This window comes from Pseudomonas sp. MOIL14HWK12:I1 (assembly GCF_000510705.1).
GTDB classification, from domain to species: Bacteria; Pseudomonadota; Gammaproteobacteria; order Pseudomonadales; family Pseudomonadaceae; genus Chryseomonas; species Chryseomonas oryzihabitans.
In genome coordinates this window covers 444,577-496,844 of sequence record NZ_AZNY01000006.1, presented here as the reverse complement: position 1 = coordinate 496,844, position 52,268 = coordinate 444,577, and the positions used below count along the sequence as shown (strand labels likewise).

The following is a 52,268-nucleotide window of genomic DNA, read 5'->3' as shown; positions in this document are numbered from 1 at the left end:
CCAAGAAGCTGGTCGCCGTCGGCTGCTTCTGCATCGGCACCAACCAGGTCGACCTGCAGGCCGCCCGCGAGCGCGGCATCGCCGTGTTCAACGCCCCCTATTCCAACACCCGTTCGGTGGCCGAGCTGGTGCTGGCCGAGGCCATCCTGCTGCTGCGCGGCATCCCGGCCAAGAACGCCTCCTGCCACCGCGGCGGCTGGATCAAGAGCGCGGCCAACTCCTTCGAGATCCGCGGCAAGAAGCTGGGCATCATCGGCTACGGCTCCATCGGCACCCAGCTGTCGGTCCTGGCCGAGGGCCTGGGCATGCAGGTGTTCTTCTATGACGTCATCACCAAGCTGCCCCTGGGCAACGCCCAGCAGGTCGGCTCCCTGACCGAACTGCTCGGCATGAGCGACATCGTCACCCTGCACGTGCCGGAAACCCCCGCCACCCAGCTGATGATCGGCGAGCGCGAGATCCGCGCGATCAAGAAGGGCGGCATCCTGATCAACGCCGCCCGCGGCACCGTGGTCGACCTCGACGCCCTGGCCGCCGCCATCAAGGACGAGCACCTGATCGGCGCCGCCATCGACGTCTTCCCGGTGGAGCCGCGCTCCAACAACGACGAATTCGTCTCGCCGCTGCGTGGCCTGGACAACGTCATCCTGACCCCGCACATCGGTGGCTCCACCGCCGAGGCCCAGGCCAACATCGGCCTGGAAGTGGCCGAGAAGCTGGTCAAGTACAGCGACAACGGCACCTCGGTGTCCTCGGTCAACTTCCCCGAAGTGGCCCTGCCGTCGCACCCGGGCAAGCACCGCCTGCTGCACATCCACCAGAACGTGCCGGGCGTACTGTCGGAGATCAACCGCGTCTTCTCCGAGAGCGGCATCAACATCTCCGGTCAGTACCTGCAGACCGACGAGAAGGTCGGCTACGTGGTGATCGACGTCGACGCCGAGTATTCCGACCTGGCCCAGGAAAAGCTGCAGAACGTCAAGGGCACCATCCGCTGCCGCGTGCTGTTCTAAGCTGCCAGGTGGCATGAAAAAGCCCCGGTCGGGTTCACCTGACCGGGGCTTTTTTGCTTTCGTGCTGGAGGAGGTTTCATCGCGGCCATGGGCCGCTCCTACAGGGATGATACTTTTGTAGGAGCGGTCGCTACGGCGCACCGGCATGGCCGCGATAAACGCCGTAGCGTGGATAACGGCGCAGCCTTATCCACTGGCCGTGCATGAGCTCACCTGTGGAAAACGCTGGCGCGGTTTTCCACGCTACGGGTGGCTCAGCTGCGCTCCAGCCGCTCCACGCCCTGGGCGGTGCCCAAGAGCAGCACGTCCGCCGGGCGGGCGGCGAAGAGGCCGTTGGCGACTACGCCGACGATGTTGTTGATCCTGGCTTCCAGGCCCACCGGATCGACGATGTGCATATTGTGCACATCGAGGATGACGTTGCCGTTGTCGGTCACCACGCCGTCGCGGTACTCGGGATCACCGCCCAGCTTCACCAGCTCGCGGGCCACGTGGCTGCGGGCCATGGGGATGACTTCCACCGGCAGCGGGAATTCGCCGAGGACGTCGACGCGCTTGCTGGCGTCGGCGATGCAGATGAACTTGCGTGCTACGGCGGCGACGATCTTCTCGCGGGTCAGGGCCGCGCCGCCGCCCTTGATCAGATTGAGGTGGCCGTCGGCTTCGTCGGCGCCGTCCACGTAGAATTCCAGGTCGCTGACACCGTTGAGGTCATAGACGGTGATGCCATGGCTTTTCAACCGGTCGGCGGTGGCCTGGGAACTGGCCACGGCGCCATCGAACTCCAGCTTGTGCTTGGCCAGCAGGTCGATGAAGAAGTTGGCGGTCGAGCCGGTGCCCACGCCGACCACGCTGTCGCGGGAGAGCTGGGGGAGGATGAGGTCGACCGCGGCCTGGGCGACGGCCTGCTTGAGCTGGTCCTGATTCATGGGGTATCCGCGAAAACGGGTGAAGGGTCGCCGATTATAGCCGCTCGGACGGCCTGGCTAACCCACCCGGAGGTGCCCGTAGTAGACTTTTCGCCCCCGCCGCACCCACCGGATCGCCCCGCCGATGCTCGAACACTATGTGAAGAAGACCCTGCTCGCCCCCGTCTACGACGTGGCCATCGAGACGCCCCTGCAAACGGCGCGGGCGCTGTCCGAGCGGCTGGGNTGCCAGGTGCTGCTCAAGCGCGAAGACCTGCAGCCGGTGTTCTCCTTCAAGATCCGTGGTGCCTACACCAAGCTGGCCAGCCTTTCGGCCAGCGAAAAGGCCCGTGGCGTCATCACCGCCAGCGCCGGCAACCACGCCCAGGGCCTGTCCCTGGCGGCCCGCGAACTGGGGGTGCGGGCGATCATCGTGATGCCGCGCACCACGCCGGAGCTCAAGGTCATCGGCGTGCAATCGCGCGGTGGCGAGGTGGTGCTGCACGGCGACGCCTTCCCCGAGGCCCTGGCCGAGGCGCTGCGCCTGGTCGAGGAGCAGGGCTACACCTTCGTCCCGCCCTATGACGACCCGGACGTCATCGCCGGCCAGGGCACCGTGGCCATGGAGATCCTGCGCCAGCATCCGGGGCGGTTGGATGCCATCTTCGTCCCGGTCGGGGGCGGTGGTCTGATCGCCGGTGTCGCCGCCTATGTGAAGTACCTGCGGCCCGAGATCAGGATCATCGGCGTCGAACCGGACGATTCCAACTGCCTGCAGCAGGCCATGGTCGCCGGCGAGCGGGTGGTCTTACCGCGGGTGGGGCTGTTCGCCGACGGCGTGGCCGTGGCCCAGATCGGCCATCACACCTTCGAGATCTGCCGGCGCCATGTCGACGAGGTGATCACCGTCAGCTCGGATGAGATCTGCGCGGCGATCAAGGACATCTACGACGACACCCGCTCCATCACCGAGCCGTCCGGTGCCCTGGGCGTGGCAGGGATCAAGAAATACGCCGAACGCTCGGGTTCCGGCGGCCAGGTGCTGGTGGCCATCGACTCCGGCGCCAACATCAATTTCGACCGTCTGCGACACGTGGCCGAGCGCGCCGAGCTGGGCGAGCAGCGCGAAGCCATCATCGCCGTGACCATCCCCGAGCGGCCGGGCAGCTTCCGCGCCTTCTGCGAGGCCCTGGGCCGGCGGCAGATCACCGAATTCAATTACCGCTACCACACTGGCGAAGAGGCCCATATCTTCGTCGGCGTCCAGACCCATCCCCAGCGCGATCCGCGCGACGCCCTCATCCAGGGCCTGCGCGACCAGGGTTTCCCGGTGCTGGACCTGACCGACAACGAGCTGGCCAAGCTGCATATCCGCCACACCGTGGGCGGGCATGCCGCGCGGGTCGGCCAGGAGCAGGTGTTCCGCTTCGAATTCCCCGAGCGCCCCGGGGCGCTGTTCGACTTTCTCGAAAAGCTGGGCGGGCGCTGGAACATCAGCATGTTCCATTACCGCAACCACGGCGCGGCGGACGGGCGGGTGTTCGCGGGGCTGGAAGCCAGCCAGGCCGAACGGGAAGAGCTGCTGGCGACCCTGGATGCCATCGGCTATCGCTACTGGGACGAGACGGAGAATCCGGCGTACCGGTTGTTCCTGGGCTGAGGTCCGGTGGTGTTGGGCCTGGCTGCAGGTAGGGTGGACAACGGCACAGCCTTATCCACGCTACGGGGATGATCGCGGCCATGGGCCGCTCCTACAGGGAATGATGTTCTTGTAGGCGCGACCGCAGCGGCGGACCGCCATGGCCGCGATGCGCCCACAAGCCCACGCTGGACCAGACGGCCCCCTCTCCCTCGGGGAGAGGGCTGGGGTGAGGGTAGCCCCATACCGGAAGGTGCCACCTGCTGGACTTTGCGGCGCCCAGCGCCAAGCTACGGGTAGGGTGGATAACGGCGCAGCCTTATCCACCGTTGGCACCGCGGCTCGTCTGCGGAAAAGGCTGCGCCGTTTTCCACGCTACGGGTAAGCGCAATTGATCGCGGCCATGGCGGTCCGCCGATGCGGCCGCTCCTACGGTCAAGCCTGTAGGAGCGGCCCATGGCCGCGATTGGTATTTGGCGCAAAAAGTGGAAAACGCTGCGCGGTTTTCCGCGCTACGCGCTGCGGAGCCCAACCGCCCCTTCTCCCTGCAGAAGAGAGTTGGGGTGAGGATGACCACGCGCCAGACGCTCGACACCAACCTACGAGGCCAGCGGCTCCACCCGGATATCCGTCAATCCATGCACCTCCGCCTGGCGCAGGATGGCCGCGGCGGGGGCATCGGCGGGCGGCAGGGCCAGGCTGTTCTCGGCGTCGGCGCGCAGCTGTTCCAGCACGGCCAGGGCGGCTTCGTGCGGGGCGAGACTGGCCTGCGGATGTTCGAGGTCGAGCTGGCGGGACTCGCCGTCCTTGCGGTAGTGGACGCGAAACATGGGCATGGCGGCGGCCTCGGGGCGGGTTTCTACACAGACTTCCCCGAGCGCACCGCCGTTCCGATCTACTTGAGGATGACCAGTTTGCCCTTGAGGGCGACACCGGCCATGAGGGCACCGGCGTGGCACTCGTAGCGGGTGGGGTCGCTCCACTCGTTCTTCTTGTAGTAGCTGGTGATGTCGGTGACCGCATTGGCACCGGCGGCCTTGGCCGCTTCCTGCAGGCGGATCAGCGCCGATTGCAGCACCCAGCGGCAGGCGACCTCGTCGGTCTTGTTGAAGGCGTTGGTCTTCTGGTTGGTGGTGATGCTGGAGTTGACCACCGTGGCCTTGCCCGGCACCGGGTTGCCGGCCAGATAGAACTTCACGCTGCCATCCAGGCGCTTGGCGGCCAGGGCTTCCTGGACGACTTCGGCGAAGGGCAGTTGCAGGGTGGTGTCGCGGGCCTGGGCGGCGCCGGGCAGCAGCGCGGCCAGGCTCAGGGTGAGGGCGAGGGTGGAGGTGAGGATACGCATGGTGACTTCCTTGTGGTGGTGGGGATGACTGTTTAACCCAGAACGCCCGCTCCGTCAGCCGCGGGACCGGCGTTCTGTGCTATCGCGCAGACCGCGGATGGTCACTCCGCGGCGGCTGCGGGGGCCGGCAACTGCAGTTGCCGGCGGATGTCGGCGTCGAGCAGCTGGACCCATTTGTTGTAGTTGCGATGGATGCGCTCGCCGTCGTAGTCGAGGCCGGCGCTGTCGCGGTAGCGGATCTGGTAGCCCTTGGTGCTGTAGGGGATGTCGACCCAGGCCTGGTGGCGATCGCGCACCACGATGCTGGCGACCACCAGGCCGGGGCTCTCCTGGCCGACGCTCCAGCCACGACGTTCCAGGGTATCGACGATGGCGCGGCGGACATCGGCGGCGTTTTCCACACGGTCCGCCGGAAAGACCTCCTGGGGCGTCACCAGGGGCGCGCGGGTGCAGGCCGCCAGGAACAGCAGAGCGGAGACGAGCAGCAGGCGACGCAACATGGGCATACCTCGGGATAGGGTCATCAGGACCAGCGGCGGAAGATCAGCGAGGTGTTCACCCCGCCAAAGGCGAAATTGTTGTTCATCACATGGTCCGTGCGCAGCGCGCGTGGCCCGCCACGCAGATAGTCCAGCTCGCCGCACTGGGGATCCAGTTCGTCGAGGTTGAGGGTGGGCACGAACAGCTCCTCGTTCATCATGGCGATGCTGAACCAGGATTCCAGGGCGCCGCAGGCACCCAGGGTATGGCCCAGGTAGCTCTTCTGCGAGCTGATGGGCATGCGGGCGCCGAACAGCGCCTGGGTGGCGCGGGTCTCGGCGATGTCGCCCTGTTCGGTGGCGGTGCCGTGGCCGTTGACGTAGCCGATGGCGTCCGGGGTCAGGCCGGCGTCTTCCAGGGCCAGCTCCATGGCGCGCTGCATGGTGGCCTGCTCGGGGCGGGTGGAGTGCTGGCCGTCGGCGTTGCTGCCGAAGCCGACGATCTCGGCATGGATGTGCGCACCCCGCGCCCGGGCGTGTTCCAGTTCTTCCAGCACCAGGATGCCGGCGCCTTCGCCGATCACCAGGCCGTCGCGACTGCGGTCGTAGGGACGCGGCGAGGTCTGGGGGGCGTCGTTGCGCAGGCTGGTGGCATAGAGGGTGTCGAAGACCATGGCCTCGCTGGGACAGAGTTCTTCGGCGCCGCCGGCCAGCATCAGCGGCAGGCGCCCGAACTTGATGGCCTCGTAGGCGTAGCCGATGCCTTGGCTGCCGCTGGTGCAGGCGCTGGAGGTGGGGATCAAGCGGCCTTTGAGACCAAAGAACAGACTCAGGTTGGCGGCCGCCGTGTGCGGCATCATGCGCACATAGGTGTTGGCGTTGAGGCCCACCGCGGCGTCGCTGAGCAGCATGTTGGCCAGGGCCTTGATGTCGTCGGTGCTGCCGGTGGATGAGCCGCAGGCCACGCCCATGCGGCCGTCGGTGATGCGCGGGTCATCCAGCAGCCCGGCATCGGCCAGGGCGCGCTCGCCGGCGGCCACCGCCAGCTGGGACACCCGCCCCATGCTCCGCAACTGCTTGCGGGTCCAGTGGCCCGGCACCTGGAAGTCGACGATGGGGCCGCCCAGGCGGGTGTTCATCTCGGTGTAGCGGTCCCAGGCGTCCATGCGGCGGATGCCGCTGTGGCCGGCGAGGAAATGGTCGCGGATGGTCGGCCAGTCACTGCCCAGGGCGGTGACGCCGGCCATCCCGGTGATCACGACGCGGCGCGCGCTCATCAGCACAGTCCTCCGTTGACCGCCAGCACCTGGCGGGTGATGTAGCCGGACTCGGGGGCGAGCAGAAAGGCCACGGCGTGGGCCACCTCCTCGGGGGTGCCCATGCGCCCGGCCGGGATCATCTCGAGGATCTTCTCCACCGGCACGTGCTCGTCGAGGATCTCGGTGTCGATCAGCCCCGGGGCCACGCAATTGACGGTGATCTTGCGCTTGGCCAGCTCCACGGCCAGGGCCTTGGCGGCGCCGATCAGGCCGGCCTTGGAGGCGCTGTAGTTGACCTGGCCGCGATTGCCGATCAGCCCGGAGACCGAGGTGATGCAGACGATGCGCCCCGGCGCGCGGCGGCGGATCATCGGCATGACCACCGGGTGCAGCACGTTGTAGAAGCCGTCGAGGTTGGTGCGCAGGACCACATCCCAGTCCTCGCCGGTCAGCGCCGGAAAGGCGCCGTCGCGGGTCAGGCCGGCGTTGCAGACCACCCCGTAGTAGCCGCCGTAGGCCTCGGTGTCGGCCTCCAGGATGGCGGCGCAGGCGGCGCGGTCGCCGACGTCGAATTGCAGCACCCGGGCGCTGCGGCCCAGGGCCTCGACCTCGGCGCGCACGGCCTCGGCTTCCTCGCGGCGGCTGCGGCAGTGCAGCACCAGGTCATGGCCGGCGGCGGCCAGGCGCAGGGCGATGGCGCGGCCCAGGCCGCGGCTGGAACCGGTCACCAGGACCGGAGCGGGGGCGACGCTCATGGCGCGGGCTCCTCTAGATACAGATCCACCTGGGGTGGACGATAGACGTTCAGGCGGGCGCTGGCCTGGCAGCCAGGGCCCTGCAGGTGGCAGTCGAAGATGGCCATGCCATCGTCGTTTTCCAGCGCTGGCTGGGCGCGGATGCGCAATTCGCCACCGGCGGGAAAGGCCGGCACGTCGCAGGCGAACTGGCGGGTGCCGAGCAGAAAGCCCAAGGCCGGGGCCTCGCCGCGACGGCGCGCCTGGCAGCCGGCGAAGGCGGCCACGCTCTGGGCCATCAGCTCCACCCCGATCCAGGCCGGCAGGGCGCCCGCGGCATCGGTGAAGAGGCCGGGCCTGACCACCAGGCGGGTCTCGATGCCGCTCTCGTCGCACGCGAGGATCTCGTCGATCAGCAGCATGTCGCCGGCGTGGGGCACCAGCTCGGCGAGGGTCCAGGGGATCATGGCGTGGCTCCGAGGATGAGGCTGACGTTGCTGCCGCCAAAGGCAAAGCTGTTGCTCATGGCGTGGCGGCGACCGTCCAGCCGGCTGTCGGCATCCGTCAACGCCAGCCGTGGCAGGGCCGGATCGGCCTGGCCGTCCCAGCGCTGCGGCGGCAACTGGCCGGCGGGATTGAGCCGCGGGTCCAGGGTCAGCCAGGCGAAGGCGGCTTCCAGGGCGCCGGCGGCGCCAAGGGTATGGCCGGTCAGCGGCTTGGTGGAGGAGCAGGGCACCCCGGCCGGAAACACCTGGTGGGTGGCCTGGCTTTCCATGGCGTCGTTGTGCGGGGTAGCGGTGCCGTGCAGGTTGAGATAGCCGATGTCCCCCGGTTGCAGGCCGCTGGCGCGCAGGGCCGCCTGCATGGCCTGGACGGCGCCGCGCCCGCTGGGATCGGGGGCGGAGATATGGTGGGCGTCGGAACTGGCGCCGCCGCCGAGCAGGGCGATGGGGCCGGGTTCGCGGGTCAGCAGGAACAGCGCCGCCCCCTCGCCGATGTTGATGCCGCAGCGATTGACCGAGAAGGGATTGCACAGCGATTCGCTGACCGCTTCGAGGGCGGCGAAGCCGTTCAGGGTCAGGCCGCAGAGGCTGTCGACCCCGCCGCAGAGCACGGCGTCGCAATGGCCCTGGACCAGCAGCCGCCGGGCGCTGAGCAGGGCGCGGGCGCTGCTGGTGCAGGCGGTGGAAAGGCCGTAGCAGGGGCCGCTCAGGCCCAGGTAGCGGGCGAGGAAGTCCGCCGGCGCAACCAGTTCCTGCTGGGCGTATTCATAGCCCTCGGGCAACTGGCCGCTGCGCTGGTGCACGGCGATGCCCAGGCTGGCCTCGTGGATGCCCGAGGTGCTGGTGCCCAGCACCACGCCGATACGCGCCGGGCCGTGGCGCTCGATGGCTTGGCGCACCTGGGGTTCGATCTCGGTCAGGGCCGCCAGCAGCAGCTGGTTGTTGCGACTGAAATAGGGTGTCCAGGCCGCTGGCCAGGCCGGCAGCGCGGCGCTGACGGTACCCACCGGCGGCTGGCGCTCGGGAATCCAGCCCGGGGTGGGCTGCATGCCGGCCGTATCACCGGCGAACAGGCCACGGGCCACCTCGGCCTTGCCCTGGCCCAGGGCGCAGAGCAGGCCCAGGGCATTCAGGTAGGCGCTCAAGGCGCGGACTCCGGCAAGAGCGTCAGGCGATAGCTGGACCCATCCGGCGCCTGCAGCTCCAGGCGGTCGGCGGCGGGATAGCGCACCTGCCAGTCCTTGAGGCTGCGGCTGCCGTCGGCGGCCCTCTGCCAGTCGCCCGCGGCATAGGCGCTTGGCAACCGGTCGGTCGGGGTCAGGGCGAACAGCAGCACGCTGAAGAAGGTGCGCGCCCGGGGATTGGGCGGCAGGAGGCCGTCGGCGTGCCAGGCGCCGTCGATCAGTTGCTGGCGCGCCTGGGGCACGCCAAGGGGATCGAACAGCGAAAAGCGCAGGGCGGCGCCTTCCGGCTGGATCGCCAGCAGCAGGGCGTCGCTGCCCTCGGCGGTCTGGCGCTCCACCTGGTAGACCAGGGCACGCGCCAGCGGCGGCGGACTGCTGGGCAGCGGCGGCTGGCTGGCGCAGGCGGCGAGCAGCAGCAGGCAGGCCAGCGCGAAGACGAACGGACGGGGCAGGGTCATGCAGGATGGGCCGAATTCAGCTGACAGAGCTCGACGAGCAGGCGCAGGCGCCGCCGGGGCTCCTTGACGAAGGGGTTGCGAACGTCCCAGGCGTAGCCGGCGAGAATGGCGCAGATCATGCGCTTGATCTCGGGATCGGCGTGTTCGAAATAGATGACGTCCTGGAAGCTGCCATCGTACCAGCCCTCCACATAGGCACGGAACGTATCGACGCCCGCCTTGAGCGGCCGGGCGAATTCGGCCTCCCAGTCCACCGACTCGCCGCGCAGCTGGCGATCCATCAGCGGTGCGGCCAGGCTGGCCGAGCGCAGGGCGATGGTCACGCCCGAGGAAAACACCGGGTCGAGAAACTCGGCGGCGTTGCCCAGCAGGGCGAAGCCGGGGCCGTGCAGGCGCTTGACGTTGGCGGCGTAGCCACCCAGTTCGCGCACCGGCGTATCCCAGACCGCATTGTGCAGCACCCGGGCCAGGCTCGGGGTCTCGGCCACCCAGTCGCGCAGACAGGTGGCGAGATCGGCGGCGCGTCCGGCATAGCGCTCGGCGGCGGCGACCACCCCGATCGAGGTGCGGCCGTCGCTGAAGGGAATGGTCCAGAACCAGACGTCCCGCAGGGTCGGATGGGTGGTGATGAGGATGCGCTGGCGGTCGAAGCCGGGATCGTCGATGCGATCCTCGACATGGGTGAAAAGGGCGCGGCGCACGGGGAAGTCCGAAGGCGCCTCCAGATCCAGCAGGCGGGGCAGCACCCGGCCGTAGCCGCTGGCGTCGAGCAGGAAGTCGGTGGTCAGCGCATAGGCCTGGCCGTCGTCGCCCTGCACCTCGAGTTGGGTCCTTTCGCCATCTTCACCCAGGGTCACGGCGGTGACGCGCTGACCGTAGCGGATCGTAACCCCTTGGCGTGCGGCGTCGTCGGCCAGGATCTTGTCGAAGGGGCCGCGCTGGACCTGGAAGGTGCTGCGGCCGCCGCTATAGGTGTCGCGGAAGTCGAAATCGGTGTAGCGCTCGCCCCAGGCGAAGGCCGCGCCAATCTTGGTCTGGAAGCCGGCGGCCTCGACCGCGGGCAGCATCCCGGCTTCCTCGACGAAGTCCAGGCTGTGGGACAGCAGGCTCTCGCCGATGGAAAAGCGCGGAAAGTGCTGGGCTTCCAGCACCAGCACCGGATGGCCGCGGCGCTTGAGCAGGGCGGCGACCACGGCGCCCGCCGGGCCGGCACCGATGACGATCAGGGGATGATGTTCAACCATGACGAAGGTCCTTTTCGTGGGAGACGGGGGGCGAGGCCCAGGGCGCCAGCAGAAAGCTGAACACCAGGCCCAGGCTGATGGCCAGGCCGAAGTTGGCGATGGCCGGGGTGCTGCTGAGCATCAGCAGGCCAAAGGACAGCCAGCTGCCGACGCCGGACAGCAGGCCGCCGAGCAGACTGACCGCGGCGCCGCCGATGGCCTCGTGCATGAGGATGGCGTAGTCCACGCCGATGGCGGTGATGAGCAGCAGGGCGAAGAGGCTGAACAGGGTCAGCGGCTGACCCAGCCAGCCCAGGCAGGCCAGGGCCGCCAGGGCCGCCAGCAGCGGCAGGCAGACGATGCGCAGCGCCGCGCGGCGGCCGAAGGCCCAGAGCAGCAGGAGGAAGATGGCGCCCGAGGCCAGCAGCTTGAGTTCCACCGCCAGGCGCTGGGTGTGGACGAACAGTCCGCGCAATTCGCCCAGGCGATCCACCAGTTGCACGCCGGGCAGGCCTGCGGCCACTGTCTGCAACACCTGGGCATTGCCCAGGCCTTGCAGACTGACCAGGCCGGCCGCGCCGCCCTCGGTCGTGCGGCCCAGCCAGAGCGGTCGCCAGGGTTCGCCCAGGGGGCCGGCCAGGGCCTGGTCCAGGTTCAGGTCGGGCAGCTGCTGCAGTTGCTTGAGCTCGGCCTCCAGCGCCTCCGCCGGGATACCCACGGCCAGCAGCGGTTGCAGGCGTTCGCCCCAACCGGCCAGGGCCTGGCGCAATTCGGCCTGGGCCGCGGCGGGAGCGAGCAGACCGCTGAGGGCGCGATAGCCCTGCAGCTGGCCGGCGCTGACCAGGGCGTCGAGGCGCTGGCCCAGGGCGGTCTGGCGCTCCAGCACCTGGTCGGCATCGGCGCCACGCACCAGGAAGAACTGGCTGGTGGGTTGCAGGCCGGTGAGGCGGGCGATGGCCTGGGCTTCGCGGGTCAATGTCGGGTCCTGGCCGAGCCAGAGGCGCAGGTCGTTCTGCAGGTGCAGCTGCCAGACACCGGCGCCGCAAAAGGCCAGCAGGGCCAAGAGCAGCGGCAGGCTGCCGGTGCGCGCCAGCAGGCGCAGGCGCAGCTCGAGCAGGCGTTGCATGACGCGCAGGGGCGCGGCGGGCGGTGCCAGGTCCAGGCGCTGCCACCAGGCTGGCAGCAGGCAGACGGTGGTGAGGTAGGCGCCGATCAGGCCGGCGGCGGAAAACACCGCCACCTGGGTCAGCGCCGGAAAGGGCGTGCAGGCCAGCGCCAGATAACCGAGCAGGTTGGTGGCCAGGCTGAGGGACAGACCGGGCAGGGTCTCGCGCAGGATGGCCGTGGCGTCCCAGGGACCGCTCTTCCAGCTCTTGCTGAGATAGTGCAGCGGATAATCGGCGGCCACCCCGGTAAGGCTGGCGCCGAGGATCAGGGTGAGGGCGTTGATCTGGCCGAACAGCAGCACGCAGGCGGCGCTGCCGGCCAAGAGGGCCACGCCCACCGCCAAGAGGCTGAGCAGCACCCGCCAGCGCCGGAACAGCCCCAGCAGCAGGGCCAGGGTGCCGAAGGTGGCGAGGCCACCGATCAGTGACATCTCGCGACTGGCGGTGGCCTGGCCGGCGGCGGCGTATCTCAGGCCGCTGGCGGCCAGCAACTGACCGCCGTCGGCCACCACCTCGCGGCGCGCGGCCTCGATCAGGGCTTCCACCCGCAGCGGGGCATCGAAGTCGAAGGCATCGGCGCGGGTGCGGGCACGGATCAGCGCCCAGCTCAGGCCGTCGCCCTGGGTCAGCAGCAGGCCGCTGCCAGCATCGAATTGCACCTTGCTGGCCGGGGTGAGCTGGCGCTGCAGCAGCAGGCCGAGGCCGAGCCAGTCCTGCTCCAGTGGTAGGGCGCCGGCGCCAGCGAAGGGCTCGAAGAGGGCCGCGGCGCGTGCTTGCAGATAGGTGTCGGGCGTCTTGATCAGCTCGTCGCGCGCCTGCCCCGGTGCCAGCGCCAGGCGACTGGCCAGGAGTTGCTGGCGCAGGCCGGGCAGGTCAGGGGTGAGTTGCCACTGCACCCTTTCGAACAGTGGCTCCCGCGACCAGGCCTGGCCCAGGCGCTCGGCCAGGGCCGGCAGTCGCTCGCGCTGGGGATGGCCCACCAGCAGCAGCACCTCGCGATTGAGCGGCTCGGCCATGCGCGCCTCGGCTTGCAGGGTCAGGGCATCACCGGCGCCCTGGGGCAGCAGCGCCAGCAGATCGGCTGCCACCGGCGGACCGTGCCGCCACTGCCAGGCGCTGAGCGCCAGCAGGGCGAAGAGGAACAGCAGGAAGGGGCGCTGCAGGCGGATCACTGGAAGGCCGCGCGCTGGTCGGCGGAGAGGGCGTCGCGGGCCTGGCCGTCGAGCCTGAGCAGGCTGCGATCGCCCTGGGTCTCGCGGATCTCCACCTGCTCCACCAGCTCACCACCCTGGATGAGGATACCGTCGAACACCTGCTTGAGCAGGGCGCCGCGCGGGGTCAGGCGCAGTTGCCAGTGGCGGGCGTCACCGCTCAGGGCCAGTTCGAAGTCGCGCTCCAGGCCGCTGCGATCGCCGCCGAGCACTGCGAGGAACAGCGCACTCTGGCGCGCGGCCAGGTCGCTGCCGGGCAGCGGCGTCCAGCCGGCGGGGGTCTCTTTGGCGATGGCGCCAGGGGTGATGCGATAGGTCTGGGTCAGCGGCTTTTCCAGCCGCCAGAGCAGGCCCAGGCCGCGGGCCAGGGTGAAGTGGCCGCTGCTGGTGAGCGGCTGCGGCAGGGCGCGCAGATAGCGTTGCTGGACGAAGCTGCCCGCGACCGCGGCCGGCCGTGCCAGCTGGGTGGCCAGGTCGTCGAGATCGAAGGCCTGGGCCAGGGGGGCGGCGAGGATGAGCAGCAGAGCGATCAGCGTGCGCATGCCAGGGCCCTCTCCACGGCGTCGATGAAGACCCTGGGCGAAGCCAGCTGCATCTCGCGGCTGGCCATGTCCACGGCCACCTGCACGGTGCTGGCGCGGGTCAGGCGCTCGCCGGTGGCGGCATCGCTGATCAGGTAGTTGAGCTTGAGGCGGTTCTCCCACTCCACCAGATCGGCCTTGACCCGCACGCGCTGCTGGAACAGCAGGGGACGGATGTAGCGGATCTGCAGGTCGATCACCGGCCAGCCATAGCCGGATTCGCGCATCTGCAGGTAGTTGTGGCCCAGGCGGTCGAGCAGGGCGCAGCGCGCCACTTCCAGGTATTTGACGTAATGGCCGTGCCAGGCGATTTCCATCATGTCGACGTCGAAGAAGGGGATCTGCATCTCCACCTCGACCTGCAGGGCACCGGTCTTACGCATAGAGCCTCCAGTGGCGGGCGCGGATCAGGGTCAGGGTCTGGCGCAATTCGGCCTCCAGGGCGCGGTCTTCGATCAGCGGCGCAAAGGTCTCGCCCAGGTCGCGGTGCATGGCGGCCAGCGGTGCGGGCGGCTCCGTGCCCTGCTGGCGCCTGAGCCAGACGCCCTGCTGGGCAGCCAGCAGGGTGGCGGCGGCCACCTGCTCGGTGAGCTCCAGCACGCGCAGGGCGTCGCGGGCGGCGATGGTGCCCATGCTGACCTTGTCCTGGTTGTGGCATTCGGTGGAGCGGGAAAAGACGCTGGCCGGCAGGGTGCCCTTGAGCGCCTCGGCGGTCCAGGCGCTGGCGCCGATCTGCACCGCCTTGAAGCCGTGGTTGAGCATGGCGCGTTCGGCCGGTGCGCCGGAGAGATTGCCCGGCAGGCCGTGGTTGTAGCGCGCGTCCACCAGCAGGGCGAGCTGGCGGTCGAGCAGGTCGGCGACGTTGGCCACCAGGGTCTTGAGGCTGTCCATGGCGCAGGCGATGTGGCCGCCATAGAAGTGGCCGCCGTGCAGCACCCGCTCGTCCTCGGCGTCGATCAGCGGATTGTCGTTGGCGCTGTTGAGTTCGGTCTCGATGAACTGGCGCAGCCAGGGCAGGCTGTCGGCCAGCACCCCCAGCACATGGGGCGCGCAGCGCAGCGAATACCTGTCCTGCAGGCGGTGCAGCGGCGCGGCCGGGCCTTCGGCGGCCAGGTCCGCGCGCAGCCAGGCGGCGACCTGGCCCTGGCCCGGATGGGGCTTGGCGGCAAACAGGCGCTGGTCGAAGTGCTCGGGATTGCCGGCCAGGGCCACCACGTTGAGGGCAGTGATGCGGGTGGCCAGGCGCAGCAGGTACTCGGCGCGGGCGAAGGCCAGGCAGGCCAGGCCGGTCATCACCGCGGTACCGTTCATCAGTGCCAGGGCTTCCTTGGGCCGGAGCACCAGGGGCGTCCAGCCCAGTTCGGCGTGGACCTCGGCGGCGTCCCGTATTTCGTTGCGCCAGAGCACCTGACGCTCGCCGCAGAGAGCGGCGGCGACATAGGACAGCGGGGTTAGATCGCCACTGGCGCCCACCGAACCCTCTTCGGGGATCAGCGGCAGGATGTCTTCGCGCAAGAAGGCGGTGAGGCGTTCGAGCAATTCGACGCGCACCCCGGAGACGCCCTGGCACAGCGACTGCAGCCGCGCCGCCAGCACCGCGCGGGTCGCCGCCGGGTCCAGGTGACGACCCAGGCCGCAGCCGTGGAAGGTATAGAGCTGGCGTGGCAACGCCGCGACCTGGGCGAGGGGCACGGCGACCACGCAGGAATCCCCATAGCCGGTGGTGATGCCGTAGACCGAGCCCTCGCGGGCCAGCAGCGACTCGACGAAGCGCGCGCCGCGGGCGATGCCGTCGCGAAAGGCCGCATCGTCCTGCAGGTCGGCCCGGGCCCGGCCCTCGGCCAGGGCCACCAGCTCTTCGAGGGCGAGGGCCTGGCTACCAAAGCGAACACTAGCGTTCATCGCGACTCCAGAAGGGATAGAAGTTGAACCACTGCCGCGGCGCCTTGAGGCAATGGGCGGCGAGGCGCTCGGCATAGGCCTGGGCCAGGCCCTGGATGCCGGCGGCGCGCTCCTGGCGGCGCCAGCTTGGCGCCGGGGCGAAGTCTTCCAGGTAGAGGTGGTAGCCGTCGGCTTCGCGCAGGCAGAACAGCAGGTTGGTCGGGCAGCGCAGCAGGTGGGCCAGCAGCCAGGGTCCCTGGGGGAAGGGCGCCGGGGCGCCGAGAAAATCCACCGCCACGGTGCGCCCGCCGTGCAGTGGCACCCGGTCGCCGGCGATGGCCAGCCATTCGCCGCGCTCCAGGCGCTCGCTCAGCTGCAGCATCACCGCCGGGTCCAGTTCGCTGACTTGGATCAGCCGCAGGTCGCTGGCGCCGGCTTCTTCCAGCAGGCGATTGAAGGCTTCGGCATGGCGGGTGTGCACCAGCACGTTGAGGCGTACCCGCCGCCCCAGCTGGGCCAGGGCGCGACAGACTTCGAGGTTGCCCAAGTGGGCGGTGACCAGGATCTCGCCGCGCGGCCCGTGCATGCGGCTGTGCACCTGATCCGGGTCGTGCAACTGCACCTGATCCAGGCCGAGACGGCCGTTCCAGGCATCGAGCTTGTCCAGCAGGGCTTCGGCGAAGGCCATGAACTGGGCATAGCCGCTGCGCCAGCTGGGCTGCAGCTCGGGACGACCGCTCCAGTCGGCCAGGCGCTGCTGGTACTCGCGGATGCCACGGCGGGCGCGGGCGCCGAACAGAAAGAAGTACAGCACGATCAACCGCAGCAGCGGGGCGATGGCGCGGCGGCCCAGATGCCGCGCCAGCCAGGCGGTGAGGCGCATCAGCACGGGGCTGCCGCGCTCGCGCTGCTGCGCCCAGTGGCCGCTCATCCGCGCACCCGGCGCCAGAGCAGGCGCGGCGCGCGTAGCAGCATGCCGAAGAACAGCCGGGTGTGCATGCGCGAGATCAGTACGTTGTCCTGCCAGAGGCGAAAGTGCGAGCGGCCATCCAGCGGATAGTGCACCCGGGTCGGACGCCAGCGCATGGGCTGCTCGCGCCAGGCCAGACGCACCAGGATCTCCGGGTCGAAATCCATGCGCTTGCCCAGGCCGCCGGCGCGGATCACCGCCAGGGTCGGTGCCAGCGGATAGACGCGAAAGCCGCACATGCTGTCGCGGATCTCCAGCGACAGGCTGTTGATCCAGACCCAGACATGGGTGAGGTAGCGGGCATAGAGCCGGCCCTTGGGCACCGAGTCGTCGAATTGCGGATAGCCGCAGATCAGCGCGTCTGGATAAGCCTGGGCCTCGGCGAGAAAGGCGGCCACGTCGGCCAGGTCGTGCTGGCCGTCGGCGTCCACCTGCAGGGCATGGCTGAAGCCCAGGCGCTGCGCCTCGGCGAGGCCGGCCATCACCGCGCCGCCCTTGCCCTGGTTGACCGGCAGGCGCAGCAGGTGGATGTCGGGTTGCGTGGCCAGTTCGTCCATCACCTGTGCGCAGGCGGGGCTGGAGGCGTCGTCCACCAGCACGCAGGGCAGGGCGCGCTGGCGCAGCGCCTGGACCACCAGCGGCAGGGCGTGCTCGTGGTCGAACACCGGGATCACCGCGCAGGCACGAAAGCTCAAGACCGCGCCTCCTTGAGCAGGATGCGCCCGGACGAGCAGGCCGCCGTGCCCTGGCGAAAGGCGAAGTGCAACTTGTTGCGGCTGGCGTCGAAGTGGAAGGTCAGGGTCACCCGATCGCCGGGGCGCAGCAGCTGCTGGAATTTCAGCACCTCCATGCCGGCGAAGTCCGCCGGTAGATCCAGGTGCTGGCGCGCCAGGCGCTGGGCCCAGCCCACCTGGACCACCCCGGGTACCACCGGCGCCGTGGGGAAGTGGCCGGAAAAGAACGCCAGGTCCGGGGCGACTTCCAGCTCCAGCCGCCAGCCATCTGCGGTCTGCTCGACACTGAGGGGCTCGATCTCCACCGGCCGGGGCTGGGCCAGCAGCCGCTCCACCTCGGCCTGGGCCAGCTTGCCCTGGGCGCTGTAGGGCAGCGCCAGCAGCAGGCGCCAGCGGCGCGGCAGGGCGATGGCCTCGCAATGGCCGATCAGGTGTTCGCGCAGCTCGGCCACCAGGGCGCGGCGACCGCCGTTGCGCAGCTGGTGCAGGCCGCGCTCGCTCAGGGCCACCAGGGCGCCGAGCAGGGCGCGCCCCTGCTGCACCACGCCCAGGCGGACATCGGCGATGGCGGGATGGCCGAGCAGCCGTGCTTCTAGGGCTGGCAGGGCGATGCGTTTTTCTTCCAGCTTGACGATGCGATCCAGGCGGCCGAGCAACTCGAAGCGGCCGTCGCCCAGCAGGCGCACGTCGTCCATGGTCTGCTCGCGCATGCCCGGGGGCAGGTAGGGCGAGGTCAGCCAGAGGGCGCCCTCGGCATCCTGGCCCAGCTCGATGTCGGCAAAGGCCTGCCAGGGTTGCGGCCCTCTCCGCCAGGCGATGCCGCCGGTCTCGGAGCTGCCATAGACTTCTGTGGGATAACGACCGAAGCGTTGCTGACAGGCCTTGGCGGCCGCGCCTGGCAGCACGCCGCCAGAAGAGAATACCTGCACCACCTGGCCGAGGACGGCATCGTCGAGATTCTCGCCCAGACGCTTGAGCAATGCCGGGCTGCTGATCCACACCGCGCGCCGACCCTGGCGCGACAGGGCGGCGGTCTCGCGCTGCAATTCCTCGGTGAAGGGCAGCGCCTGGCGGGCGAAGGGCCGCCCGGCGCAGAGCGGCCAGAGCACGCGAAACAGCAGGCCATAGATGTGCTGGGTGGAGACGCTGCCAAGGACGGTCGTCGCGCCAAGGGACGCGCCCCAGAGGCGCTCCAGGGCGGCGACCTCGTTGGCCAGCTGGAACAGCTGCTTGGCGATGAGTTTGGGTTCACCGCTGGAGCCCGAGGTGCTCAGGGTCAGCAGCGGCGCCTGCAAATCGAGCCGGGCGGGCGTCAGGGGTTCGGCCGCGGTCCAGCCGTCGAGGTCGTCGAGCCAGGCATCGAGCGTCGGCGCCAGGCGCGCGCGGGTGGCGGGCTGGGCATCCGCCGGCAGGACGACCTCGACCCCGGCGCGCCAGGCGCCGAGCAGGGCGCAGGCCAGGTCTTCGGCATCGTCCAGGTGCAAGGCCAGGCGCCTGAGACCGGCGTTCTGGAAGGCGGCCGCCAGCCGCAGGGCGCGCTGCCTGAGCGTAAGGTCCAGAGGACTCGCGGGCGCGAGCAATTCGGCGAGGGGGGTAAAGGTCATGGCAGCCTCCGCACGCGCTGGCGGACCAGCCATTCGCCGGCGAACAGCAGGCCCATCAGGCCATAGGCGATGACGCCGGTATAGAGCGTCCACCAGGCCAGCGGCGCCCACAGCGCCAGGGCCGCAGCGGTCGCGGCATTGAACAGGAAGAACAGGCACCAGACCTGGGTCACCCGGCGGGTATAGCGCACCGCGCGCGGCGGCAACTCGGGTTCGCGCAGCCGCGCCAGGCGCTCGATCAGCGGCTGGCCGCGCAGCAGGCTCAGGCCGAACACCGCCAGCAGGAAGAGGCTGAGCAGCACCGGATACCAGCGCAGCAGGACGGCGGCGTCGCTCAGGGCCAGCAGCAGGCAGAAGCACAGGGCGACCAGGGCGGTGCCGCGCTGCAGGCCGTTGAGACCGGGTTGCAGCAGGCGCAGGCCCCAGAGGGCGCCGAGGCCGGCGGCGAAGAGGCGCGGCGAGAGGTGCTGCAGGCCGAAGTAGACGGCGAAGGGATAGGCCAGGCCGAGCAGGAGCAGCAGGGCACTGGCGACCAGGCCCAGGGGAGAGCGGGAAGGCAGGGCACTCATAAGCGGCGGATCAGGCGTCCGCCTGGCTGATGCGATGGACGGCCTCGACCACGTCGCCCACGGTGCGCACCTGGCGGAATTGCTCGGCGGCGATCTTGTGGCCGGTCTGGCGGCGCAGGTGGTCGATCAGGTCGACGGCGTCGATGCTGTCGATCTCCAGGTCCTCGTAGAGGTTGGCCTCCAGGGTCACCCGCTCGGGCTCCAGTTCGAAGAGTTCGACCAGGGCGCTGCGCAGGGTCTCGAAGATGGCTTCACGGCTTTGCATGGCGATCTCCTCAGGCGGCGCGCTGGGCGGCGACAAAGGCCGCAAGGGCGTTGACGCTGGCGAAATGGGTGCGGGTGTCCTTGGCTTCGGCGTCGATGCGGATGCCGTAGCGCTTCTGGATCGCCAGGCCCAGCTCCAGAGCGTCCACCGAATCCAGACCCAGGCCGTCGCCGAACAGGATCTGGTCGTCGCCGATGTCGTCGACGGTGACGTCCTCGAGGCCGAGTGCCTCGATGATCAGGCCTTTGAGCTCGAGATTGAGATCAGTCATGGTTGCCGGTTTCCTTCAGGTAGAGCTGGTGTAGCTGGTCGTTGAGTTCACGCGACGCCAGCGGCAATGGCCGCCCGGCGAAGGTGGAGGGATCGATGTCGGCGCCGACGTCCAGCTGGAAGTCGAAGCGCCGGGAGGGGATGCGATACCAGGGCGTGGCCTTGGTCAGGGTGCTGGGCACCACCCGGATGACTACCGGGGTGATGCAGCGGGCGCCGCGCAGGGCGATGGCCGCGGCGCCGCGATGGAAGCGCGGCGGCTCGCCGGGGGTGGTGCGAGTGCCTTCGGGAAAGATGATCAGCGTCTGGCCGTCGCGCAGGGCGTCGGCGGCTTCGTCGAGCATCTCGGCGCTGCCGTTGTTGCTGATGTAGCCGGCGGCCTGGATCTGCCGCTTGAGATAGGGGTTCTGCCAGAGGCCCTGCTTGACCACGCAATTGGCGTCGGGCACCAGGCCGATGAGCACCACCACGTCGATCAGCGAGGGGTGGTTGGCGATGATCAGCTGGCCCGGACGCCCCAGGCGCTCGCGGCCCTGGATGCGCAGATTCATCACCCGGGTCAGCACCATGAAGGCGACGAAGAAGCGGAACAGCCGGGCATTGGCCCGCCGCGCGCGCTGGCGGCGGCGCAGGGGATCGCCCGGCAGCGCCAGCAGGAGCGGCAGGATCAGCAGGCGAAAGACCAGGGCGCCGCAGCCGAACACCACGAAGTTGAGCCCCGTGGCCAGCAGGCGGTAGCCGTAGTCCAGGCGGCCGCTCATCCGCGGGCCTCCGCCTGCCAGTGCCAGGCGCGCCCGGCATAGGCGAGGTGCAGGGCGCCAGGCGCTTCCAGCAGGCGCAGCAACTCCAGGGCATGGGGCCAGGCGCTGGGCGCGGCCTCCGCCGGCGCCGGCGCGCCGCTCAGGCCATGGCTGCCGCCCGGGGTCAGCAGCAGGCCCACGGCATAGGGAAAGGGGACGTCGTCGATCTGGGGGGCATAGAGGGTCGGCGGGGCCTCCTCGGCGATCACCACCAGCACCCCGCTGGCACCCTCGGCGAGCAGGGTGCAGGCCTCCAGCACGGCGTGTTCGAGGCCGTCGCGACCGGTGGCCAGGGCGTTCATCTCGCTGTGGTCGCCGCGCAGGATCGACCACTGGCCGATGATGGCGTTGTGCACCGAGAGGCTGAACTGAGTCGGCGAGAGCGGCTCGCCGCGGGCCAGTTCCTGGAGGATGGCCAGGGTGCGCGGGGTCTCGCCATGGCGCGAGGCGAAGATCAGCGGCAGCGGCTCGCCATGGGCGTCGGCCAGCGGCCAGGCCACCTGGAAGGTCATGCGCGCCAGCCGGCTCAGGCGGCGCCGCTGCATGGCCGGCAGGAAGCTGGCATCGGGCTGGCTGCCGTCGTCCGCCGGACGCCAGGGCGCGGCGCACCACTGCCGCCAGGCGTCCTGGTCGCCAAGACCAGGTGCCCAGGCGCGCCAATCGCTAATCTGGAAGTGCATGTTCACAGCCGAATCTACCCCGGAGCCTTACGTGCTTGCCGTTTCATCTATCCCTGATGAGCAGGGTATTGCAGCGTTCGGCGCGCATTATCCAAGCGGCTCCCACCCTAGGCAAACATTTGTCTGAACTTTGCGAAGAGGTGACAGTCGCGCCGCCAAGCCAGAGACAGGCTAGCGTGGCGGGAGGTAGAGAGCCCCTTTTCAGGGAGTGAAACGCCGCTCCGTGCGACGAGCGGCAGCGCCAACCCCGATTTGCGGGACAGGAATGAAGGTAAAGGCGAAGCTGTCGCTGAAGGTTATCGCGATCATGGCCTTCCCGGCGGCTCCAGAGGAATTTCCTCCTGCCTGGAGCCGCCGCGGCCCGCGATCAGGCCGCCGGCAGCGGCTGCAATCGCGATAGCCGAATCGCCACGGCCAGGGCCGCCAGCAGCAGGGCGCCGATGAACAGGCCGACCCCGGTCCAGCCACCCAGGTGCCAGCAGAAGCCGCCCAGGGTCCCGGCCACGCTGGAACCGGCGTAGTAGCTGAACAGATAGAGCGACGACGCCTGGCCTCGCGCCTGGCGCGCCCGCCGACCCACCCAGCTGCTGGCCACCGAGTGGGCGCCGAAGAAGCCGAAGGTGAACAGCAGCATCCCCGGCAGCACCAGCCACAGCGGGGTGAACAGGGTCAGCAGCAGGCCGCAGAGCTTGAGCACGATGGCGGCGGCGAACACCTGTCGCCGACCGAAGCGATCGGCCAGGCTGCCGAACTTGGCCGAGCTGTAGATACCGGCGAGATAGACCAGCGAGAGGACGCCGATCCAGGCCTGGCTGAGATGATAGGGCTCGGCCAGCAGGCGATAGGCGATGTAGTTGAACAGGGTGACGAAGGCGCCCATCAGCAGGAAGGCCTCCAGGAACAGCCAGGGCAGGCCGGCGTCGCGAAAGTGCAGGGCATAGCCGGCGAGCAGGCTACGCGGTCGCAGCGGCCGTGGCTGGAAGCGTTTCGACGCCGGCAGGCTGCGCTTGAACAGCAGCGCCGCCACCAGGGCCAGCACCCCCAGGGCGCCGAGGGCGATGCGCCAGGAGACGAAGTCCACCATGACACCGCTGATCACCCGGCCGGACATCCCGCCCAGGGCATTGCCACTGATATAGAGGCCCATGGCATAGCCCAGGTGCTCGGGGTGCACCTCCTCGGCCAGGTAGGTCATGGCCACCGCCGCCACCCCGGCCAGCGACAGCCCGACCAGCGCACGGGTCACCAGGATGCCGTCCCAGGTGGGCATCAGGGCGCTGAGCAGGGTGAAGGCGCCCGCGGCGAACAGCGCATAGACCATCACCGACTTGCGCCCGATGGCATCGGAGATCGGCCCGGTCACCAGCAGGCCGCAGGCCATGAGGCCGGTGGCCAGGGACAGCGACAGACTGCTGGCCGCGGCGGTGAGGCCGAAGGCCTGGGAAAAGATCGGCATCAGCGGCTGCACGCAATAGAGCAGGGCGAAGGTGGCGAAGCCGCCGCAGAACAGCGCCAGGGCGGTGCGCAGGAACTGCGGCGTGCCCTTCTCGATGAAGACGTCCGGTTCGTGGTGGGCTTCGTTGGCGGCGGGCAGGGTGGCCAAGGTGGGGGTGGATGGCGTGGCGGACGACCGGGACGTGTTCACGGGTACCTCAGGACAGGTCTGATCTCACCACCCTAGGCTGGTGGCTGCCATATATCCAATATATTGTCCGTCTCGATTGATAGGTTCTACGACTCAATGGAAGACGTATGGAATTGCGCCACCTGAGGTACTTCGTGGCGGTGGCTGAAGAGCTGCACTTCGGCCGCGCCGCCGAGCGCCTGAACATCTCCCAGCCACCGCTCAGCCAGCAGATCCAGGCCCTGGAAAGCGAACTGGGCACCCGCCTGCTGGAACGCACCAACCGACGCGTCGCCCTGACCGAGGCCGGCCGGCTGTTTCTCGACGAGGCCCGGCAGATCCTCCTGGCCAGCGAGCGCGCCGCCGAACGGGTCCGTCGCGCCGGCCGCGGCGAGACGGGGCAATTGCAGGTGGGCTTCAGCGCCTCCTCGCCCTTCGTCGCCACCATTCCCAAGACGCTGTTCGCCTACCGCCGCGCCTATCCCGAGGTACGGCTGCAATTGCAGGAGATGAGCAGTCGCGAGCAGATCGACGCCATGCTCGCCGGCAACCTGCAGATCGGCCTGATCCGCCCCATCGAATTGCCCGACAGCCTGGTAGCGGTCGAACTCTTCCGCGAACCCCTGGTGGTCGCCCTGCGCCACGACCATCCCCTGGCGCAGCAGGGCAGCGGCCCGCTGCCCCTGGCCGCGCTCGCCGCCGAGCCCTTCGTCTACTTCCCGCGCAGCTTCGGCACCGGTCTCTACCAGCAGCTCCACAGCCTCGCCGCCCGCGCCGGCTTCACCCCGCGCATCGTCCAGGAGGCCAGCGAAGTCCTCATCATCCTCGGCCTGGTCGCCGCCGGCCTCGGCGTCACCGTGCTACCCGCCACCTATCAGCGCACCCAAATGGAAGGGCTGGTGTATCGCGAGCTGGACGATCCCGAGGCGACCTCGGCGGTGTGGTTGCTCAGGCGCCGGGACGAGGTGTCGCCGCAGGCGCAGGCGTTTGTGGGGTTGTTGATGAGCGCAGCCCAGTAGCGGCCTTGCCCGACCAGGCGCTTTGCTCGCCCTAGTCCGATGTCGAGTCGGCCGGCGTCTTGCGGCGCAGGCGATTGGCGGCACGGGCGTCTTCGCTCGAGGCGAAGAAGTCGAGTTTGACCAGCCGCGACACGATGGCGCCCTCGCTGCGCTGGACCTGTGCGGCGATACGGGCGACATCCAGTTGGGCCTCGTACCAGAGTTGCGCGAGTTGGGTGTCGTCTTCGGCTGTCCACCGGGCGCCCGCCTGGGCGGGTTTGTTGACCGTATCGGCGACCGCATCGGGAAAAGCAGCAGGGATCGGCGGCAGCGGTTGCCAGCCGTCGGCGGCCTGAGAAGCCCACAACCACAGCGAACCGTCGTCGCAAAGAGCGCAAAGCCGGTTGGACGCCGATTCCGCATCGGCAGGCAGTACCTGAATCTGGATGATCTTGCGCACGGCTTGGCCTCCGGTTGCTGGTCAGGAGGTGAGGATAGAGCAGGAAGATTGCAGCGGTTCCTGGTGCCTTGTCCAAATTCAGACGCTTGGGTTTGCCCTCACCCCGGCCCTCTCCCTGAGGGAGAGGGGGCGTTTGGGGCGGGTACGGTGCAGGTGGGGCGTAGGTTGAGCGCGGCGAAGCCCAACAGGGCCCAGCCCGGTCAGTAGTAGCTGCGCATCACCGCGATCCCGGCTTCCAGCACCTCCCGCCATTCCTGGCGCAGAGCTGGAGAGAAGTCGGCATCGTGCTCGGCCAGGGTGGCGAGCAGGCAGTCGACCCAGAGGTCGTAGAGTTCGGCGTCGATGTCCAGCCGTACGCGACAATGGCTTTCGCCGAGCTGGCGCAGCCGGGTGGCGGGCATGCCGCGGGCGACGAGGACCAGGTTCATGATGCCGTGGCGCAGCAGCAACTGCTGGGCAGCCATGTCGGTGTGGGCGAATTTCTCCCGCACCCGGGGCGAACTGGCCAGGAAGCGCTGGTAGAAGTCATCGAAGAAGGCGGGGCTGGCGCAGCAGCGTCCGTAGCTCAGCATCACGTTCTGGGCCGGCAGCATGCGGATTCCTGGGTCGGCAAGAAACGGCGCAGCCTGCCCGAGCGATGCCGAGGTCGTCTTGATTCCCATCAAGAGGAGGACGCTTCGCGACTCTCTGAAACATTTTGAACCATTTCACAAGGCGGCTTCTCTACCTTAAGCGCAGCGATCGCCGAGAAACCCCTACTCCAGAGGGCCTGGTCCGTCGCGGCGCGCCTATCGTCCCCCTGGAGAAACCCCATGAGTCCGACCCCTCTGCTAATCGGCTTCGTCATCATGTCGCTCGCCTCCCTGGCCATCTATGCCAAGGGCGCCCACCGCGGTCCGCTGCGTGGCCATACCCTGGTTCATGCCGCCGTGCCCTTCATCGCCGCCACGGCCTATCTGGCCATGTACCTGGGGGTCGGCAACCTGATCAAACCGGACGGCAGCATCACCTATGTCGCCCGCTACCTGGACTGGACCTTCACCACGCCGCTGCTGCTGGCCGGGGTGGTGAGCTCGGCCTACCTGGGTGCCCGCGAGCAGGAAGGCCAGGCCGGTTTCGTGGCCTCCATCGTGACTCTCGACGTGGTGATGATCGTGACCGGTCTGGTCGCCTCCCTGGCGCCCTACGGCACCATCAAGTGGGTGTTCTTCGCCTGGTCCTGCGCCGCCTTCGTCGGGGTCCTCTATCTGCTGTGGAAGCCGCTGGCGACCCTGGCCGGGCAGCATGCCGCCATTGGCGCGGCCTATCGCCAGAACGTCGGCTTTCTCAGTGTGCTCTGGCTGATCTATCCGGTGGTCTTCGCCGTGGGACCCGAGGGCGTCTGGGCGGTGAGTGATGCGGCCACGGTCTGGGTCTTCCTGATTCTCGATGTGCTGGCCAAGGTGGTCTACGCCTTCACCTCGGAGCGCAATCTCAAGACGGCCCTGGCGCGGTCTGGCGTCTGAGCATGACGGCCATCGGGCGCGGCGGATGGCTGTTGCTGCCGGCCGCCGGGCTCGCCAGCCTGGCGGGTGGGGCAGGGCAGCTGGCCTTCGCACTGCTGGTGGGCCTGGGGCTGGGGCTCCTGCATGGCGCAAGCGATCTACGCCTGGTCGCTCCCGCACGGCGCCTCGCCTTTCTTGGCAGCTACCTGGCGACGGCCCTGGCCTGCCTGCTCTGCTGGCAACTGGCGGGGACGCTGGCGCTGCCGCTGTTCCTGCTATTGTCGATCTGGCATTTCGCCCATGAAGACGAACTCCTCGCCGATCGGCTGAGTGCTCTGGCGCTGGGACTGTTCATCGTGGGTGGTCCGGCGGTGCTGCATGAGACGGCCGTGGCCCGGCTACTGGCGCTGGCCATGGGGCCGGATGCCGCTCCGGCGTTGGCCGAGTGGCTGGCCAGGCTGCTGGTGCTGGCTGGGACCCTGGCATTGCCGGGGCTGCTGCTGGCCGCCTGGCAGCGCCGCTGTCCCTGGCTGGCGGCCACGCTGCTGGCCGTGGTGCTGGCGCCGCCTCTGGTCGGTTTTGCCCTGGGCTTCTATCTGCTGCATGCCGCACCCCAGACCGGGGTACGCCAGCGGCTGCTGGGGGCGCCTACCTTTACGGCCTATCTGCGGCTGACCTGGCCGATCCTGCTGGGCGCGGCGGTCTTCACCCTGGCCGGTGGCCTGGTCTTCGTGCTGCAGGAGCGCACCGGCATCCGGGCGCTGTTCGCCGTGCTGGCGGCCTTCGCCGTACCCCACATGCTGGTGCTGCCGCGCTTTCTCGCCCCGGGTGCCGAGGCCGCGCCGCGCTCAGGGCCGCAGATGGTTGAGCGGTAGCTCGGTGCTGGCCAGGATCTGGTTGAGCACAAAACTCGAGCGCACGCTGGAGACCCCCTCGATGCGCGTCAGGGTGCCCAGCAGCAGCTGCTGATAGTGCTCCATGTCGGGCACCACCACCTTGAGCTGATAATCCGCATCCATGCCGGTGACCAGGCAGCACTCCAGCACCTCGGGGCACTGGGCGATGATCCCCTGGAAGTTTTCGAAGCGCTCGGGGGTGTGCCTGTCCATGCCGATCAGCACGAAGGCGGTCAGCGACAGCCCGAGTTTCTTGCGATCCAGCAGGGCGACCTGGCGGGTGATGTAGCCACTGTCTTCCAGTTGCTTGACCCGTCGCGAGCAGGGCGAGGGCGACAGGCCGATGCGTTCGGCCAGTTCCTGGTTGGAGAGGCGCGCGTCGCGCTGCAGTTCTGCCAAGATTTTCAGATCGAAGCGATCGAGTTTGTCCATTTTGCATGCCTTGCGCTAGCCGATTGCGCCTAATGCTAGGTTTATGGCCAGGGATTGCGCAAGAGGTGGGAAAGAAGCTGCACAACGCAACCCGCTGCTGGCAGCAGGGGCGTAAGCTGAACTCAACTTCGATAGCCCGGTAGAGCTGTCCAACGAAGGCGCCCCAGGAGGGCCTTTCGCATCGCCAACGACGGTATCCCGTCCGCCGCGCCCGGGCCCGCCCAGGTCACCATTCCTGGTCGATCGCAGCCACCGTCACGAGCGGTGCGAGAGGACAACGAATTCAAGGGGAGGCCGCAAGGTCTCCCCTTTTCTTTTGGGCGGAAGTTTTGGCGTTGGGCTCACCCTCNCCCCNNCCCTCTCCCAGAGGGAGAGGGGGCGTTTGGGGGCGTTTGGGAGAGGTTAGGTGGGAAGAGCATCGCGGCCATGGGCCGCTCCTACAGATACGGATACCCCTGTATGAGCGGCCGCCTCGGCGGACCGCCATGGCGGCGAGCAGACCTTCAGGCTTACGCCTGCCCGGGCGGCTGCTTGTCCACGGTCAGGGGTGCGTCGCTGGCCAGGTATTCCTTGGCTTCCTCTTCGCTGGCCACCGAGGGCGGCGAGCCGCGCAGGGGTTTGCCGGCGGTTTCGCGCACGGTGAGCATGGTCAGGATGCCGATCACGGCCGCCGCCATCAGGTAGTAGGCCGGCACCAGGGGGTCGCCGGTTTTTTCCACCAGCCAGGCAGTGACCAGCGGGGTGGTACCCCCGAACAGCGACACCGAGATGTTGAAGGCGATGGACAGGGCGCTGTAGCGGATCGGGGTGTAGAACAGCGCCGGCAGGGTGGACGGCATGGTGCTGGTAAAGCAGGCCAGGGCCACGCCCAAAAGCATCAGGCCGAGGAAGATCAGCCAGTCGTGGCCGCTGCCGATCAGTTTGAGGCAGGGAATCGCCAGGACCAGGATCGCCAGACAGGCGCCGATGATCATCGGCTTGCGGCCCAGGCGGTCGCTGAAGAAGCCGCCGAGAATGTTGAGCGGCATCATCACCACCATGACGATGAGGATCAGCAGCAGCCCCTTGGTCTCGGCGTAGCCCATGGTCACGGCCAGGTAGCTGGGCATGTAGGTCAGCAGCATGTAGTCGGTGACGTTGAACACCAGCACCAGGCCGATGCACTTGAGCAGGGCGACGCGATGCAGGGTGAACAGCTCGCGCAGACTGTGCGCCGGACCGTCCGCGGCCTTGCCTTCGTTGGCTTCGGTGTGGGCCTTGAACGCCGGGGTCTCTTCCAGCTTGAGGCGCATATAGAGGCCGAGCAGGCCGAGCGGGCCGGCGATAAAGAAGGGCACCCGCCAACCCCAGTCGAGCAGCTGTTCCTGGGTCAGGGCCGCGGTGAGCGCCGTGACCGTTCCCGCGCCGGCGATATAGCCGGCCAGGGTGCCGAATTCCAGCCAGCTGCCCATGCGTCCGCGGGTCTTGTCGGTGGCGTATTCGGCGATGAAGGTCGCTGCGCCGCCGTATTCTCCCCCGGTGGAGAAGCCCTGCACCACGCGCGCCAGCAACAGCAGGGCCGGTGCCCAGATGCCGATGCTCTCGTAGCTGGGAATCAGGCCGATGCTGAAGGTGCCCAGGGCCATCATGATCATGGTCAGGGCCAGCACCTTCTGGCGACCGTACTTGTCGCCCAGGGGGCCAAAGACCATGCCGCCGATCGGCCGGACCAGGAAGGCCACGGTAAAGGTGGCGAAGGTGGCGATCAGCTGGGCGGCGGCATCGCCATCGGGAAAGAAGACCTTGCCCAGGGTCACGGCCAGGTAGCCGTAGACGCCGAAGTCGAACCATTCCATGGCGTTGCCGAGGGCGGCGGCGCCGACGGCGCGCTTGACCAGAGAATTATCGACGATGGTGAGGTCGTCCGGTTTTACCTCATGGCGGCGCTTGAACCAGCCAACGTGATGATGGTGTTTCGACATGTGTTTTCCTCCTTGCGTGGGGCCATAGACCCGAGCGGACCGCTAGAAGTGCGATGACAGAGGGGCAGAAACTTCCCCACCGCCTCCAAGGATCGACCCGGGAATGCCTGCGCGGCCCTGGGAGATTCCAGGCCCGGGAGGCTGCTCCGCCTTTGCGGCCTGTGGCTTTTCCGGCTTGCCCTCGGCAGTCTGTGGCGGCCGTTCGATGGCCGAGGGGCGCGCGGCTAACGGCCAGGCTGGGGCAGGGTCCAAGCCTTGGGGTACTCTGGGTCATCCCCTCGTGGAGCCGTGCGATGAAATCGCCTGCCGTGCTGTGTGCGCTCGTCCTTTCCGGCGTTTCCCTGTGGAACGCCGCGCCCGCCTGGGCCGACAACAACTATCGCCTCGGCGGCGGCTACGTGACCCCGCCAGCCGGGGCCCAGCCGCCGCCGATCGCCCCCGCCGGCAACGCCGGGCGCTGGCAGGGCGGTGGCCAGGGTGACTGGAATGGGGGGCCGCCCGGGCGTGGCGACGGTCCTGGGCGCGGCAATGGTCCGGCGCTGGAGCGCTGGGAGCGCAACGACCCCCCGCCACCGCGGCCGGGCTATCAGCCGGCCTGGCAGGATCGCCCCGTTCCCTTGCCGCGCCCAGGCTATATGATGCCGGCGCCTGATCAACCGGGGCGGAACTACCCGCCGCCACCGCGTCCGGAGCGGGATCCCCAGTGGGCCGGTCCGCGTCCGGGCTGGGGCACCAATCCCCAGTGGCGACCGGGCTTCGAGGTGCCGGGCGTGCCGGCCGGCTTTACCCGCGTCTGGTACCGCGACAGCCAGTACTACTATGCCGACGGCTACTGGTATCGACCCCAGGGGCCGCGTTATGTGGTGACCCTGCCACCGACCGGGGTGCGGGTCAGCGTCCTACCGGCCTTTGCCGAGACCCTGTGGATGGGCGGCACCACCTACTACTTCGCCGCGGGCAGCTATTACCGCACCGATCCGGGCGGCGGCTTCGTCACCGTCGCCGATCCCACCGTGGCGGCCGTGCCGGCCACGACGGCCGCGCCTGCGGGAGCGGACTACGACGCCTATGACGTCACCGCCTATCCTATGCAGGGGCAGTCGCCGCAGCGCTACGCCACGGATCGCTACGACTGCCGGCGCTACGCCGCCGGGGAGTCGGGCTTCGATCCCGAACGACCCGGCGCGGTCGGCGATCCCTACCTCACCCCGCGCTTCCGCCAGGCGCTGGCGGCCTGCCTGGCGGGGCGTGGCTATCGCGTGGAGTAGCGATCAGTCGTTGGTCAGCTGCACCAGGGTGAACAGCCCGAAGGGCGGCACGCTGCTGCGACTGGCGCGGCGCAGGTCTTCGCGGGAGAGGATGGAGTCCATGGCGAAGTCCGGGTGCCAACCGAGCTTGCGCGAGGCCGGTGCTAGGGCCTTTTCCGCCAGCAGTCGCAAGCCGCTCTCGGCCTGGAAGTGATTGACCAGCAAGAGGTGACCTCCCGGCTTCACCACCCGGCGCATCTCCTGCATCAGCTTGCGCGGATTGGGCACCACGGAGGCGACGAACATGGCCACGGCGATATCGAAAGAGCCGGTTGGCAGGCCGGTTTCCTCGGCATTGGCTTCGAGCAGGGCATCCACCGTGGTGATGTCGTCGCGAATGACCCGCTCCCGGGCCTTGGCCAGCATGTCGGGCGAGAGATCGATCCCGGTGACGCGCTTGTCGGCGCCATAGTGTGGCAGGGCCAGCCCCGTCCCGACGCCCACTTCCAGCACCCGGGTACCCGCCAGCGTGTTGACCGCCGCCACCGCGCGCTTGCGACCAGGGGCGGAAACGCCGCCGAACACCCGATCATAGACATTGGCCCAGCGCCGGTAGGCGGAAATGATGGCGGCATTGTCCAGCGCGGAGTGCGGTGCGGAAGTGTCGGCGGTATTCAGCGAATAATCGATTTTCTTCGAGTCGTGCATAGCGGCCTTGTCATTGTCGGTAGATGAAAGCAGAGGCGTTACGGCGCCAACTCGGCGCGGCGTCCGAGGATGAAAAGTTGCGGCCTGTCGATGGAGGCAAGCGCTTCGCTATTTCGTCGTGCGGATTGAAAGTGGCTCTTTCGTCTTCGCGTCCAAGAGCTGCAAGCGAGGCGTGACGGCTGCTCCAGGTAGGACCTTTACTGTTTTAGAACAATCGCACGGTGTTTGGCTAGTTATGTCGGGCGTTATCTGGCTTGAATGAGAAGTTGGTAGTTCTAATTGTTTTTGATTGTTCGTTCTTTCAATTTAAATATCGGTTTATTGTTTGTTCGTTCAATCAAATCAGTTGTGGGCTGAAAGTGAGGCCGTTTTTACGCTTCTGTGGCGTAGTAGTAAGACCTTGGTGATGGGATAGGGTCAGGTAAGGACGAGAGAAGCAAATCGCAGAGGATATTGCAGGCGTGGAAGAATCAAGCGTGTGGGGCAAAGAGGGCGGATGCCGTTCGTACGGATTGTGCGTGCTGCATCCCCACACCGACTCATCCATGTCCTTGAGTCTCAGCAGGTCTCAAGATCGGGCTTGTCGGCGTGCAGGTTTCTCTCCAGCAAGAATCCTTGCGATTCGAACGCCATTACCTATCGTTAGGCTATGGGCACGAAAGGCTAGGTCCTTATTCCTACGGCTTTTTTGTGTTGGCTTGGCTGCCGGTCGCCGAGCTTTGCGCAAGCTGAGAATCTGGTGTGTGGTAGTGGTCCAATCGAGCGTGAGGCCCAGCATGCTGCTAGGCAAAGCCTTTGCCTAAAGCGCAGCAACGTGGCCTGGCAGTTTGAGTATGGGTGTCAGGCATAACACCCGCACGTCAGACCTGGCGTACCTTCTTCAATCAGATTCCCGATCTCTGAGGTAGCGATGCGAGCACGAGGCTTTACCCTGATCGAACTGATGGTCGTCGTGGCGATTGTTGGCATCCTGGCAGCCATTGCCTATCCGACTTATCAGACCTCTGTGCTGCGCTCCAACCGCAGCGAGGGGCAGGCACTGCTCAACGAGGCGGCGGCACGGATGGAGCGCTTCTATGCGCAGAACAATGCCTATCCGGCGAAGGTAAAAGACCTAAACATTGTCAATACAAAGACCAATCCCGGCAGTGACAGAGTGTTCTCCAGCAGCGGGTACTACGAACTGACGATTTTAACCAGCGCTGCTGGTAGTGCTGGCTATAGCAGTGATGGTCCCTATGTGCTGACCGCACTGCCCAAGGGCAGTCAGGAAAAAGATTCCTGTGGCAATCTGATACTTAACGCTCAAGGCGTCAAAAAGGTATCGAGGGGTGATCCCACTGACTGCTGGCGCTAATCCTCCCGTCCCTGCACCAGGCCGGCATCCCGGTCCTGTTCCACGCGATAGCCGCCGAAGCCCAGGGTGACCCGCTGGGTGGCGTCGGCCTTGCCGGCGTCGCGGGCTTCGTGTTCGACCACCAGGCGGTTGAGGCGGTTGAGCAGGTGCATGGATTCGTCGTAGGCGGTGCGATAGAGGCTGAGCGTGGAATCCTCGGTCAGGTTGTGGCCGTAGACCACGTGAAAGGTGAAGTCCGGCGCGGCGCGGTCCTGCAGGTAGAGGCGCTCGAAGCCGGCCAGCAGGTCGCCGGTGAAATGGGCCAGCAGCCGCCCTGCGCCTTCCTGGCTCTCGGTGCCGCGCAGTAGCGAGCGGGGGGTGAGCACCACCCGGTCTTCCTCGTCGAGGCGGGCGTAACCCTTGCGCAGCCATTCATCCAGCACGGTGCGGGCGCGCACGTCGCTGCCGACGCTGGCGACCAGGGCGTCGAAACTCTGTTCGCCGCCACGGCGCTGAGTGCGGGGGAGGGGGCGCAGATTGCCCTCGGCATCGAGCAGATCCAATCGTGAGGTCCAGGCGCTGAGCACCTGCCATTCCAGGCTTGGCGTGCAGGGCGTACGTTCCGGGCTGGCCTCGCGCAGGGCGCGGACCTCGCGGCGCGGCAGGCCGGTCAGCACCGAGATACGGCTGTCGGAATTGGGCTTGTCGCGCAGCGGTTCGAAATCCTGGGCGACCTCGAAGTAGGTCTGGCGCAGCAGGCGATCGAAGGTCTGGTAGGTCACGCCGGAGGCGATGGCGATACGCACCAGCCGACCGATCAGGCTACGCAGAAGCAAGGGTACCTTGGTGGAAAGCATGGGGGACTCGACACGGCAGACGCCTGCCCATCTTCGCGGCGCCTTGGGCCCCAGTCAAACCGGCCGGTCACAAAGTGTCGCGGACGCCGCTCAGGCTGTCGTCCGCGGGTCAGGGCATGGCTAGCCAGGAGTGCCCGATTCGGTCTCGCCGGCCACGTCCGGATCGTCCGGAAACTCTTCCGGCTCCATGTCCGCATAGGGCAGCTCTTCGGGCGGCGGGGTGTTGCTGGGATTGTCGTACGTCTTCTGGTTGGCGTCGCTCATGGTGGCTCTCCGGGGTGGGTGTGGAGATATCGAACCCCTCTGGGCGGGGCCGTTCCCGAGCGGCTGTCGACAGTGACCTCGTGTCGGCCGGGTGGCCAGCGCTCGAACGTCGTTAGCGCGATAGCGGTCTATCGGTTGACCGTCTCATCCGAATGACGGCGCCCGAGGAGTCTCGTGATGACCACGCCTACCGCTGTCCACCCGCTGCCGTTCCAGCCCGCCTTCGAACAGGTGCCGGATGATGAAGCCGAAACCGTTCGCGAGATGGTCGCGGCCATGAGAGACATTACCGAGACCACCTACGCCAATGGCGGCCATGCCATCCGCAGCGTGCACGCCAAGAGTCACGGTCTGCTCACCGGCCAGGTGCGGGTGCTGGACGGCCTGCCGCCGGCCTATGCCCAGGGCGCCTTCGCCGTGCCGGGCAACTATGCCGCGGTATTGAGATTCTCGACCAATCCGGGCGACATCCTGGCTGACAGCGTTTCCACCCCGCGGGGTCTGGCGCTCAAGCTGATCGACGTGCCGGGCGAGCGCCTGCCCGGTAGCGAAGGCCAGGTGACCCAGGATTTCGTCATGCAGAACGCCCCGGCCTTTACCGCGCCGGATCCCAAGACCTTTCTCAAGACGCTCAAGCTGCTGGCCAAGACCACCGACCGCGGTGAGGGCCTGAAGAAGGTGGCGTCAGCGGTGCTGCGCGGCACCGAGAAGGTGGTGGAAGCCTTTGGCGGCGAGAGTCCGACGCTGAAGAGCCTGGGTGGCCACCCAGAGACCCATCCGCTCGGCGAAACCTTCTACACCATGGTGCCCTTTCTCTACGGCCCCTATTTCGCCAAGCTCAGCGTGGTCCCGGTGGCGCCCGAGCTGACCGCTCTGACCGACGCGCCGGTCGAGGTCAACGGCAAGCCCGACGGCCTGCGCGAGGCGGTCAATGCCCATTTCGCCCGGCACGGCGGCGTCTGGGAGATCCGCGTGCAGCTGGGCGTCGATATCGAGCGGACACCTATCGAGGACGCCTCGGTGGTCTGGCCGGAAGACCTTAGTCCCTATGTGACCGTGGCGCGCCTGGAGGTGCAGCCGCAGCCGGCCTGGAACGAGGCGCGCTCGCGCGAAGTGGACGATGGCATGGTGTTCAGCCCCTGGCATGGCCTGGCTGCGCACCGCCCGCTGGGCGGCATCATGAGATCGCGGCAACCGGCCTACGAGATGTCGTCGCAGTTTCGCAGCGAGCGCAACGGCTGCCCGTTGCACCATCCGCGCGGACCGGTGGAGCTGTAACGCGGCTCAGTTGAGCGTGGCGAGCTCGGCGTCGTCGAGTTCGCGAGCGCGTACCGCCGCCGGGCGGGACACCAGCCCGGCGACATAGCGCTCGAAGTGGGGGCGCTTCTCGATGGTGCCGAAGGCCATGCCCCAGGCGAGATGGGCACCGACATAGACGTCGGCGGCGGTGAAGCGGTCGTCCACCAGGTATTCACCGGGGGCCAGGGCGGCGTCGAGGGTGTCGAGCACCTCGGCCAGACTGCCATAGCCCACCGCGCCGCGCTTTTGCGGGTCTTCGGGCAGGACGACGCCCAGCGCCTGGTTGGTGGTGGCCGCCTCCAGCGGACCGGCGGCAAAGAACAGCCAGCGGTAGTAGGCACCGCGCGCCGGATCGCTCAGCGGTGGGGCGAGCCCCGCAGCGGGAAAGGCGTCGGCGAGATAGGCGCAGATGGCGGCGGTCTCGGTCACCACGGCGGCGCCATGGCGCAGCGCCGGCACCTTGCCCATGGGGTTGATGGCGCGATAGGCCGGGGATTTCATCGCCGGCCCGTAGTCGACCCGTTGCACCTCGTAGGGTTGTCCGAGCTCCTCCAGCAGCCAGCGCACGATGCGTCCGCGCGACATGGGGTGGGTGTAGAGCACAGGCCGGTCGAACATGGTGAAGCTTCCTTGAGTTGTCGTACCCCTTAGCATAGGTAGGCCCTCATCCAGCGTCCATTCGCAGGAGAGCCGGTACCCTTCTGCTAAACTGGTAAACCTTTACCAGCCGTTTCACAGGACTCCCGTGCCCTCATCCTTCGATTCCCTGCCGCTGGCCGAGGCCATGCAGGCCAATCTGGCCGAACTCGGCTACCTGAGCATGACGCCCATCCAGGCGGCCAGCCTGCCCATCATCCTCAAGGGCCAGGACCTCATCGCCCAGGCCAAGACCGGTTCGGGCAAGACGGCCGCCTTTGGCATCGGCTTGCTGACGGGACTCAATCCGCGCTATTTCGGCTGTCAGGCGCTGGTGCTCTGTCCGACCCGCGAACTGGCGGACCAGGTGGCCCGCGAACTGCGTCGCCTGGCGCGCACCACGCCCAACATGAAGATCCTGACCCTCTGTGGCGGCATGCCGCTAGGGCCGCAGATCGCTTCCCTGGAGCATGGCGCCCAGGTGATCGTCGGCACCCCGGGGCGGGTGCAGGAGCACCTGCGCAAGGGCACCCTGGTGCTGGACGGCCTCAACGTCGCGGTGCTCGACGAAGCCGATCGCATGCTCGACATGGGCTTCATCGACGCCATCGCCGACATCCTCAGCCAGACGCCGGCACGGCGGCAGACGCTGCTGTTCTCGGCGACCTATCCGGAAGGCATCGAGCGCCTGGCCCAGGACTATCTGCGGGCGCCGCTGCGCATCAGCGTCGAGAGTCAGCACAGCGAGACGCAGATCCGCCAGCGCTTCTACGAGATCGCCGCCCAGGATCGCTTGGCCGCCGTGGTGCGCCTGCTCCGGCACCATCGCCCGGCCAGCGCCGTGGCCTTCTGCCAGACCCGCCAGCAATGCCAGGAGGTGGTCGAGGCGCTGCATGCCCAGCGCATCTCCGCGGCCGCCCTGCATGGCGATCTGGAGCAGCGCGAGCGCGACCAGGTGCTGGCGATGTTCGCCAACCGCAGTCTCTGCGTGCTGGTGGCCACCGACGTGGCGGCCCGCGGCATCGACGTCGCCGGCCTGGAGGCCGTGATCAACGTGGAGCTGTCCCGCGATCCGGCGGTGCACGTGCACCGCATCGGTCGCAGCGGTCGGGCGGGTGAGCAGGGCCTGGCGCTGTCGCTGGTGGCGCCGGCCGAGGCCAGTCGCGCCCAGGCCATCGAGGTGCAGCAGGGCTCGCCGCTGGACTGGCAGCCCCTCGGCGCCCTGCGTGACACCCCGGAGCCGCTGGTACCGGCCATGCACACCCTGGCCCTGGCGGCCGGCAAGAAGGACAAGCTGCGCCCCGGCGACATCCTCGGCGCCCTGACCGGCGACGCCGGCCTGCCCGGCGCCAAGATCGGCAAGATCACCCTGTTCGACAACCAGGCCTATGTCGCCGTGGAGCGCGATATTGCCCGCCAGGCGTTGCAGCGGTTGAGCGAGGGCAAGATCAAGGGGCGGTCGATCAAGGTGCGGATGCTGTAGGGCGGATTTGACTACGGGCATTGTGGCTCTGACGACCCGCGCCTGACGGTATTGGCTTTATCGCGGCCATGGGCCGCTCCTACAGGTATCAAACCGATCTGTAGGAGCAGTCGCTACGGCGCACCGGCACGGCCGCGATCAGCGATAGGCCTGTCTCAGGTGTGTGGTAGCGCCGTAGCGTGGAAAACGGCGCAGCCTTTTCCACTGGGACTGCGTCGCGAGGCGCGCCCTCGCCCCGACCCTCTCCCAAGGGGAGAGGGGGCTATCCAAGCAGCGCCGTAGCGTGGAAAACGGCGCAGCCTTTTCCACTGGGGCTTCGTCTCGAGGGGCGCCCTCACCCCAGCCCTCTCCCAGGGGGAGAGGGGGTCGCTTGAGTGCCTTGACGTACCTCGGGCTGTTGGGCTTCGACGATGGAGCCGTCCCGACCCCACCTGCCTCAGCCCTCGATCCCCATCCGCCGTCTGGCGCGATGCGAGGAGCCGTTGCGCACGGCCCAGCGCAGCACCGGGGCGGTGGCGCCTATGCCCGTGCGAATCAGCTGCCGTTGCAGCGGACCCTGGTGGAAACCCAGCTCCGCGCTAGCCCAGTCGGGCAAGAGGTCGATGCCGGCCCGCATCATCAAGGCGCCGAAGGGCTTGGCCAGGGCGCTGGGCGCGGGCGCCTGCAACAGCACTCGGCAGACCTCGCGGCTGCGTTCGTCGCACACCAGCTGCGGGCGGATCGCCTGGTAGTAGGCGGCTATCTCCGACCGGGAGCGGGGCACGTCGGTCGCGCCCAGGCGTTCGGCGACCAGAGCGATTTCGGCGTAGTAGCGATCCTGTTCGGTGCCCGGCAGTCGGGGATCGAAATAGCGCAGATAGGCCGCCAGGAAGTGACTGACCTCGGCCACATGGACCCAGGTCAGCAGCGCCGGGTCTTCGGCGCTGTAGGGGCGGCCGTCGGCGGCCTGGCCCCGGATATGCCGGTGGATGGCCTTGACCCGGGCGATCAGTCGCTCGGCATCGCCGCGGCTGCCAAAGGTGGTGGCGGCGATGAACTGACCGGTACGCCGCAGGCGGCCGAGCATGTCTTCGCGAAATTTCGAATGGTCCCAGACCCCGGCCAGGGCCAGCGGGTGCAGGGTCTGCATGAGCAGGGCGGCGATGCCACCGATCAGCATGCAGGTGAAGTCGCTGTGCACCCGCCAGGGCACGCTGCCAGGCCCGAACAACCCAGGGTCGCCCGGTGGTTGCTCGTAGTCGACCTCGCCCAGGGCCAGTCCGGTAAGGCTCATCACCTGCTGTTCGATACGGCTGCGGATCCGCTCCATGGACTAGCGCGGCAGCAGGTAGAGCGCCGCGTACTGCAGCAGCATGATGGTCTTGCCATCCAGCAGCCTGCCGTCGCGGGCCATGGCCAGGGCCTCGTCGAAGGGCAGTTCCAGCAGCTCGATGTCCTCGCCTTCCTCGTGCAGTCCACCGCCGTCGGCGATGCGCTGGTCGGCGCGGTATTCACCGGCGAAGAAGTGCAACAACTCGGTCACCGAGCCGGGACTCATGAAAGCGTCGAACAGGTGCTGGACGTTGTCCAGGCGATAGCCGGTCTCTTCCTCGACCTCGGCCTTGATGCGCGCTTCGGGGGCGGCCGCGTCGAGCAGGCCGGCGGGGGTCTCCACCAGCAGGCCGTCGTCCAGGCCGTTGCCCAGGGTCGGCAGGCGGAACTGGCGGATCAACAGCACGGTGCGCCGCTCGCGGTCGTACAGCAGGATGGTGGCGCCGTTGCCGCGGTCGTAGGTCTCGCGGGTCTGGCGTTGCCAGCTGCCGTCACGGCGCAGGTAGTCGAAGGTGGTCTTCTTCAGCAGGCCCCAGTCGGCGGAAAGGGTCTCGACCTGCTGGATGCGAATGCGGGAGGTGTCGGGCATGGGGGCTCGTCTGGACAGGAGGCGTCGGGCCACGGTAGCAGAAGCGCTGCCTTTCTGAGGCATGCCCCGTGACCCCGGGTTCCGCCCAGCCGCGAGAAGGGCTGGCCCCCGACGTCTAGAACCAGCGGTCGTTCTTCTTGCGACCCCGGGTCATGGACGGCAGGATCAGGCCGGCCAGCAGGCCGGCGCCGGCGATGCTGCCGCCATAGACCATGTACTGCATCAGCGCCTGCTTGTTCTCGTTGCCGAGCTTGGCCTGGGTGCTGCGCAGTTCGGACTGGGCCTGGGTGAGCTGGGCGTCGAGGTCCTTGCGGCGGCTCTCCAGTTCGTCGATCTGCTTCTTGCGCGAATCCAGGGTCTCCTGCATCCCTTGGACGCGATTCTTCCAGCTGTCGTCGATGGTCTTGAGCTGGCCGCTCAATTCGGCCACCTGCTGTTCCAGCTGTGGCAGGCGCTCGGCCTGGCCGGGCTTGGCCTGCAGATCGGCATTGGGAATCCAGACGGTGCTGCCGCCTTCGCCGCGCACCTGGCTGTAGTCGCCCTGGGTGCTGATCAGCTCGACCTTCTGCCCGGACTTGAGGGTGCCGACGATGCGATAGCCATCGGTGGGACCACTGCGGACATAGGTGGTCAGGCTGTCGCTGACCCAGCGGGCAGTGCCTTCCTGGGCCACGGCGGTGCCGGCCAGGGAAGCGAGGGAGGCAGCCAGGCAGAGGCCGAGATGCGGTAGGCGGGACAGCAGGCGAGTTGGGGACATGGGCATGATCGGGTCTGTATGCATGAGCTGAAAAGATGAAGGCCGTGATGAACAAGCCGGATTATTGTGGGGCAGTACCCTAGCAAGCCGCCGCGATCTATCCGCCAACCCGTAGCGCCCTCTGTTCGAGACGGTGAAGCAGTTCAAGCTTTGGCGGCGGAAAGCGACGGTCAGTGTCATCTTGCCGCCATGCGGTAGGCGGTAAAAGCGGCAAAGCCGTTCAGGATCTTGCAGCGGCGGTTCAGAGCCGATGGAGCAGATCCAGACTCAGGGCCGCGAGCGCGCCCAGGCCGGCGCAGCCGAAGGCCAGTGCCTTGCCCCACCAGCGTTTCCAGGCGATCGCGCCGGCCACCATGCCCACCCCGCAGAGCAACAGGCCGGACTTGAGATAGAAGTCGGACCAGGCGAGCAGCTGATCGATGAAGTCGAAGAGGTCTTGGAATTCCTGCGGCATGGGGCCTCCTGGCGCGCTGGCGCTATTGAGTCGCCGGGGCCGCGGTCGTTCCCTGGCAGTCCGCCGCCAGCAACCGTTCCGCCGAACCCTGGTCGCCCGGCTGGCTGCCCGCGCGACCGGCCAGCAGCAGGAACTGGCGGCTGGCGTCCCGGCTCGGCAAGGCCACCACCGCCAGTGACAGCCGTGGATCCGGCAGCGGATAGGGCGGCCGGTTGGCCAGGGCCTGGAAGAAATCCGCGGCCAGCAACTGGGTTTCGCTTAACCGCCGCGCCTGATAAAGACTGCCCGCCAGCGCCTTTGGCAGCGCGCGCCAGTGTTCGTCCAGAGCGGGCGCCAGCGGCAGGAGCTGCGCGCGCACTTCGGGCCGCAGACAGGCCAGGTGCACATGCAGCTGATCCTGGCTGCGCCCGCTGGGGGCATTGAGGGCCAGGGCGATCCGCTCGTCCGCCACCGGCGCCCGGCCCCAGGCGCTCAGGTACCAGCGCTGGCGCCAGGCCAGACCGAACCAGTTGGGTTGGCCGGGCTGCCACAGCGCCGGACTTTCCAACCCGCGCAAGGATCGCAGCGGTACGAGGATGAAATGCTGTCGCTCACCCGGCGCGCGCAGCACGGCGAAGCCGGGATCCGCCACCACCTGGCGACAGGGCGCCGCCAGACCGGTGAGCCGGGCATTGGGCAGGCAGAGCCCGGTCGTGACCTGGCGCAGCAGGTCGCGGCTGGCACAGCCCGTCAGCGCCATGCCCAGCATCAGCAGCGACAGCAGACGCCGCCACGACGAGCGGCCGCCGGTCGGCAGCGAACAACTGCGCGCGCGGCGCTTCCAATGGCTATCAGGGCAACGCACTGGGAGATCAGTCATGGCCAATGGTTGGGCCGGAGACGGCGCGGTTCAGGAACAGATCGACAGCACGGTGGACGATGCAGTGCAGCGCGCCCGTAGCCGTCTGCATCGGGGCGCGAGCCTCACCCATTGCGAAGAATGCGGCGACGCCATCCCCGAAGCACGCCGCCAGGTGGTACCGGGCGTGCGCCTGTGCATCCGCTGCCAATCCGAGCAGGACGCCGAAGACCAGCGCGCCGGCGGCTACAACCGGCGGGCGAGCAAGGACAGTCAGTTGCGCTAGGGCCGAGCGCGTGAACGCCGGGCCGATTTCCAGCCACTGGCGCAGCCCCAGCTCGACGTCGCCCGGCATCAGGGCGCTGCCGGGATCTGCAGGCCGCGTTGCACCGCCGGGCGGGCGAGGAAGGCGTCGAGGGCGCGACGCACCTCGGGGAAGTCCTGAAAGCCGACCAGGTCGGCCACCTGGTAGACCTCCAGCAGGGCGCGGATCCAGGGGAAGGTAGCGATGTCGACGAGGCTGTAGTCCTCGCCCAGGATCCAGGCGCGGCCCTTGAGCTGGCCATCCAGCACGCCGAGCAGGCGCCGGGCTTCGGCTACATAACGCTCGCGGGGACGGGGGTCCTCGATGTCCTTGCCGGCGAATTTGGTGAAGAAGCCGAGCTGGCCGAACATGGGGCCGATGCCGCCCATCTGGAACATCAGCCACTGGATGGCCTGGTAGCGCCGCGCCGGATCCTCCGGCAGCAGGCGCCCGGTCTTTTCCGCGAGATAGAGCAGGATGGCGCCGGATTCGAACAGCCCCAGGGGTTCGCCGCCAGGGCCGTCGGGGTCGAGGAGGGCGGGGATCTTGTTGTTGGGGCTCAGGGAGAGGAATTCCGCGGTGTGCTGGTCGTCCTTGCCGAAGTCGATGCGATGCACCTCGTAGGGCAGGCCGAGTTCTTCCAGCAGGATGGCGACCTTGACGCCGTTGGGCGTGGGCAGCGAATAGAGTTGCAGGCGCTCGGGATGCCGGGCGGGCCAGCGGTGGGTGATGGGAAAGCGCGACAGATCGGCCATGGTGGACTCCTGGCAAGGGGGCGGTTCTGGTGAGACCGGCCGGCGCGGCCCGGGTTGCCAGGGCTCGAGCGAAGCGGAACTTAGCGCGATGCCCACCTCTCCATCTGAGGAGTGCCTTCAGCCCCGCACCGAGGATTTCCCATGCTTCCCCACAGCCAGCAGGGCAGCGGTTCGCCCACCTTCGTGCTCATGCACTTTCTCGGTGGCTCGCACCGCACCTGGTTTCCCACCGCCCCCTACCTGGATGGCGAACACCGCTGCGTGGCGCTCAATACGCCGGGCTTTGGCGATGCCGCCGCGGTCGAGGGCTACAGCGTGGCCGAGATGGCCGATCAGGTGGATGCCAGCATCCGCGCCCTGGGTCTTACGCGTTGCATCCTGGTCGGCCATTCGATGACCGGCAAGGTGGCCGTGGTGCTGGCGGCGCGGCGACCGGACTATCTGGTCGGGCTGATCCTGGTAGCGCCTTCGCCGCCCGGACCGCAGCCCATGAGCGAGGCGGATCGCGATGCCCAGCGCGCCTATGGCAAGAGCCGGGCGGAAGCCGAGGCCTTCGTCGACGAAGCCAGCGCCCACCGCCTGCCCGATGCCATCCGCGAGGTGGTGATCGCCGATGCCCAGCGGCTGAATCTGCAGGCCTGGCGCGCCTGGGTCGATCACGGCAGTCGCGAGGACTGGAGCGAGCGGATCGACACCCTGGACTATCCGGTGCTGCTGGTCTGCGGCGCCGACGACCAGCAGGTGCCGGGGCCGGACGAGCAGCGCCGCACCACCCTGGCGGCCTTTCCCAACAGCCGCCTGGAGGTCATTCCCGGCGCCGGCCACCTGATGCCGCTGCAGACGCCCCAGGCCCTGGCGCGACTGATGCTCGACTTCGCCCGGGAGCTCTGACCGGTGGATTCGCTGACCCAGGCCGTGCTCGGCGCCACCGTCCAGACCGCGCTCCTGGGTCGCTGGCAGGGGCGGCGCGCCATCCTCTATGGCGCCGCCCTGGCCACCCTGCCGGATCTCGATGTGGTCATCGACTACGGCGATGCGGTCAAGGAAATGACCTATCACCGCGGCTTTAGCCATTCGCTGTTCGTGCTGACCGGACTGGCGCTGTTGCTGACGGGGATCTGCGGTCGCTGGCGCGATCCCGGTTACAGCCAGGGACGCCTGTTCCTGACGCTCTGGCTGGTGCTGGTCACCCATCCCTTGCTGGATGCCTTCACCACCTATGGGACCCAGTTGTTCTGGCCGCTGCCGACGACCCCGGTGGCCTGGTCCAGCGTCTTCATCATCGATCCGCTCTATACCCTGCCGCTGCTGGCGGCGGTGCTGGCCGGGCTGCTGATCGGCCCGCGCGGACGCTCGCCGCGGCTGGCCGTGGCGGCGCTGGCGTTGTCCACCGTCTATCTGGGCTGGACCCTGGTGGCCAAGTACGCCGCCGAGCGCCAGGTGCGCCAAGTACTGGCGGCCCAGGGGCAGGCGGATGCCCGCCTGTTCAGCGCGCCGCTGCCGTTCACCAGCCTGCTCTGGCGGGTCATGGTGGATGACGGACCCGAGCGCTACCGGGAGACCTGGGTGGGACTGTTCGACGATCGCCCACCCGCCTTGATCCCGCTGCCACGGGGTGGCGAACTGGCGCCGATCCTCGCCGATTCGCCGGCCGAGCAGCGGCTGCGCTGGTTCACCGATGACTGGCTGCGTTACGACCGCCTGGGCAACGACCTGGTGGTGACCGATCTGCGCCTGGGCGCCACCGGCTACCACAGTTTTCGTTTCGTCCTGGCTCAGCGGGAGGCGAGCGGTTGGCGACTGGTCGCCGAGCCGTCGTTGTGGCCGCGCGAGCGAGGGGGCCGCGAACAGCTGGCGGTGGTCTGGCGCAGACTCTGGCATCCGGAGCTGCCATCGCCAGTGGCGGACTGGGCCGCGCGACTGTCGCGCCTGCCGGACTGACGCCAGGCCTCCAGCAGCAGTCGCCACCAGGGGCGCCGGGCCTCGCGCAGGGCGGTATGGCGGTCCAGGCCGACATCGGCCAGTTCCCGGTCGGTAAGCTCCGGCAGGACGCGGCGGGTGGTCAGCTGGCGCTGGAACAGCAGCCAGCAACCGCTGGCGCGCGTCTGGTCGTGAAGGCTGGGGTCTCTGGGCATGGCGTCTCTCCTGGGCTGTCTCCATGCTCCGCCGCCAGCCGCTTCAGGGGCAGATCCAGGCCGATGGGTTGTCCGCCATACAGCTGCCTTACAGCGCTCAGCTGTATGGTGCACGGCGTGGCCATCTGTATGGCGCGCGATGCCTGTCTGCGCCGCTATAGTCCGGGCATGAATCGCTATCAGCTGTTGGCCGATGCCCTCGGCCGCCGTATCGAGCAGGGCCTCTACCGACCGGGCGAACGCCTGCCGTCGGTGCGCGCCCTGGCCCAGGAGCACGGGGTCAGTCTGGCCACGGTGCAGCAGGCCTATCGGCTGCTGGAAGACCGCGGCCTAGTGGAGCCCCGGCCCAAGTCCGGCTATTTCGTCCGCCTGGAGCGACGCGCCATCGAATTGCCGCGGGTGACCCGGCCGGCGCGCTGGCCGGTGGAGGTCTCTGGCTGGGAACCGGTGCGGGAGCTGATGACCTCCACCCCGGATTCGGTGCGGGTGCAACTCGGCCGCGGCCTGCCGGATACCGAGGCGCCAACCCTGGCCCCCTTGCTCGCCGGCATGGCACGCCTGGCGCGGCGGCCGGGCAATGCCGGGCTGTCCTACGACAGCATCCAGGGCGTGGCGGCGCTGCGCGAACAGGTGGCGCGGCTGCAACTGGACGCCGGCTGCGTGCTCACCGCCGATGACATCGTCATCACCAGCGGCGCCCACGAGGCGCTGGCCGTCGCCCTGCGCGCCACCTGCCAGGAGGGCGACATCGTCGCGGTGGATTCGCCGACCTTTCACGGGGTGATGCAGACCCTCAAGGGCCAGGGGCTCAAGGCGCTGGAGATCCCTACCGATCCGCGCACCGGCATCAGCCTGCCGGCGCTGGAGCTGGCCCTGGAGCAGTGGCCGGTGCGGGCCATCCAGCTCACCCCCAGCTGCAACAACCCCCTGGGCTACTGCATGCCCGAGGCGAACAAGCGCCAGCTGGTGGCGTTGGCGCGCAAGCATGACCTGGCGGTGATCGAGGACGATGTCTACGGCGACCTGCTCTACAGCTATCCCCGGGGCCGGGCGCTCAAGGCCTTCGACGAAGACGACCGGGTGGTGCTCTGCAGTTCCTTTTCCAAGACCCTGGCGCCGGGTCTGAGGGTCGGCTGGGTGGCGCCCGGGCGCTATGCCGAGCGCATCCTGCACCTCAAGTACATAGGCACCGGTTGCACCGCACCCCAGCCGCAACTGGCCATCGCCGAATTCATCGCCGCCGGTCACTACACCGTGCACGTCCGGCGCATGCGCGCCCAGTACCAGCGCAATCGCGACCTGATGAGCGCCTGGGTGCAGCGCTACTTTCCCGCCGGTACCCGCGTCAGCCAGCCCCAGGGCAGCTTCCTGCTATGGGTCGAGTTGCCCGAGGCCTGCGACAGCCATCGACTCAATCGCGAGTTGCTCGCCCAGAGCGTGCAGATCGCCTGCGGCAGCATCTTTTCCGCCTCGGGCAAGTACCGTAACTGTCTGCGCCTGAACTATGCCCAGGCCCAGCGTCCAGGGATCGAGGAGGGCGTGCGGCGCGTGGGCGAAGCCGCCTGCCGACTGCTCGACGAGGCGCTGCCGCGGTCGCTGGCGACGCTGGCTTAGCCGAGTTCGGCGATCTCGCTGCAATTGCGCCCGCGATGCTTGGCCCGGTAGAGGGCGGCATCGGCTTGCGCCAGCAAGCGAACCGGGACGCCTTCCGCCAGGCGCGGCGTCACCGCCACGCCAAAGCTGGCAGTGACCGGCAGCGCCTCGGTCGGACCGACGGCGAAGGGCGTCGCGGCGATGCCCTGGCGCAGGCGCTCGGCCAGTGCCAGGGCGTCGGCCGGTTGGGCCACGTCGGCGAGCACGGCGAATTCCTCGCCACCGATCCGGGCAATGCGATCGCCAGGGCGCAAGAGTTCGCGGCAGCGCTGCGCCAGTTGTTGCAGCAGCAGATCGCCGGCGGCATGGCCGTAGGTGTCGTTGATGCGCTTGAAGTGATCGACATCGAAGGCGATCGCCGCCAACTGCCCGGGCGTGCTGGTCACCCCCTGCGCCAGTTCGCGTTCGAAGGCGCGGCGATTGGCCAGGCCGGTGAGGTAGTCGGTCTCCGCGCGGATGCCCAGTTCGGCGATCAGGGCGTCACGCTCCTGGCGGAGTCGGTCGGCCTGCAGCAGTTCGTCCTCCAACTGGGCGAAGGCGGCGAACAGGGTGCGCGGATCGTCTTCGGCCACCGTCCCCAGCGGTCGGGCGCGCCGGCTGAGGCTGAGCAGCCGCTGGGTATTGGCCAGCAGCGGCGTCAGCAGGCGCTGCTTGAGCAGCAGCAGGCCGGTGCCCAGCGCCAGCAGGATGCCCACCGCCGCGGCGATGGTCAGCAGCAGCCGCAGCTGGGCCTCGCGGGCCAGGGCGTCGGCTTCCTCGCGGGCCAGGCTCAGGGCTTCGTCGCGCAACTCCAGGATGCTGACCATGGTCGGGACATAGCCCCGGGCGAAGCTGGCCGCACTGGGCGCCGTGCCGGTCGCCAGGGCGGCGAGGGTCTGGTGGTACCAGTCCAGGCCTTCGCCCAGGTAGCGCTCCTGCACCTGCACGAAACGATCGCGTTCGGGGCGACCGGGGGCCAGATTGAGATTGCTGCGCAGGAGGTCCATCAGCTGGTTGATGCGGCCCTGGGTCTGCAGCAACTGGACCTGTTCCGCGCCGCTGGGCAGGCGCTGCGCCTGCAGTGCGGGGGTCAGCAGCGAGCCCAGGCGTCCGGCGGTGTCGCGCAGGCGCGCGGCCAGCTTGGCATTGACCAGGTAGATGGCCACGGCCGGGCTGCGCTGGATGAGGTCGTGCAGGGTGAGGTCGGCGGTGATGAAGTTGCTGTCGAGGGCGCGGAACATGCCCTGGACCAGGGTGGCGATGTCCTGGGGCGCGGGATCGTCGGGCGTGGCCCAGAGGCGCTGGTCGACCCGGGCACGCGCCTGCAGCAGCGCCTGATAGCCGTTTGCCGCCTGCTCGGCGGTCACGCTGCATTGCTGGCAGTCCTGCAGCAGGTCTTGCAGACGAGCGAAGCGCTGATCGCTCAGGGCTCGGGCGCGCGCCAGCTCACGGCTATCGCCACCACGACCGCCGAGCAGGGCATTGGTCGGGCCACGCTCGGCGGAGACGGCTTCCACCAGCCGCAGCGCCTCTGCGTAGACCGGCAACTGATCCCGGGTCAGGCGCATGCCTGTCGAATTCTCATGGGCCTGCCGCACGAGCAGGGCCATGCCGCAGGCAGTGGCGAGCGAGGTCACCACCAGCAAGGCATTGATCAGTCGATTGAGGTGAACGGTCAGCAGAAAACGGCCAGACATCAGGCGACACCGAAGCGAGCATGCCCAGGAGGCGAGCCGATTCCGGACAGCGGGGGAGTCAGGCTCTCAAGGTGCGCCGATCTTAAAAGGTCTAGCTTTCAAAACGTATACAAGCGGGGGCGGGCGGATTGGTTATTGCGTAAACGGTCGTGCCGGGAGCACGAGTGGCATGGCGATCACGAAACCTTGTCAGGCAGACGAGGTAGTACCCACCCTCTACACTGGCGCTTTTCGCGAGGTCCTGCCATGCCACCCCGTATCTATCTTGCCGGCCCCGAGGTCTTTCGTCCCGACGCCGTCGCCCAGGGCGAGGCGCTCAAGGCACTGTGCGCCCGTCACGGCTGCACGGGCCTGTTTCCACTGGACAATGCCATTCCCCCGGAGCTGACGGAGCCGGGGGCGCAGGCCGCCTGGATCTATCGGGCGAATCTGGCGCTGATCAGGCAGGCGGATGGCGTCCTGGCCAGCCTGAACTTCTTTCGCGGCGCCGAGCCTGACAGCGGCACCTGTTTCGAGGTGGGCTACGCCGTCGCCCTGGGCAAGCCGGTGGTCGGCCATGTGCCGGAGGCGGGCAGCCTGGCCGAGCGGATTCGCGCCCGCCATCCCGAGTGGGTGGGCAAGGGGCTACTGGACCGTGACGGCTGGACGCTGGAGGAATTCGGCCTACCGCTCAATCTGATGCTGGCGGTGCCAGCCAGCATCGTCGTCGGGGGCCCGGAGGAGGCCCTGGCGGTATTGCGCGAGCGGCTGGGCTAGCCGAGCGGGGGCGTGCAGCCCTCTCCCAGAGGGGAGAGGGCTGGTTGGCGGTCAGGACAGTGGAAAAGGCTGCGCCGTTTTCCACGCTACGGGGCCTTGAGCCGGGGAGGAGCGCGGTTGCAGCGGAGTCAGCCGTGCGCCAGGGCCGCCAGTTCGTCCAGTCCGCTGTGGCCATCGGCATAGGCCGTACGGAAGCTGTCGCGCTGCTGCCAGCGCGCCCAGAAGGCCGCTAGGTGCTCGAAGCGCTCGTCCAGCGGCGTCTGGTTGGTGGGGAACTTGGAAAAGGCGATGGCGGTGCACAGGGTGATGTCGGCGAAGGTCGGCGCTGCGCCGCCCAGCAGCCATTCGCGCCCGTCGGCCAAGTGCCGATCCACCAGCGCGGCGTGCATCAGGGCTTCCTTGCGGCAATGCTCGCCCCATTGCGGGTTATGGGTCAGCTCGAGCTTGTGGCCGAGGCCTTCGTGCTGCACATGGAACATGGTCACGATGCGATAGAGCACATGGACGAAGATGCGGTCGTTCCACATGGCGTCCTGGCCCTGCTCCAGCGGCGTTTCGCCCATGACCTTGCGCCCGGGATGGCTGTTGTCCAGATAGCGGGCGATGGCCGCGCTCTCGGCCAGGTAGCCGCCTTCGGCCAGTTCCAGGGTCGGGGTCTCGCCCCAGGGATTGCGCTTGAGGTGCTGCCACTGGCGTTGCTCGCCTTCGGGCGCCATCTTCAGGATGACCTCCTCGAACTGATCGGCGATGCCCTTTTCATGGATGAACAGCCGCAGCCGTTGCGGGTTGGGGAAGGCGGACGGCGAGGTGAAGAGGCGTAGCTTGGCCATGGCGGGCTCCGGAAGGGACAGTGACGCAACATGCGACTGCGGGCGGTCGTGCCGCGTTCGTCTGAGGTGACCAAGAATGCCGGGCCAGGGCGGGGGAGCAACAGCCAACTCGCTGTATGCCCTTCATGCAAAGAGTCGATTGGTCAGGCCGGCGTTTGGCTCACGAGGCTGGCGACGATCCGTTCGCGCAGCCAGGCATGGGCGGGATCGCGGTGCAGGCGTTCGGGCCAGAGCAGCAGCATGTCGAAGCCCGGGATGGCCAGGGGTGACGGCTGGACCTGCAGGCCGGGATGATTCAGGGCGATCTGGGCGGGCAGCAGGGCCACCAGATCGCTGACCAGCAGGACACTGGCCAGGGTGGCGAAGTGGGGCACCGACAGCACCACCCGCCGCGCGCGGCCCTGTTCCGCCAGCAACCGATCGGTGACGCTGGCGAAGCCGCCGCCGCTCGGCGAGACCAGCGCCTGATCCAGTTGGCAGAAGGTGTCCAGGGACACAGGTTGCTGCAGGGCCGGATGGCCGCGCCGGCTCGCCAGCAGATAGTGTTCGGTGAACAGCAGGCGCTGGCGCAGACCCGCTGCGGCGGTATCGGCCACATCCAGCGCCAGGTCCAGGTGATCCCCCTCCAGCTGTTCGGCGAGCAACGCTGGCTTCTTGTCCAGCAGCGCCAGGCGGATACCGGGCGCCTGCTGACGCAGGTCAGCCAGCAGCGGGGTGAGCAGGGTGGTTGCACTATGGTCGCTGGCGGCGATGCGCCAGGTTCGCTCGGCGCGGGCCGGTTCGAAGGGGGCGGCCGGTGCAAGGGCGTCTTCCAGCGCGGCCAGTGCCTGGCGCAACGGCTCGCGCAGGGACTCGGCACGCGCCGTGGGGCGCATGCCGCGGGGACCCGGCAAGAGCAGGGGATCTTCGAGCACCTGGCGCAGTCGGCCGAGTTGCAGGCTGACGGTGGGCTGCGCCAGGTTGAGCCGGCGTGCGGCGCGGGTCACGTTGAGTTCGGCGAGCAAGGCGTCGAGGGTGACCAGCAGATTGAGGTCGAGGCGCCTTAAGCTATTGTGCATGGCAATGGCTGCTGTTTCGGCAATTCATTTTCAGCATAGCGCGACCGCTTCTAGTCTAGGCACCTCTTTCTCACGAGGTGATCACCATGAAGGTCCTGCTGGTCTACGCCCATCCCGAACCCCGGTCGCTCAACGGCGCGCTGCGCGACTTCGCCGTGGCCCATCTGCAGGCGGCCGGCCATGAGGTCCAGGTCTCCGATCTCTATGCCATGGGTTGGAAGGCCACCCTGGATGCCGCGGACGCCCCGCACCTGGCATCCGGCGAGCGTTTCGATGCGGTCCTCGATTCCCAGCGCGCCTATGCCAGTGGTGGACAACCGGCGGATATCGCCGCCGAGCAGGCCAAGCTGCTATGGGCCGATGTGCTGATCCTGCAATTTCCGCTGTGGTGGTTTTCCCTGCCGGCCATCCTCAAGGGCTGGGTGGAGCGGGTCTATGCCTGTGGCTTCGCCTATGGGGTGGGCGAGCACAGCGATAGCCACTGGGGCGATCGCTACGGCGAAGGCACCCTGGCCGGCAAGCGCGCCATGCTGGTGGTGACCTGTGGCGGCTGGGAATCACACTACAGCGCGCGTGGGATCAACGGGGGCCTGGATGACATCCTCTTTCCCATCCAGCACGGCATCCTCTTCTATCCCGGTTTCAGCGTGCTGCCGCCGTTTCCGGTCTATCGCACGAGCAAGGTCGACGCGGTCGCCTTCGAGCGGCTGTGCCAGGCCTATGGGGCACGGCTGGATGGGCTGGCCACGGACACACCCCTGGCGTTCCGGCGGCAGAATGGCGGGGACTACGAGATTCCGGCGCTGACCCTGAAGCCTGACCTGGCGCCGGGGCGGACGGGGTTGGGGGTTCATCTGCGGGAGGAGTGAGGGTTGGCGCGGCCTGGTTTCCGTGGCTCGGGGCTCAACGGCGGGGCTGGGCCTGGGGTGGTGTCGGGCTTCGCTACGCTCAACCCAACCTACGATGCTTCCCTCACCCCAGCCCTCTCCCAAGGGGAGAGGGGGCGGTTACATGCAGTGCATGGACTGCAGCGAAGTTGGCCTGGTCGAGACAGTGGAAAACGCTACGCGGTTTTCCACGCTACGAGCTGTAGGGTGGATGACGGCGCAGCCTCGTCCACGCGAATCTCACAAGGCAAGCCTCAGTTGGCTCTCTTGCTGTCCACCTGATCCAGACGGCCGCCGCGGAAGGTGAGGAAGTACAGCATGCCGTTCCAGGGGCCGTAGGCCCATTCCTCGACGAATTCCACCTGGCGATAGCCGTAGCCATCGGTGACCTGGCGTTCGCCCAGCGGCGTGACGCTCAGCGAATCGCCGCACTTGCCGCGGACCTCGTGGGTGGTGGAGCCGGTGGAGACCAGGGCGCTGCCGCAGCGCAGCGACGCGGCCTGACTGGTGCCGGTGGCGAGCAGGAGCAGCAACAGCAGGGGGCGCAGGTTCATTGGCGCTGGAACTCGATGCGAGAGAGGCGATTGGCTTCGAAGGTGAGGATGTAGTTGGCGCCGTTCTTCGGGCCGTACACCCATTCTTCGATCACCGCCTCGCGGCGTTCGTTGCGGCCCAGTTCGTAGCCCACCAGGTCGCGATGGGCGGGTTCGCCGCATTTCTGCAGCACTTCGAAGGCGCGATCACCCCGGCTGACCAGGGCGTTGCCGCACCTCATGGAATCGGCGGCGGCGCCGGTGGCGACCAGCAGGGTGAAGGCGGCGAGCAGGCAACGCATGAGGGTCTCCTGACCGGTCAGAGCACCCCGAGCTGCAACTGCGCGGCCGTGGGCGATTCGCCGGATTGGGCTTGAGTGCTGACGTCCAGCAGGTAGACCCGCTGGGCGTCCAGTTTCGCCGTGTCCACCAGGTAGGTCTTGATGGCGCCCGCGCGCTGCTGGGCCAGGCTGCGCAGGAGGCCGTCGTTGCCGCTCCAGGCTTCGAGCACCGCCTGGCGCAGGCGCGCCGTGCGGGTGGCATCGTCAAGACTATCCCATTCCTGCGGCGG

General features: G+C 68.3%; 58 protein-coding genes and 1 pseudogene (2 of these 59 only partly in view). 15 read left to right on the top strand and 44 right to left on the bottom strand.

Annotated elements, in window-relative coordinates:
* Positions 1 to 1,013, top strand: partial view of a phosphoglycerate dehydrogenase gene (gene serA / locus PSEK12I1_RS0106355; RefSeq protein WP_027598764.1) — the 3' portion only. The gene continues 217 nt to the left of window position 1, outside the view; the window shows 1,013 of its 1,230 coding nt (coding positions 218–1,230); its start codon lies beyond the left edge, outside the window; its stop codon occupies positions 1,011 to 1,013.
* 254 nt (positions 1,014 to 1,267) lie between these two features.
* Here serA and rpiA read toward each other — a convergent pair whose 3' ends face one another.
* The gene (rpiA, locus tag PSEK12I1_RS0106350) at positions 1,268 to 1,942 is read right to left on the bottom strand and encodes a ribose-5-phosphate isomerase RpiA (protein WP_027598763.1); all 675 of its coding nucleotides are present in this window, start codon (positions 1,940 to 1,942) and stop codon (positions 1,268 to 1,270) included.
* Between the two features lie 112 nt (positions 1,943 to 2,054).
* Here rpiA and ilvA point away from each other — a divergent pair, with 112 nt between their 5' ends.
* Positions 2,055 to 3,581 (top strand): threonine ammonia-lyase, biosynthetic, encoded by a 1,527-nt coding sequence (gene ilvA, locus PSEK12I1_RS0106345; RefSeq protein WP_081737530.1) that lies wholly within the window; start codon positions 2,055 to 2,057, stop codon positions 3,579 to 3,581.
* Between the two features lie 578 nt (positions 3,582 to 4,159).
* Here ilvA and PSEK12I1_RS0106340 read toward each other — a convergent pair.
* From PSEK12I1_RS0106340 to PSEK12I1_RS0106230, 22 genes are all read right to left on the bottom strand, one after another.
* The gene (locus tag PSEK12I1_RS0106340; RefSeq protein WP_027599954.1) at positions 4,160 to 4,396 is read right to left on the bottom strand and encodes a hypothetical protein; all 237 of its coding nucleotides are present in this window, start codon (positions 4,394 to 4,396) and stop codon (positions 4,160 to 4,162) included.
* Between the two features lie 59 nt (positions 4,397 to 4,455).
* Positions 4,456 to 4,905 carry a hypothetical protein gene (locus PSEK12I1_RS0106335; RefSeq protein ID WP_007161066.1) on the bottom strand — a complete coding sequence of 150 codons (450 nt, stop codon included), beginning with the start codon at positions 4,903 to 4,905 and terminating at the stop codon, positions 4,456 to 4,458.
* Positions 4,906 to 5,006: 101 nt separating this feature from the next.
* Positions 5,007 to 5,405 (bottom strand): hypothetical protein, encoded by a 399-nt coding sequence (locus PSEK12I1_RS0106330; protein WP_007161065.1) that lies wholly within the window; start codon positions 5,403 to 5,405, stop codon positions 5,007 to 5,009.
* Positions 5,406 to 5,428: 23 nt separating this feature from the next.
* Positions 5,429 to 6,661 (bottom strand): beta-ketoacyl-ACP synthase, encoded by a 1,233-nt coding sequence (locus PSEK12I1_RS0106325; RefSeq protein ID WP_027601021.1) that lies wholly within the window; start codon positions 6,659 to 6,661, stop codon positions 5,429 to 5,431.
* Positions 6,661 to 7,398: a 3-oxoacyl-ACP reductase FabG gene (fabG, locus tag PSEK12I1_RS0106320; protein WP_027601020.1), complete on the bottom strand. Its 738-nt coding sequence runs from the start codon at positions 7,396 to 7,398 to the stop codon at positions 6,661 to 6,663. Before fabG ends, PSEK12I1_RS0106325 begins: the two co-directional genes overlap by 1 nt.
* Positions 7,395 to 7,844, bottom strand: coding sequence for a hotdog family protein (locus PSEK12I1_RS0106315; RefSeq protein ID WP_007161062.1), 450 nt, complete (start codon positions 7,842 to 7,844; stop codon positions 7,395 to 7,397). Before PSEK12I1_RS0106315 ends, fabG begins: the two co-directional genes overlap by 4 nt.
* Complete coding sequence (locus PSEK12I1_RS0106310; RefSeq protein ID WP_027601019.1) at positions 7,841 to 9,025, bottom strand: beta-ketoacyl-[acyl-carrier-protein] synthase family protein; 1,185 nt, start codon at positions 9,023 to 9,025, stop codon at positions 7,841 to 7,843. The genes PSEK12I1_RS0106315 and PSEK12I1_RS0106310 overlap by 4 nt, the downstream gene beginning before the upstream one ends.
* Entirely contained in the window at positions 9,022 to 9,522 is a 501-nt protein-coding gene (locus tag PSEK12I1_RS0106305) for a hypothetical protein (protein WP_027601018.1), read from the bottom strand. The genes PSEK12I1_RS0106310 and PSEK12I1_RS0106305 overlap by 4 nt, the downstream gene beginning before the upstream one ends.
* A complete protein-coding gene (locus PSEK12I1_RS0106300) occupies positions 9,519 to 10,766 on the bottom strand; it encodes an NAD(P)/FAD-dependent oxidoreductase (protein WP_027601017.1) in 1,248 nt (415 codons plus the stop codon). The genes PSEK12I1_RS0106305 and PSEK12I1_RS0106300 overlap by 4 nt, the downstream gene beginning before the upstream one ends.
* Positions 10,759 to 13,083: an MMPL family transporter gene (locus tag PSEK12I1_RS0106295; RefSeq protein WP_027601016.1), complete on the bottom strand. Its 2,325-nt coding sequence runs from the start codon at positions 13,081 to 13,083 to the stop codon at positions 10,759 to 10,761. Before PSEK12I1_RS0106295 ends, PSEK12I1_RS0106300 begins: the two co-directional genes overlap by 8 nt.
* Positions 13,080 to 13,664 carry an outer membrane lipoprotein carrier protein LolA gene (locus PSEK12I1_RS0106290; RefSeq protein ID WP_027599962.1) on the bottom strand — a complete coding sequence of 195 codons (585 nt, stop codon included), beginning with the start codon at positions 13,662 to 13,664 and terminating at the stop codon, positions 13,080 to 13,082. The genes PSEK12I1_RS0106295 and PSEK12I1_RS0106290 overlap by 4 nt, the downstream gene beginning before the upstream one ends.
* Entirely contained in the window at positions 13,652 to 14,086 is a 435-nt protein-coding gene (locus PSEK12I1_RS0106285) for a thioesterase family protein (RefSeq protein WP_027599963.1), read from the bottom strand. The genes PSEK12I1_RS0106290 and PSEK12I1_RS0106285 overlap by 13 nt, the downstream gene beginning before the upstream one ends.
* Positions 14,079 to 15,605, bottom strand: a complete 1,527-nt coding sequence (gene hutH / locus PSEK12I1_RS0106280; protein WP_027601015.1) for a histidine ammonia-lyase — start codon at positions 15,603 to 15,605, stop codon at positions 14,079 to 14,081. The genes PSEK12I1_RS0106285 and hutH overlap by 8 nt, the downstream gene beginning before the upstream one ends.
* A complete protein-coding gene (locus tag PSEK12I1_RS0106275; RefSeq protein ID WP_027601014.1) occupies positions 15,595 to 16,515 on the bottom strand; it encodes a glycosyl transferase in 921 nt (306 codons plus the stop codon). Before PSEK12I1_RS0106275 ends, hutH begins: the two co-directional genes overlap by 11 nt.
* Positions 16,512 to 17,249 (bottom strand): glycosyltransferase family 2 protein, encoded by a 738-nt coding sequence (locus PSEK12I1_RS0106270; protein ID WP_027601013.1) that lies wholly within the window; start codon positions 17,247 to 17,249, stop codon positions 16,512 to 16,514. The genes PSEK12I1_RS0106275 and PSEK12I1_RS0106270 overlap by 4 nt, the downstream gene beginning before the upstream one ends.
* Positions 17,246 to 18,892, bottom strand: coding sequence for an AMP-binding protein (locus PSEK12I1_RS0106265; protein ID WP_027601012.1), 1,647 nt, complete (start codon positions 18,890 to 18,892; stop codon positions 17,246 to 17,248). Before PSEK12I1_RS0106265 ends, PSEK12I1_RS0106270 begins: the two co-directional genes overlap by 4 nt.
* On the bottom strand, positions 18,889 to 19,461 hold the full coding sequence (locus tag PSEK12I1_RS0106260; RefSeq protein WP_037006759.1) for a membrane protein: 573 nt from the start codon (positions 19,459 to 19,461) through the stop codon (positions 18,889 to 18,891). Before PSEK12I1_RS0106260 ends, PSEK12I1_RS0106265 begins: the two co-directional genes overlap by 4 nt.
* Positions 19,462 to 19,471: 10 nt before the next feature.
* Entirely contained in the window at positions 19,472 to 19,726 is a 255-nt protein-coding gene (locus tag PSEK12I1_RS0106255; RefSeq protein WP_027599969.1) for an acyl carrier protein, read from the bottom strand.
* 10 nt (positions 19,727 to 19,736) lie between these two features.
* Positions 19,737 to 19,997, bottom strand: coding sequence for a phosphopantetheine-binding protein (locus PSEK12I1_RS0106250; protein ID WP_027599970.1), 261 nt, complete (start codon positions 19,995 to 19,997; stop codon positions 19,737 to 19,739).
* On the bottom strand, positions 19,990 to 20,757 hold the full coding sequence (locus tag PSEK12I1_RS0106245; protein WP_027601010.1) for a 1-acyl-sn-glycerol-3-phosphate acyltransferase: 768 nt from the start codon (positions 20,755 to 20,757) through the stop codon (positions 19,990 to 19,992). The genes PSEK12I1_RS0106250 and PSEK12I1_RS0106245 overlap by 8 nt, the downstream gene beginning before the upstream one ends.
* A complete protein-coding gene (locus PSEK12I1_RS0106240) occupies positions 20,754 to 21,476 on the bottom strand; it encodes a beta-ketoacyl synthase chain length factor (protein ID WP_027601009.1) in 723 nt (240 codons plus the stop codon). Before PSEK12I1_RS0106240 ends, PSEK12I1_RS0106245 begins: the two co-directional genes overlap by 4 nt.
* Positions 21,477 to 21,843: 367 nt before the next feature.
* Entirely contained in the window at positions 21,844 to 23,121 is a 1,278-nt protein-coding gene (locus PSEK12I1_RS0106230) for an MFS transporter (protein WP_027601008.1), read from the bottom strand.
* Positions 23,122 to 23,228: 107 nt separating this feature from the next.
* Here PSEK12I1_RS0106230 and PSEK12I1_RS0106225 point away from each other — a divergent pair, with 107 nt between their 5' ends.
* Positions 23,229 to 24,119 carry a LysR substrate-binding domain-containing protein gene (locus tag PSEK12I1_RS0106225; protein ID WP_027601007.1) on the top strand — a complete coding sequence of 297 codons (891 nt, stop codon included), beginning with the start codon at positions 23,229 to 23,231 and terminating at the stop codon, positions 24,117 to 24,119.
* A 31-nt stretch (positions 24,120 to 24,150) separates the two neighbouring features.
* Here PSEK12I1_RS0106225 and PSEK12I1_RS0106220 read toward each other — a convergent pair whose 3' ends face one another.
* Both PSEK12I1_RS0106220 and PSEK12I1_RS0106215 read right to left on the bottom strand, forming a co-directional pair.
* Entirely contained in the window at positions 24,151 to 24,558 is a 408-nt protein-coding gene (locus tag PSEK12I1_RS0106220) for a hypothetical protein (RefSeq protein ID WP_027601006.1), read from the bottom strand.
* Between the two features lie 200 nt (positions 24,559 to 24,758).
* Positions 24,759 to 25,151: a globin domain-containing protein gene (locus PSEK12I1_RS0106215; protein WP_027601005.1), complete on the bottom strand. Its 393-nt coding sequence runs from the start codon at positions 25,149 to 25,151 to the stop codon at positions 24,759 to 24,761.
* A gap of 219 nt (positions 25,152 to 25,370) precedes the next feature.
* On the opposite strand from PSEK12I1_RS0106215, the gene PSEK12I1_RS0106210 reads away from it, so the two are divergent.
* Entirely contained in the window at positions 25,371 to 26,063 is a 693-nt protein-coding gene (locus PSEK12I1_RS0106210; protein WP_027601004.1) for a bacteriorhodopsin, read from the top strand.
* Between the two features lie 2 nt (positions 26,064 to 26,065).
* Positions 26,066 to 26,917 carry a Brp/Blh family beta-carotene 15,15'-dioxygenase gene (locus PSEK12I1_RS0106205; protein ID WP_027601003.1) on the top strand — a complete coding sequence of 284 codons (852 nt, stop codon included), beginning with the start codon at positions 26,066 to 26,068 and terminating at the stop codon, positions 26,915 to 26,917.
* Here PSEK12I1_RS0106205 and PSEK12I1_RS0106200 read toward each other — a convergent pair.
* The gene (locus PSEK12I1_RS0106200; RefSeq protein WP_007161040.1) at positions 26,891 to 27,370 is read right to left on the bottom strand and encodes an Lrp/AsnC family transcriptional regulator; all 480 of its coding nucleotides are present in this window, start codon (positions 27,368 to 27,370) and stop codon (positions 26,891 to 26,893) included. The genes PSEK12I1_RS0106205 and PSEK12I1_RS0106200 overlap by 27 nt on opposite strands.
* Positions 27,371 to 27,879: 509 nt before the next feature.
* A complete protein-coding gene (gene proP, locus PSEK12I1_RS0106195; protein ID WP_027599979.1) occupies positions 27,880 to 29,331 on the bottom strand; it encodes a glycine betaine/L-proline transporter ProP in 1,452 nt (483 codons plus the stop codon).
* Positions 29,332 to 29,624: 293 nt separating this feature from the next.
* Here proP and PSEK12I1_RS0106190 point away from each other — a divergent pair, with 293 nt between their 5' ends.
* Positions 29,625 to 30,599: a DUF6515 family protein gene (locus PSEK12I1_RS0106190; protein WP_027601002.1), complete on the top strand. Its 975-nt coding sequence runs from the start codon at positions 29,625 to 29,627 to the stop codon at positions 30,597 to 30,599.
* Positions 30,600 to 30,602: 3 nt separating this feature from the next.
* Here PSEK12I1_RS0106190 and PSEK12I1_RS0106185 read toward each other — a convergent pair whose 3' ends face one another.
* Complete coding sequence (locus PSEK12I1_RS0106185) at positions 30,603 to 31,286, bottom strand: class I SAM-dependent methyltransferase (RefSeq protein WP_051399186.1); 684 nt, start codon at positions 31,284 to 31,286, stop codon at positions 30,603 to 30,605.
* Between the two features lie 910 nt (positions 31,287 to 32,196).
* On the opposite strand from PSEK12I1_RS0106185, the gene PSEK12I1_RS0106180 reads away from it, so the two are divergent.
* Positions 32,197 to 32,643 (top strand): type IV pilin protein, encoded by a 447-nt coding sequence (locus PSEK12I1_RS0106180; RefSeq protein WP_027601000.1) that lies wholly within the window; start codon positions 32,197 to 32,199, stop codon positions 32,641 to 32,643.
* On the opposite strand, the gene PSEK12I1_RS0106175 is transcribed toward PSEK12I1_RS0106180, so the two are convergent.
* Together PSEK12I1_RS0106175 and PSEK12I1_RS24745 are read right to left on the bottom strand one after the other, a co-directional pair.
* Complete coding sequence (locus tag PSEK12I1_RS0106175; RefSeq protein ID WP_007161030.1) at positions 32,640 to 33,479, bottom strand: DUF6502 family protein; 840 nt, start codon at positions 33,477 to 33,479, stop codon at positions 32,640 to 32,642. The genes PSEK12I1_RS0106180 and PSEK12I1_RS0106175 overlap by 4 nt on opposite strands.
* Positions 33,480 to 33,599: 120 nt before the next feature.
* A complete protein-coding gene (locus PSEK12I1_RS24745; protein ID WP_169742430.1) occupies positions 33,600 to 33,743 on the bottom strand; it encodes a hypothetical protein in 144 nt (47 codons plus the stop codon).
* Positions 33,744 to 33,920: 177 nt separating this feature from the next.
* On the opposite strand from PSEK12I1_RS24745, the gene PSEK12I1_RS0106165 reads away from it, so the two are divergent.
* Positions 33,921 to 35,021, top strand: coding sequence for a catalase family protein (locus tag PSEK12I1_RS0106165; protein ID WP_027600999.1), 1,101 nt, complete (start codon positions 33,921 to 33,923; stop codon positions 35,019 to 35,021).
* 6 nt (positions 35,022 to 35,027) lie between these two features.
* Here the strand turns inward: PSEK12I1_RS0106165 and PSEK12I1_RS0106160 are convergent, their stop codons facing one another.
* Positions 35,028 to 35,660 (bottom strand): glutathione S-transferase family protein, encoded by a 633-nt coding sequence (locus PSEK12I1_RS0106160; RefSeq protein WP_027600998.1) that lies wholly within the window; start codon positions 35,658 to 35,660, stop codon positions 35,028 to 35,030.
* A gap of 127 nt (positions 35,661 to 35,787) precedes the next feature.
* Between PSEK12I1_RS0106160 and dbpA the strand changes: the two genes are divergently transcribed.
* The gene (gene dbpA / locus PSEK12I1_RS0106155; protein WP_007161026.1) at positions 35,788 to 37,161 is read left to right on the top strand and encodes an ATP-dependent RNA helicase DbpA; all 1,374 of its coding nucleotides are present in this window, start codon (positions 35,788 to 35,790) and stop codon (positions 37,159 to 37,161) included.
* A gap of 436 nt (positions 37,162 to 37,597) precedes the next feature.
* On the opposite strand, the gene PSEK12I1_RS0106150 is transcribed toward dbpA, so the two are convergent.
* The 5 genes from PSEK12I1_RS0106150 to PSEK12I1_RS0106130 all read right to left on the bottom strand — a co-directional run bounded on the left by PSEK12I1_RS0106150 (position 37,598) and on the right by PSEK12I1_RS0106130 (position 41,131).
* Positions 37,598 to 38,470, bottom strand: a complete 873-nt coding sequence (locus PSEK12I1_RS0106150) for an oxygenase MpaB family protein (RefSeq protein ID WP_027600997.1) — start codon at positions 38,468 to 38,470, stop codon at positions 37,598 to 37,600.
* A 3-nt stretch (positions 38,471 to 38,473) separates the two neighbouring features.
* Positions 38,474 to 39,061 carry an NUDIX domain-containing protein gene (locus tag PSEK12I1_RS0106145; RefSeq protein WP_027599990.1) on the bottom strand — a complete coding sequence of 196 codons (588 nt, stop codon included), beginning with the start codon at positions 39,059 to 39,061 and terminating at the stop codon, positions 38,474 to 38,476.
* A 115-nt stretch (positions 39,062 to 39,176) separates the two neighbouring features.
* Positions 39,177 to 39,818 carry a TIGR04211 family SH3 domain-containing protein gene (locus PSEK12I1_RS0106140; RefSeq protein WP_371099603.1) on the bottom strand — a complete coding sequence of 214 codons (642 nt, stop codon included), beginning with the start codon at positions 39,816 to 39,818 and terminating at the stop codon, positions 39,177 to 39,179.
* Between the two features lie 241 nt (positions 39,819 to 40,059).
* Entirely contained in the window at positions 40,060 to 40,272 is a 213-nt protein-coding gene (locus tag PSEK12I1_RS0106135) for a hypothetical protein (protein WP_007161022.1), read from the bottom strand.
* A gap of 22 nt (positions 40,273 to 40,294) precedes the next feature.
* The gene (locus PSEK12I1_RS0106130) at positions 40,295 to 41,131 is read right to left on the bottom strand and encodes a CDP-diacylglycerol diphosphatase (RefSeq protein WP_231501045.1); all 837 of its coding nucleotides are present in this window, start codon (positions 41,129 to 41,131) and stop codon (positions 40,295 to 40,297) included.
* Here PSEK12I1_RS0106130 and PSEK12I1_RS24265 point away from each other — a divergent pair.
* A complete protein-coding gene (locus PSEK12I1_RS24265) occupies positions 41,130 to 41,396 on the top strand; it encodes a DksA/TraR family C4-type zinc finger protein (protein ID WP_027599993.1) in 267 nt (88 codons plus the stop codon). The two genes, PSEK12I1_RS0106130 and PSEK12I1_RS24265, sit on opposite strands and share 2 nt — an antisense overlap.
* Positions 41,397 to 41,464: 68 nt before the next feature.
* Here PSEK12I1_RS24265 and PSEK12I1_RS0106120 read toward each other — a convergent pair whose 3' ends face one another.
* Complete coding sequence (locus tag PSEK12I1_RS0106120) at positions 41,465 to 42,169, bottom strand: glutathione S-transferase N-terminal domain-containing protein (protein ID WP_027600995.1); 705 nt, start codon at positions 42,167 to 42,169, stop codon at positions 41,465 to 41,467.
* Positions 42,170 to 42,310: 141 nt separating this feature from the next.
* Here PSEK12I1_RS0106120 and PSEK12I1_RS0106115 point away from each other — a divergent pair, with 141 nt between their 5' ends.
* Complete coding sequence (locus tag PSEK12I1_RS0106115) at positions 42,311 to 43,060, top strand: alpha/beta fold hydrolase (protein ID WP_027600994.1); 750 nt, start codon at positions 42,311 to 42,313, stop codon at positions 43,058 to 43,060.
* A gap of 3 nt (positions 43,061 to 43,063) precedes the next feature.
* On the top strand, positions 43,064 to 44,110 hold the full coding sequence (locus PSEK12I1_RS0106110; protein WP_027600993.1) for a metal-dependent hydrolase: 1,047 nt from the start codon (positions 43,064 to 43,066) through the stop codon (positions 44,108 to 44,110).
* Positions 44,111 to 44,196: 86 nt separating this feature from the next.
* Here PSEK12I1_RS0106110 and PSEK12I1_RS25230 read toward each other — a convergent pair.
* A pseudogene (locus PSEK12I1_RS25230) lies at positions 44,197 to 44,304 on the bottom strand (hypothetical protein); the annotation flags it as partial.
* Between the two features lie 168 nt (positions 44,305 to 44,472).
* Between PSEK12I1_RS25230 and PSEK12I1_RS0106105 the strand changes: the two are divergent.
* Positions 44,473 to 45,918 (top strand): PLP-dependent aminotransferase family protein, encoded by a 1,446-nt coding sequence (locus PSEK12I1_RS0106105; RefSeq protein WP_177323741.1) that lies wholly within the window; start codon positions 44,473 to 44,475, stop codon positions 45,916 to 45,918.
* On the opposite strand, the gene PSEK12I1_RS25090 is transcribed toward PSEK12I1_RS0106105, so the two are convergent.
* Positions 45,915 to 47,633 (bottom strand): diguanylate cyclase, encoded by a 1,719-nt coding sequence (locus PSEK12I1_RS25090; protein ID WP_027600991.1) that lies wholly within the window; start codon positions 47,631 to 47,633, stop codon positions 45,915 to 45,917. The two genes, PSEK12I1_RS0106105 and PSEK12I1_RS25090, sit on opposite strands and share 4 nt — an antisense overlap.
* Positions 47,634 to 47,879: 246 nt before the next feature.
* Here PSEK12I1_RS25090 and PSEK12I1_RS0106095 point away from each other — a divergent pair, with 246 nt between their 5' ends.
* A complete protein-coding gene (locus tag PSEK12I1_RS0106095) occupies positions 47,880 to 48,389 on the top strand; it encodes a nucleoside 2-deoxyribosyltransferase (RefSeq protein ID WP_027600990.1) in 510 nt (169 codons plus the stop codon).
* A 128-nt stretch (positions 48,390 to 48,517) separates the two neighbouring features.
* Here the strand turns inward: PSEK12I1_RS0106095 and PSEK12I1_RS0106090 are convergent, their stop codons facing one another.
* Together PSEK12I1_RS0106090 and PSEK12I1_RS0106085 are read right to left on the bottom strand one after the other, a co-directional pair.
* A complete protein-coding gene (locus PSEK12I1_RS0106090; protein ID WP_027600989.1) occupies positions 48,518 to 49,219 on the bottom strand; it encodes a glutathione S-transferase family protein in 702 nt (233 codons plus the stop codon).
* 143 nt (positions 49,220 to 49,362) lie between these two features.
* Complete coding sequence (locus PSEK12I1_RS0106085; protein WP_027600988.1) at positions 49,363 to 50,277, bottom strand: LysR family transcriptional regulator; 915 nt, start codon at positions 50,275 to 50,277, stop codon at positions 49,363 to 49,365.
* Between the two features lie 86 nt (positions 50,278 to 50,363).
* Between PSEK12I1_RS0106085 and PSEK12I1_RS0106080 the strand changes: the two genes are divergently transcribed.
* Positions 50,364 to 51,146 carry an NAD(P)H-dependent oxidoreductase gene (locus tag PSEK12I1_RS0106080; protein ID WP_027600987.1) on the top strand — a complete coding sequence of 261 codons (783 nt, stop codon included), beginning with the start codon at positions 50,364 to 50,366 and terminating at the stop codon, positions 51,144 to 51,146.
* 272 nt (positions 51,147 to 51,418) lie between these two features.
* Here the strand turns inward: PSEK12I1_RS0106080 and PSEK12I1_RS0106075 are convergent, their stop codons facing one another.
* The 3 genes in view from PSEK12I1_RS0106075 to PSEK12I1_RS0106065 are tightly spaced (at most 17 nt apart) and all read right to left on the bottom strand, a layout consistent with a single transcriptional unit that may run on beyond the window.
* Positions 51,419 to 51,718: a DUF2845 domain-containing protein gene (locus PSEK12I1_RS0106075; protein ID WP_027600986.1), complete on the bottom strand. Its 300-nt coding sequence runs from the start codon at positions 51,716 to 51,718 to the stop codon at positions 51,419 to 51,421.
* Positions 51,715 to 51,999 carry a DUF2845 domain-containing protein gene (locus PSEK12I1_RS0106070; protein WP_007161012.1) on the bottom strand — a complete coding sequence of 95 codons (285 nt, stop codon included), beginning with the start codon at positions 51,997 to 51,999 and terminating at the stop codon, positions 51,715 to 51,717. Before PSEK12I1_RS0106070 ends, PSEK12I1_RS0106075 begins: the two co-directional genes overlap by 4 nt.
* 17 nt (positions 52,000 to 52,016) lie before the next feature.
* Positions 52,017 to 52,268, bottom strand: partial view of a DUF748 domain-containing protein gene (locus PSEK12I1_RS0106065; RefSeq protein ID WP_027600985.1) — the 3' portion only. Its footprint extends 2,604 nt past the window's final position; only the last 252 of its 2,856 coding nucleotides appear in the window; the start codon falls outside the window, past its right edge; it ends in the stop codon at positions 52,017 to 52,019.

Excerpts from the sequence above, each read along its gene's own strand:
- PSEK12I1_RS0106305 (WP_027601018.1), bottom strand. The coding sequence starts at position 9,522 with ATGACCCTGCCCCGTCCGTTCGTCTTCGCGCTGGCCTGCCTGCTGCTG.
- PSEK12I1_RS0106145 (WP_027599990.1), bottom strand. The coding sequence starts at position 39,061 with ATGCCCGACACCTCCCGCATTCGCATCCAGCAGGTCGAGACCCTTTCC.
- PSEK12I1_RS0106180 (WP_027601000.1), top strand. The coding sequence starts at position 32,197 with ATGCGAGCACGAGGCTTTACCCTGATCGAACTGATGGTCGTCGTGGCG.
- PSEK12I1_RS0106215 (WP_027601005.1), bottom strand. The coding sequence starts at position 25,151 with ATGCTGCCGGCCCAGAACGTGATGCTGAGCTACGGACGCTGCTGCGCC.
- PSEK12I1_RS0106205 (WP_027601003.1), top strand. The coding sequence starts at position 26,066 with ATGACGGCCATCGGGCGCGGCGGATGGCTGTTGCTGCCGGCCGCCGGG.
- PSEK12I1_RS0106250 (WP_027599970.1), bottom strand. The coding sequence starts at position 19,997 with ATGACTGATCTCAATCTCGAGCTCAAAGGCCTGATCATCGAGGCACTC.
- PSEK12I1_RS0106140 (WP_371099603.1), bottom strand. The coding sequence starts at position 39,818 with ATGTCCCCAACTCGCCTGCTGTCCCGCCTACCGCATCTCGGCCTCTGC.
- PSEK12I1_RS0106080 (WP_027600987.1), top strand. The coding sequence starts at position 50,364 with ATGAAGGTCCTGCTGGTCTACGCCCATCCCGAACCCCGGTCGCTCAAC.
- PSEK12I1_RS0106225 (WP_027601007.1), top strand. The coding sequence starts at position 23,229 with ATGGAATTGCGCCACCTGAGGTACTTCGTGGCGGTGGCTGAAGAGCTG.
- PSEK12I1_RS0106285 (WP_027599963.1), bottom strand. The coding sequence starts at position 14,086 with ATGCGTAAGACCGGTGCCCTGCAGGTCGAGGTGGAGATGCAGATCCCC.
- PSEK12I1_RS0106260 (WP_037006759.1), bottom strand. The coding sequence starts at position 19,461 with ATGAGTGCCCTGCCTTCCCGCTCTCCCCTGGGCCTGGTCGCCAGTGCC.
- PSEK12I1_RS0106175 (WP_007161030.1), bottom strand. The coding sequence starts at position 33,479 with ATGCTTTCCACCAAGGTACCCTTGCTTCTGCGTAGCCTGATCGGTCGG.
- PSEK12I1_RS25090 (WP_027600991.1), bottom strand. The coding sequence starts at position 47,633 with ATGTCTGGCCGTTTTCTGCTGACCGTTCACCTCAATCGACTGATCAAT.
- PSEK12I1_RS0106325 (WP_027601021.1), bottom strand. The coding sequence starts at position 6,661 with ATGAGCGCGCGCCGCGTCGTGATCACCGGGATGGCCGGCGTCACCGCC.
- proP (WP_027599979.1), bottom strand. The coding sequence starts at position 29,331 with ATGTCGAAACACCATCATCACGTTGGCTGGTTCAAGCGCCGCCATGAG.
- hutH (WP_027601015.1), bottom strand. The coding sequence starts at position 15,605 with ATGAACGCTAGTGTTCGCTTTGGTAGCCAGGCCCTCGCCCTCGAAGAG.
- fabG (WP_027601020.1), bottom strand. The coding sequence starts at position 7,398 with ATGAGCGTCGCCCCCGCTCCGGTCCTGGTGACCGGTTCCAGCCGCGGC.
- PSEK12I1_RS0106210 (WP_027601004.1), top strand. The coding sequence starts at position 25,371 with ATGAGTCCGACCCCTCTGCTAATCGGCTTCGTCATCATGTCGCTCGCC.
- PSEK12I1_RS0106335 (WP_007161066.1), bottom strand. The coding sequence starts at position 4,905 with ATGCGTATCCTCACCTCCACCCTCGCCCTCACCCTGAGCCTGGCCGCG.
- PSEK12I1_RS0106085 (WP_027600988.1), bottom strand. The coding sequence starts at position 50,277 with ATGCACAATAGCTTAAGGCGCCTCGACCTCAATCTGCTGGTCACCCTC.
- PSEK12I1_RS0106300 (WP_027601017.1), bottom strand. The coding sequence starts at position 10,766 with ATGGTTGAACATCATCCCCTGATCGTCATCGGTGCCGGCCCGGCGGGC.
- PSEK12I1_RS0106105 (WP_177323741.1), top strand. The coding sequence starts at position 44,473 with ATGAATCGCTATCAGCTGTTGGCCGATGCCCTCGGCCGCCGTATCGAG.
- PSEK12I1_RS0106120 (WP_027600995.1), bottom strand. The coding sequence starts at position 42,169 with ATGGCCGATCTGTCGCGCTTTCCCATCACCCACCGCTGGCCCGCCCGG.
- PSEK12I1_RS0106130 (WP_231501045.1), bottom strand. The coding sequence starts at position 41,131 with ATGACTGATCTCCCAGTGCGTTGCCCTGATAGCCATTGGAAGCGCCGC.
- PSEK12I1_RS0106160 (WP_027600998.1), bottom strand. The coding sequence starts at position 35,660 with ATGTTCGACCGGCCTGTGCTCTACACCCACCCCATGTCGCGCGGACGC.
- PSEK12I1_RS24745 (WP_169742430.1), bottom strand. The coding sequence starts at position 33,743 with ATGAGCGACGCCAACCAGAAGACGTACGACAATCCCAGCAACACCCCG.
- PSEK12I1_RS0106090 (WP_027600989.1), bottom strand. The coding sequence starts at position 49,219 with ATGGCCAAGCTACGCCTCTTCACCTCGCCGTCCGCCTTCCCCAACCCG.
- PSEK12I1_RS0106290 (WP_027599962.1), bottom strand. The coding sequence starts at position 13,664 with ATGCGCACGCTGATCGCTCTGCTGCTCATCCTCGCCGCCCCCCTGGCC.
- PSEK12I1_RS0106150 (WP_027600997.1), bottom strand. The coding sequence starts at position 38,470 with ATGGAGCGGATCCGCAGCCGTATCGAACAGCAGGTGATGAGCCTTACC.
- PSEK12I1_RS0106240 (WP_027601009.1), bottom strand. The coding sequence starts at position 21,476 with ATGCACTTCCAGATTAGCGATTGGCGCGCCTGGGCACCTGGTCTTGGC.
- PSEK12I1_RS24265 (WP_027599993.1), top strand. The coding sequence starts at position 41,130 with ATGGCCAATGGTTGGGCCGGAGACGGCGCGGTTCAGGAACAGATCGAC.
- PSEK12I1_RS0106340 (WP_027599954.1), bottom strand. The coding sequence starts at position 4,396 with ATGCCCATGTTTCGCGTCCACTACCGCAAGGACGGCGAGTCCCGCCAG.
- PSEK12I1_RS0106255 (WP_027599969.1), bottom strand. The coding sequence starts at position 19,726 with ATGCAAAGCCGTGAAGCCATCTTCGAGACCCTGCGCAGCGCCCTGGTC.
- PSEK12I1_RS0106200 (WP_007161040.1), bottom strand. The coding sequence starts at position 27,370 with ATGGACAAACTCGATCGCTTCGATCTGAAAATCTTGGCAGAACTGCAG.
- PSEK12I1_RS0106190 (WP_027601002.1), top strand. The coding sequence starts at position 29,625 with ATGAAATCGCCTGCCGTGCTGTGTGCGCTCGTCCTTTCCGGCGTTTCC.
- PSEK12I1_RS0106185 (WP_051399186.1), bottom strand. The coding sequence starts at position 31,286 with ATGCACGACTCGAAGAAAATCGATTATTCGCTGAATACCGCCGACACT.
- PSEK12I1_RS0106275 (WP_027601014.1), bottom strand. The coding sequence starts at position 16,515 with ATGAGCGGCCACTGGGCGCAGCAGCGCGAGCGCGGCAGCCCCGTGCTG.
- rpiA (WP_027598763.1), bottom strand. The coding sequence starts at position 1,942 with ATGAATCAGGACCAGCTCAAGCAGGCCGTCGCCCAGGCCGCGGTCGAC.
- PSEK12I1_RS0106070 (WP_007161012.1), bottom strand. The coding sequence starts at position 51,999 with ATGCGTTGCCTGCTCGCCGCCTTCACCCTGCTGGTCGCCACCGGCGCC.
- PSEK12I1_RS0106115 (WP_027600994.1), top strand. The coding sequence starts at position 42,311 with ATGCTTCCCCACAGCCAGCAGGGCAGCGGTTCGCCCACCTTCGTGCTC.
- PSEK12I1_RS0106095 (WP_027600990.1), top strand. The coding sequence starts at position 47,880 with ATGCCACCCCGTATCTATCTTGCCGGCCCCGAGGTCTTTCGTCCCGAC.
- PSEK12I1_RS0106245 (WP_027601010.1), bottom strand. The coding sequence starts at position 20,757 with ATGAGCGGCCGCCTGGACTACGGCTACCGCCTGCTGGCCACGGGGCTC.
- PSEK12I1_RS0106135 (WP_007161022.1), bottom strand. The coding sequence starts at position 40,272 with ATGCCGCAGGAATTCCAAGACCTCTTCGACTTCATCGATCAGCTGCTC.
- PSEK12I1_RS0106075 (WP_027600986.1), bottom strand. The coding sequence starts at position 51,718 with ATGAACCTGCGCCCCCTGCTGTTGCTGCTCCTGCTCGCCACCGGCACC.
- PSEK12I1_RS0106265 (WP_027601012.1), bottom strand. The coding sequence starts at position 18,892 with ATGACCTTTACCCCCCTCGCCGAATTGCTCGCGCCCGCGAGTCCTCTG.
- PSEK12I1_RS0106165 (WP_027600999.1), top strand. The coding sequence starts at position 33,921 with ATGACCACGCCTACCGCTGTCCACCCGCTGCCGTTCCAGCCCGCCTTC.
- PSEK12I1_RS0106330 (WP_007161065.1), bottom strand. The coding sequence starts at position 5,405 with ATGTTGCGTCGCCTGCTGCTCGTCTCCGCTCTGCTGTTCCTGGCGGCC.
- PSEK12I1_RS0106315 (WP_007161062.1), bottom strand. The coding sequence starts at position 7,844 with ATGATCCCCTGGACCCTCGCCGAGCTGGTGCCCCACGCCGGCGACATG.